This is a genomic window from Acinetobacter sp. XS-4 (genome assembly GCF_023920705.1).
Taxonomy (GTDB): Bacteria; Pseudomonadota; Gammaproteobacteria; order Pseudomonadales; family Moraxellaceae; genus Acinetobacter.
This window is the reverse complement of record NZ_CP094657.1, coordinates 3,632,008-3,689,678: the sequence shown is the minus strand read 5'-3', so window position 1 is coordinate 3,689,678 and position 57,671 is coordinate 3,632,008. Positions and strand designations below refer to the sequence as shown.

Sequence of the window (57,671 nt, the reverse complement as noted above, 5' to 3'; positions counted from 1 at the left end):
GTTCAAGATCAAGGGTTATGATGGCCCAACGATTCCATGTGATAAATGTGATGGTGAGATGCAGCTTAAGACTGGTCGTTTTGGCCCGTATTTCGCTTGCACCAGTTGTGACAATACTCGTAAAGTCTTGAAGAGTGGTCAACCTGCACCTCCACGTGTAGAACCTATCAAGATGGAACATTTACGTTCAGCGAAACATGATGACTTCTTTGTATTGCGTGACGGTGCAGCTGGCTTATTCTTGGCAGCGAGTAAATTCCCGAAAATTCGTGAAACACGTGCACCAAAAGTTGCAGAGTTACGTAGTGTGGCAGCTCAGCTTGATCCAAAATATCAATTTATTTTACAAGCACCAGATGTAGATCCTGAAGGTAATCCAACAATTGTGAAATTCAGTCGTAAGAATCAATCACAATATGTAGGTTCAGAAACCCCTGAAGGTAAACAAACGAAATGGAGCCTAGTTTACCAAGATGGTAAATGGGTTGAGGGCTAATCAAGTCCAATATAAAAAATGCTAGCTCAGCTAGCATTTTTTATTTCTAAAACAATAAAAGAAAATTTTAATTTTATGGGGAATAAGAATGTGGAAAAACATTCGGGTTTTATGCTTATTAATTATTTTATTGATTGTTGCTGTTCAAGCATGGCGAGATAAAAATCAAGATTGGAATCAACCAGTTGTAGTCGTTTTACATCCTATTAATGCAGATGGTTTAGAGACAACACAGGCCTATATTCATCAGTTGAAAAACGAAGATTTTTGGGCAATTAGCAGCTATTTAGGTGAGTGGTCACAGCATTATCGTGGGCAATCAGGAAACTTTATAATTCGCTTGGGACAGCCATTACAGCAACGACCATCTGAGGTTCCTCAAAATGCTAATATTTTGCATGTTATGTGGTGGAGCTTAAAATTTCGTTTCTATGCATGGCGACAAAAACAACCCGAAGACAGTGGCGCATCACTCAAACTTTATTTAAATTATTATGATCCCAACTATCAAAAAGTCTTGATCCATTCGACTGCTTTAGAAAAAGGTCGCATTGGTAGTGTGAATTTATTTGCGACTAAAACACAAGCTTCACAAAATCAGGTCGTGATTGTTCATGAGCTATTACATGGCTTTGGGGCACAAGACAAATATGATTTAAAAACAGGACAACCTATTTACCCTTTAGGTTTTGCTCAACCTGAAAAAGTGCCTCTATATCCACAAACTGATGCCGAAATTATGGGTGGTCGAACGCCTTTATCTGAGCAGAGTAGTAAAATGCCGAATGGCTTACATGAAACAACAATAGGTTTACCTACAGCCCAAGAAATTGGCTGGGTGAAATAAAATTGTGGATAAATACTGCTTTATCCACATCAATTGTTAAAAAACGATGCAGATTTTATACAGACAAAAAATGTGAAGTGCATCACTATTATTAGGTAGATGAAATTCTAATACCTGATAATAAGAGTAGCCATGATGAAAACTGTAGGTAATGATTTAGTACGTAATCAGTTACATGCTGACCGTAAATGGTATTTGATATTGGGCTTTGTGCTTATTGGTTTTGGCCTGATTTTATTTAGTTCATTGCCATTTGCGACCTTTTCTGTCGTTTTTTTATTTGGAATACTTATGATGGTCGGCGGTGTTTTACATCTCGTCGCGGCTATGAGTGTTTTTAAAGGCGCAAGCCGATGGTTGTGGGCGCTCTTTGGTGTGCTTTATTTAATGGCTGGTTATTATGCATTTTCTACTCCAGTCACTACAGCAGTAGTGCTGACAAGCCTATTATCTATAGCGCTGATCATTGCTGGCGCTATACGTACTATAAATGCAATTTTACTTAAGCCAATTACTGGATGGGGCTGGACCCTTTTTTCAGGGTTATTGACGCTCGCTACAGGTATTTTAATTTTAGTTTCTAAAGATTCACCTTTTTTGGTATTAGGAATGTTCCTTGCTATTGATATTTTATTTCAGGGAATTAACTTTCTAGGTTTAGCTTCAGCCATCAAACATCTTCCATCTAGTTCAAAAACAGTATCTTAAAAATAAGATTTAACCAAAGAGCACTTTAGGTGCTCTTTTTTGTTTTTAGGATGGGCAGACCCATCTGTTGCCTCGGTCTGTTAAACTATGTCTTGATGTTTTAGCGATATGTTTTATGAGTCTTGCAAAATTAATTAATGAACTAAATGCTCAGCAAAAAAAAGCAGCCACTACGTCTGCGCAAAACTGTTTAGTTTTGGCGGGTGCTGGTTGCGGCAAGACTAAAACCATTGTTGCTCGTGCAGCCTATTTAATTGATCAAGGTTTACCAGCGAACCAAATCCAGATTTTAACGTTTACTCGGCGTGCTGCGAGTGAAATTGTTGCGAGAGTAGAACAACATGTGGGGGTACAGGCAAAGGGTCTGCGAGCTTCAACTTTTCATACTTTTTGTATGTATTTACTGCGCCGTAACCCACAAGCTTTTGGTTTAAATCAATTTAGTATTATTGATCGTGATGATCAGTTGCTTATGTTTCGCTTATTAAGAGGCAAAGATAAAGATAACGTCTTGCCTAAAGCCGCAGAGCTGTGTGATTTATATTCTTATGCGAGAAATACTCAAACAAAGCTTTCTGAAGCATTAATCAAGCAGCTTCCAGATGCATATGAGCATAAGACTCAAATTGCAGATTTAATGAAAACCTATGAGCAACGTAAAAGAGAACGTAATTTTTTAGATTACGACGATATTTTATCGATTGTGGCTGTCCATTTACAAAATTCAGAAGCATTAACGAATTGGGTAGCAGGTTTTTGTCAGGCATTGCTAGTTGATGAAATGCAAGATACCAATCCTTTGCAGTGGGCTTTATTACAACCCTTGATTGGCAAAGTGAAGCTGTTTTGTGTTGGCGATGATGCCCAGTCGATTTATGGTTTCCGCGGTGCAGATTTTGAAAATATCCATTCTTTTAAAGAGAGGATACCTGACGCAGTTATTCATACACTGGATTTAAATTATCGTTCAACTCAAGAAATCTTAGATTTATCAAACTGGTTGTTGGCGCATAGCCCAATTGATTATCAAAAACAGCTACAAGCACATCGTGGGCAAGGGCAAAAGCCTCAGCTACACCTATTTGGTAATGAGTATGAAGAAGCAAACTGGATTGCACAGGACTTAATAACGCGACATCAGCAAGGTGCAAGCTGGCACGACCATATGGTTTTGGTACGTTCAGGCTATAGTGCACGATATCTGGAAGGGGCTTTCATTGCTGCTGAATTACCTTACCGTTTTATTGGCGGGGTAAAACTTCTTGAGTCTGCTCATGTGAAAGATGTGCTTAGCCTGCTACGAATTGTGAGCAATCCTCACGATGATTTGGCGTGGATGCGTTTCTTAACTTTATGGGATGGTATTGGTGATGTTGGTGCCAGTAAGCTCGCCCAAGATCTGATGGGAGTTACTGATGTTGAGGAGCGCTGCAACCGTCTAGAACGTCATGGCAAAGTTCCTTTACAAGCGATTCTAATTTTAAAACAGCTAGATGTATTACAGCAGCATGTTGAAGCAAGTATTGGCTTGGCACTCGATGCTTTAGGTGAACAGCTAGAGCAAAATTATAAAACTAAAGATTGGTCACGCCGGTTAAAAGACTTTGATTTGGTCAAGCAACTTGCGCGTAAACACGTATCTTTAGGTGAATTCCTCGAAGAATATGTTCTTGAACCTATTTCAGTGTCTGAAATTGAGAAAGCCGCTGATCAAGATTTAGTGACTTTAATTACGATTCATTCCGCTAAAGGTGCCGAACAGAAAGTCTGCTATGTACCTCATGTATCGCCAAATCAATATCCTTATGCAAGGGCACAGGGCGATTTTGATGATGTCGAAGAAGAGCGCCGTGTATTGTATGTTGCATTAACACGTGCTGAAAATGAATTAATTTTGACCAAGCAAAACCTCAATACATGGTCAGAAGATAATTATGATGAACAAGGTCGTAAAATCGAAAGTTATTTCCTAAATGACCTGCCTGCACATTTGGTTCAGGCAAAGATCCATAGGCAAGTACCTCAGCCATTTGCTAAAAAGCAATGGAACCGTTCACCTGCAGTAAATTTAGGTTTTGGTATCGATCTGGATTAAACTACTGTATAAGACACTGTGATTACTTAAATGTATTGGCTGCTCCCTTTAATTGCCAATTAAGGTTAGAAAATGAAGATATTAGTTCGTAATTTAGATCGTGCTGTGAGTGAAACTGAAATTTTAGAGTTATTCAAAGCATTTGGTAAAGTTGAAACGTGTGTTCTTGTTACTGATAAAGACACAGGTAAATCAAAAGGTTTTGGTTTTGTTGAAATGCCTAACCCACGTGAAGCAATTAAGGCAATTAAAGGCTTAAACCTGCTTAAAGTTAAAGGCAATGGAATTCGCGTTAAAGCAGCTGAAGAATAAGTCTTCAGTGTGAAAAGACAGTTTTTAGCTCTTTCGATTGTCGCGCCAAATGGTATTCGTATCGCTGAAGGTATCAAAACACTTGAAGTGCGTTCATGGGTACCTACAAAACTGCCAATCAAAGATCTATTAATTGTCGAGAACCAAAATTTTTTGGTTAAAGATACTGATGAAGAAGAGGGAGTTGCTGTCGCTTTAGTTGATGTCGACTCTATTCATGCTTGGCGAAATGATGAAATTAAGCCAGCATGTGCAACTGCTTGGGACGAAGGGTATTTTGCTTGGGTTTTAAGTAATGTTCGTCCTATAAAGCAGCCACTAAAAGTTTTAGCGAAACGTAAAATTTATCAAGTTGAGCTGGATTTACCATAAATAACGTTGATTTTATTAATGGAGTCGTTAAGCTAAAGAATAGCTGTTGCAATAGCGATTTTAGAACAGGAAAGTTTAGTTATGTCACGTGTTGCTCGTTATCATGCCGATCGTACCAATCAGAAGCTCTATTTTGCGCGCTTAGCGTGTCAACAGGCAGAACAGACCGATCATGTGCAGCAGATACAAGCTTACCGTGAAGCAGCTGTATTTCATTTACATGGTGCAATGTTAGCTTTCTTACAAGAACTCGTACGTTATTACCGTTTAAATGAATTGCAACCCACTTTAAAATCTATTGAAGAACATATGGCGGCAAAAGGACAAGTTTCTCCAGAGGTGTCCGTTTTGCAACAATTGGCGAAAGATGGTTTTGTTGCAGAGCTCAAACGAGCTTACCGTATGTGTCAATATGCACCAGAACCTAAAGAGCCGACCCCAGAAGAAGAAACTTCTTCTAATCTCATTATCAAAGTGACTCAAGGTCCTCAATCTTGGTTGCCAGATGTTAAGATTTTGCGTGAATGGCATCGCGAATTAAGCCATTTAATTGATGGTTTTCGTAATGAAATGGTCGAGTTCTAAAATTAAACTGCCCGAACGCTTGAAATTTAATCCGGGTGTGCCTATATAAATAAGACAAGAGATGCAAAGTGCAAGGGTGCTTTGCCACCATGTTGAAACATGGAGGAAATATATGTCTATACAGCAATTGAAAGAGTTATTTGGAAACCAAGAAGCCGTTTTGGAGTTAGTCCAACTCGAAGGTGGCGAACTCGCCTTGCGTAATGCAGGTTCTGAGAATGAACCCTTGGTTAAAATTCAATTTAGCGATGAAGTAAAAGCAATCTTGGGTGAGCAAACTCCAGTTGTTGCTCAGCATATGATTCAGGCTGCACTGTTTGGACTGCTCGAAAAGCAGGTAAATGAATGGCAGGCTGAGGTACTAGACGAACAGCCTAAATTCTTGAGTTAAAAAAAGCGTACTCTTGAGTACGCTTTTTTATACGGTTAATGAATAGTTGACTGATGGGCAAGCTCGATCTGATTTAATATATGATGGCTCATATTCTTTGCCATTTCCTCTTTGGCATAGAACACTTCACCAATATTTTCATCTCTGATTACTGCAGCTTCTTCTTTACTTTCTGCGCAAATTAACACCTGAATTTGAGGGTTTAATTGCTTAGCAATCGCCACAATACGATGAATATCTAAAATATCCATAGGTGAGATCACCAAGAGTCTTGCATGCATGATGTGTGCTTGAATTAAAACACCTGGTTCGGTTGCAACACCACTCACAGCAGCAATATTCGACTGACGCAGCTTTTCTACGATTTCACGATTCTCTTCAGCAATAACGACTTTAATATTTTCATTAATTAAATTTTCAGTGATACGTCGTCCCACACCGCCATAGCCAACAATGACAACCTGATCGCGTAAGTAAGCCTGATCAACTTCATCGGGTAACATGGCCAATGGGTCACCACTGCGTTCAAGAAGTCGAGCTAAGTGAGAGCGCTCACGAATCCAGCGTTGTACGGGCTCAATGGCAGAGAATATAAAAGAGTTCAGTGTTATTGAAAATAAAGCACCAGCTAAAATCAGATTTTGTGCTTCTAAAGTTAATAAACCTAATGAGACACCGAGAGTCGCTAAAATAAATGAGAATTCACCAATTTGGGCCAAACTCGCACCAACTGTAAGCGCTGTATTAAGCGGATAGCGAAAGAATAAAACCAAAGCCATTGCAGCAAGTGTTTTACCTACCATAATAATTGCGATAACGGCCAAAATATGAAGCGGGCGTTCAACAAGAATATGTGGATCAAACAACATGCCCACAGATACGAAAAACAGAATTGAGAAAATTTCACGTAGTGGAAGCGTTTCTTCTTCTGCACGGTGGCTAAAGTCAGATTCTTTAACAACCATCCCCGCAAAGAAAGCCCCTAATGCCATTGAGACCCCAAAAATGGCATAAGACCCGTAGGCAATTGAAACAGCAGCAGCAACTACAGTCAGCGTAAATAGCTCTCTTGAACCTAAACGAGCAACAAACTGCATAATAATAGGAACAACACGTTTACCTACAATCAGCATAAAGGCAATAAAGCCAATTACTTTTAATAACGTAAGCCCAAGGGTTAACCAGATATTACCATCTGCACCTTCTGGTGCTTTCCCGCCGAGTAAAACTGCTGTAGCTGGAAGGAGTACTAAAACAAGTACCATTACTAAATCTTCGACTAACAGCCAACCTACAGCAATTTTGCCGTTGACTGAATCTAGAAGACCTCGATCTCCTAAAGCTTTTAATAATACAACAGTACTCGCACACGACAGGCTTAAGCCAAAAACGAGTGCAGAACCAAAGCTCCATCCCCATAGCATGGATACGCCAACTCCTAATAGAGTGGCGACCGCAATTTGTAAAATTGCGCCTGGTACAGCAATACGTCGAACCAGCAGTAAGTCATTTAATGAAAAGTGCATCCCTACACCAAACATCAGGAACATGACCCCAAGTTCTGCAAGCTGGTTAGCAAGATGCATATCAGCTTCTATGCCGGGTGTATTGGGGCTAATAATAATTCCGGCAATTAAATAGCCGATAAGAGGAGGAAGTCGTAATCGGGCTGCAAGATAACCAAAAAAGAGGGCAACACCGAAACCAACAGCAAGTAAAACAATTAAATCTACGTCATGCGGCACTAAAAACTCCTTTTACGTGAGTTAGGCTAAAGACAAGCATAAAAAATGCCAAGGCGAAATATGTGGAAAGTTTAACAAAAAAAAGCTAGCTATAAAAAAAATGCAAAAAAAAACGACTTCATTGTGAAGTCGTTTTTTTTCGAGGCTAAAATTATTTGATTTTAGCTTCTTTGAAAATCACGTGTTGACGGATTTTTGGATCAAATTTTTTGATTTCCATTTTTTCCGGCATAGTACGTTTGTTTTTAGTCGTGGTATAGAAATAACCTGTACCAGCTGTAGAAACGAGACGAATCTTATCACGCATTGTTCAGACTCCTTAGATCTTTTGACCTTGAGCACGAAGGTCTGCAACAACCTTTTCGATACCCAATTTGTCAATAATACGCATACCTTTAGTGGTTAAACGAAGACGTACAAAACGTTTTTCGCTTTCTAACCAGAAACGGTGGTGGTGCAGGTTCGGCTCGAACCGGCGCTTGGTTTTGTTGTTGGCGTGTGAGACGTTGTTACCAACGACTGGACGCTTGCCGGTAACTTGGCAAACCTTAGACATGGTGTAACTCCATTGATTCAGCCAACAGCAAATCTGTGGCCAGTCATACTAAATGTAAACGGATGAATTCATTCAAGGGGCGTTTTATACCAAAAATACGATTAAAAGACAAGCGGAATTGGTAAAAACGAGGCATGATTTAGTATAACAGATCATGCCTTGATCAGTTAGCGCAACAAGGTTTTCGAAATGAAACGATGAATGGGCTTATTGAACGGTGGAAGAATGTATTTAAGGCTATAAAGTTTTGGATTAGACATCACCGAACGTTCATGAGAAAGGCTAAAAAAGCCCTCTGGTCCGTGATATTTACCCATACCTGATGCACCAATTCCCCCAAACGGTAAATCATCTTGAGCCACATGGGTAATCACCATGTTGATTCCGAAGTGTCCTGAGTGGGTATGCTGTGCAATATAGTCAGCACGTGCTTGATCATAGTCAAAATAATACATCGCTAAAGGACGCGGACGACTATTAATGAATTCGACGACTTCTTCTATTTGGTCATATTCCAAAACTGGCAGGATAGGACCAAAAATTTCATTTTGCATAATATCCATTGCAGTCGTTACGCCTGTAACTAAAGTCGGCGCAATTTTACGGATATCATCTAAAATTTCATTTTGAGGATTAATTTCAATAATACGAGCACCTTGATCGCGGGCATTTTCAAGGTATCCCTGAATACGGTTGTATTGCTTGTCATTAATAATAGACGTGTAATCTTGATTATTGCGGAAATGTGGGTACATGCCAGCCACAATCAATTTAAAGTTTTCGATGAACTCGGCAGTTTTTCCGCGTGGTAAGAAAATATGGTCAGGTGCAACACACGTTTGACCCGCATTCCATAATTTACCTACAGCAATGCGTTGAGCTACATCTTTCATATCCATAGATGCATGCACAAGAGCAGGAGATTTTCCGCCTAATTCAAGAATAACAGGAACTAGATTTTGAGCTGCGGCTGCCATCACTGTTTTACCAACAGAAGTTGAGCCTGTGAAAATCATTTTGTCAAAAGGCAAGTGACTAAAAGCATCTGAAATAACACCGCCACCATTTACTACAGCAACTAATTCTTGTGGGAACGCTTCTGCTAATGCACTTTCAAGAACTCGCCCAAAGTTAGGAGAGGCACTCGAAATTTTGATCATGGCATGGTTGCCCGCTGCCAGTGCACAAATTAATGGCCCAACTGAAAGAAGTAATGGGTAATTCCATGGTGTAATAATACCAATTACACCCATAGGTTGATATTGTACCCAACCTTTTGCTGGCTGATGTAATACACTGATATGGCGCTTTGAAGGTTTCATCCACGCTGTCAGATGTTTACTGTAATATTTGATTTGTTCCAAACTGGTGAGTAGCTCACCAATTTTTGTTTCCATAACTGCACGATTACCATAATCAAGGTTAATTGCGTCGGCAATCTGATCTTGATATTTTACCAAGACTCTTTTAAGACGAGCTAAACGATCAATACGCTCTTTAGCAGTGGGTACCGGATGACGTAAATAAGCAAGCTTTTGTTGTTCAAGCAAATCATGTAAATGCTTAACATCATAAGGAAGCTGAGTCTCTGGATTTGTTTTTGTTTGACTGTTCATCGGTACTTACCAAATACATTGATATATTTATTTTTTAGAGTAAATACTCTAAATAGTCAAGTCAGTTTATGTGTTCAAGTCTTAACCATGTGAATTATTAAAGGTTATTAAAATGTCTCAACCTAAAGCTCTGAAGACAAAAGACCGGATTTTACAAATCAGTTTGCAGCTTTTTAACGAGCGAGGTGAACGGTCAGTTACAACCAATCATATTGCTGCGGAGTTGGGTATTAGTCCTGGAAATTTGTATTATCATTTTCGGAATAAGCATGAAATCATTAAGGAATTAATGTATCAATATCAGGCCGAGACTTTGGAAGTACTTTCTTTACCTGACGATAGACCATTAACGACCAATGATAAAATTAACTATTTTCAAGTACTCAGTGGCCAGTTATGGAGCTACCGTTTTATTCATCGTGATGTTTATCATTTAGTAGAAAGTAACGAAGACTTTAAAAAGATTTATCCGCGTTTTGCGGGGCAGGTCATGCAGCAGGGGCAAAAGATTTATCAAGCCTTTGTAGATGCTGGTCTTATGAAAATGACAGCATCAGAAATTGAAGCATTAATTATTAACCTCTGGATTGTATTAACAAACTGGACAAACTTTTTGTATATGTCTGGTCATATTAGTGACAATAACCATCTAGAAGAAAAATGGGTTTGGCAAGCATTACGCCAAATGGTTTTCCTTGAAGGCCCTTATCTTATGGGGGAAAGCAGAGCAACTTATGAGCAGTTGCTTGAATCTCTTGGCCCTTCAGATCTATTTGCTAGCTTATCGTCCTTAAAAGACGAATAGTTGTGCTTGTTTATTTAGGGCGCTAGAATACTCGGCCTATTAAAAAATTTATCTCAATTAAGTGATATTAACCAAATGAATATGACCACTGCCAATACAGCCCGTTTACTGATTACTTGTGAAGACAAGCCAGGGATCGTACAAGCGGTATCGAGCTTTTTGTATCATCAAGGTGCAAACATTACCGCGCTTGATCAGTATGCGACGGAAGCTCAGGGCGGACGTTATTTCATGCGTGTTGAATTTGAACTTGATCATTTACAGTCGCGTAAAGATGCATTAATTCAAACTTTTGCTGCGAACGTTGCTGAGCGTTATAGCATGCAATGGCGTCTTGCTTTCGTAGGTGATGTTAAAAAAGTTGGTATTTTAGTTTCTAAAGTTGACCATGCATTGCTTGAGTTGTTATGGCGTCATGCACGCGGTTCGTTACCTTGTGAAATTACTCATGTCATTTCAAATCATGAAGATTTACGTGAATCTGTCGAAAACTTTGGTATTCCATTTTCTGTAATTAAAGTTACCAAAGACAATAAAGCTGAAGCTTATGCGCAAATTGATGAAATGATGCAAGGCAACGATTTATTAGTTCTTGCACGTTATATGCAGATTTTAAGTGAAGATTTTGTTGCGAAATGGGAAATGAAAATCATCAATATTCACCATTCTTTCTTGCCAGCTTTCGTGGGTGCCAATCCATATAAGCAAGCTTATGAAAAAGGTGTGAAGTTGATTGGTGCGACAGCTCACTATGTGACTGCTGATCTTGACCAAGGTCCAATTATTGAGCAAGACGTTGAGCGTGTGAGCCATAATTATAATGTCGAGCAATTACGTGAGCTAGGTGAAGATGTAGAGCGTAATGTATTGGCTCGTGCAGTGAAATGGCATTTAGAAGATCGTATTATTGTTGATGGTAATAAGACCGTTGTTTTTTAAATAACGCTTAGTCAAAAAAGCACGCTTTTCGCGTGTTTTTTTATATTTAAAATTAATTTGAAATGATATAGCATATCAATAATAAGTGAGTTTATCATAGAATTAGATCTGTTCATGATACAAATGGTTCAACTATTTAAGTTTGGCTAAACAAATTATGAACACGGATACGTATTGGTGTAACTATGAGAAAACAAAAGTAAAGACACTGAGCAGATGCGAAGCTATGAGACTGAGTAAATGTTTTTCTCAAAAAATAGTTGCAAATGAAAACACTTCTCATTTATTATTGTGGCACTTTATTGTTCTATCCGATGTTTGAAATCGTTTCTATAAATAGAAATCTGAAGTCATCGTCCATTAGGTAATTAGATTCTTATGAGTCAATCTTCCGCAGCCTTAAATGCTCCCAATCCGATGAAAAAGAAAGTCATCACAGCACTAATTGCAGTTGCAATTGGTCATGTCGGGGTCTTATGGGCAGTTAGCCATATTAAGCCTGCTGAATTAAAGCCAATCGATAAAAAACCTTTACAGGTACGTTTTGTAAAAATTCAGGATCAGCCAAAACCTTTACCTCCTAAACCAAAGGAACCGCCAAAAAAACCGGAACCTAAAAAAGAGGTAAAAGAAGTTAAAGTTGTTGAAAAACCTGTAACACCACCGAAAAAAGTGGAAAAGATTCAACAGGTGAAAAAGGCTGAAACACCAAAACAAGCAGTAAAGACAGAACCTAAAGTTGAAACCAAAGTGGTGACAACGACAACAACTGTTACTGAAAAAGTCGTTGAAAAACCAAAGCCAGTAGTACAAGAAGCACCTAAAGCTCAACCAGCTCCAGATCCATCACCAAAACGAGTTTCAATTGGTGGTTCGGGTGTGCAGTGGAGTCGTTCACCACGTTTAACAGTTTCTCCAAAAGATTTACAAGGCGAAGCGCGCTCTGTCATGGTACTGATTGAAGCCGATGAAAAAGGCAAGATTATTAATGTGCGAGTGACTAGAAGTAGTGGTATTTCAAGTCTAGATGACAAAGTTGTCCGCGCGGTTCGCGGTGCGAAATTTAAACCTTATATGGAAAATGGAGTTGCTTACCCAATTAAAGCTGAGCAACCCTTTGATTTAACCCCTTAAATGAATTTGAGTCCCAACGGCTAACCTTAATCAGGAGTTCATATGAACTTTTCAATCTATTGGCAACATGCAGATGCAGTGAGTAAAACCCTGTATTTCATCTTATTGGCAATGTCGATTGCTACCTGGACAGTTTTCATCTTACGTTTGATGGGGACTCGCCAATTAAAGCAACAAGCTTATGCTCAACTTTCTCAGGCTATCAGTTCGCTAAAAGCAAAGTTACAACCATTAAGTTTTGAGCAGCGTAAAGCAGTTGCAGAGCAGGCTCTACTTCGTCAAATTTCTGCTGAAAAAGTCAATGCTGAAAAAGGTATTTCTGTTTTAGGAACAATTGCTTCAATTGCACCATTCGTTGGTTTGTTTGGTACGGTATGGGGTATTTTCCATGCACTTGTTGCAGTTGGTAAAAGTGGACAAGCAGGTTTGGCTCAAGTGGCTACACCAGTAGGTGAAGCGCTTATTATGACGGGCCTTGGTCTTGCAGTTGCGATTCCTGCGGTATTGGCTTATAACATTTGTGTACGTGCTAACCGTGGTCTTGCTCATGACTTACAAGATCAAGCGCACAGCCTGTTAATTGACACGATGTTGCAGCAAGACTCAACTGTAAAGTCTGATGTTAAAACTACACAGCAAAGTTATGTTGGAGGTCAAGCTTAATGGCTTTTCAATTGGGTGAAGACCACGATAGTGGCATAAATGAGATGAACCTCATTCCGCTAATCGACATCATGTTGGTGTTAATGATCATCTTTTTGGTCACAGCAACAGTTGCTAACCCATCGATTCCATTAGCGCTTCCTAAAACAACTGCTGAAATTATTGATCCACCACCAAAAGCAATTACGATTAGTATTAATGCAAATGGTGAAGTGGCTTGGGATACTCAAGTAATTAGCCTTGATGAGCTTCAAAAACGTTTTCAAGAAGCAGGTCAAGGTGATGTTAAACCAACAGTTCAGCTTCGTGCAGATAAAGAGTCGAAGTACGATACTGTTGCACAGGTAATGTCTCGCGCCAGTGAAGCCGGACTGAGCGATATTGCCTTTGTCAGTGAAAACTAAAATTTAGTTAACCTAATAAAAAAGCAACCAAATCGGTTGCTTTTTTATTACTCTAATTTATTGATCTTTCATAAGATGCTGGAATTTACTATATAGCTTAAGCAACTTAGGTGGAATCGCAAAGTTGCAATAACCTTGTGAAGGATTCTTTGCATAGTAATTCTGATGATATTCTTCGGCTGGATAGAATGTCGGAACAGGGGACAGTTCAGTCACAATATCAAGATCATCATCTTTTAGTGTTTGAATTGTATGTTCCGCTGCCTGCTTTTGCTCTTCATTATAATAGTAAATAACAGAGCGATATTGCGTGCCCATATCATTACCTTGGCGATTTAAAGTCGTTGGATCATGAGTCGCGAAGAATACATCGAGTAACTGGGAGTATGTTACTTGTTCTTCATCAAAATCTACCAAGATCACCTCAGCGTGCTGGGTATCTCCTTGGCATACTTGCTCGTAGGTAGGGTTAGTCGTGTGCCCACCTGCATAACCACTAGTTACTTTTTCTACACCGCGTATTTGTAAAAATACAGCTTCGACGCACCAAAAACAGCCGCCACCAAATAATGCCTGTTGCATTGTTTTTCCCTCTATTTCCTGCCTATTACAATAGGGTTTATGTATTTAAAATACAAAGTAAAGCATGTATAAAAAAGTAAAGAAAAGTGCATTACTTATTTCATTTAGCTTTAGGTAAACCTTGTCGAACGATTTGAGAGAAGTGTTCACTACTCTGATCTGAAAGCTGTTCAAAATTTTCAGTACGTGGATTGATATGTGCAATTTGATACCACTGTTTTAAACTGACATTTTGATTAAGAGCTTTAAGATCATATAAATAATTAGGTAAGTAACCTGAAGCGATTAGACGATAATCTTTAGGAAGTTGATATGGGTTAATCGCTTGAACCATATCAAAAATTAGAGTTGTACAGTTACTCGTGAGCGTATTGTACCACTCTGGTTTTGTACGCAACTCATCTGATTTTTTAAGATATTCTAAAAATAAAGCTTTTTGCTCAGATCGTGGCATATTGATAGGAAAATTATAAACCTGCTCTTTGCGGATGTTACTACGCGTATAGACAATATCTTTTTCATCAGAAGCAATTAAGCTCAGTTCATATTTTCTAAAAAAACCGCCGATCGCTGAAAACTCTTCAGTTTTTTCTTTGCGAATCTCGATTGAGAAGACTAGTGGTTGTTGGTGTGCAAATTCGAAGCTGACCAGTGTATGGGCAATTTGTGGTCCCATCCAGTAAGAGGCAATGATGTTTATGCCATTCAACTGGTTAAGATCAAAAGTTCGAGTTTCCCAGCGAACATCATAGGTTCCATCGGGGTGCCAGTTGAAGTTACGGACATTATGCAGAGTGACTACATCGCCGTGCTTTTCATAGCTCAGCATATTGGCAACTTCAGGATTCCAGTCACGGTCTTGACGTGCAGTAATCGAAAAATACCAAACGAGAGAGCAGGCAAATGCTAAAAGGTAAATCAGGATATCTGTACGGCGGCTGACAAGATGTCCTTCAACATATAAGCCAGCCATACTCAACGCAAAAGCAATCCAGATGCCAATGAGTATGCGGCTGCCTAACCAGCCAAAAGGTTGTTGAACCCAGAGCGCTACGCATACCCAAATACTAGAAAACACAATAAACAGCGTGAATAGACTATGTAACAGCCCAAAAACTAGAGCAATAATAAATTCACGTGTTCCGATATTGTGCATAGGCATCCATTGAATTATTTTTTATAAGTGGCAAACTCGAATGAAGTCCCTGATTTTTCATCAACTTGTTGTTCACTTGCAGTTTTATGAAATTCACTCGGTATTGTTGGATAATGTGCATCACCTTGCACATCTAAGTCAACATGAGTAAGTTCAAGACGGTCTGCAATTGACAAAGTTTGCTTGAATATCTCACCGCCGCCAATGATGAATAACGCTTGTTTTTCAGTATTTTTTACATCTTCTAAAGCTGCATTTAAAGCATCTTCAATTGAATAGGCAATTTTAACACCGTCAAATTGCCAGTTAATATCACGGGTAATGACCCAGTTCACACGGTTTGGTAGAGCACGGCCCATAGACTCAAGGGTTTTACGACCCATTACGACCACACCACCTTGCGTGATTTCTTTAAAGTGTTTTAAGTCGGCAGAAATATGCCATGGCAACGCATTGCCTTTACCAATACAGTGGTTTTTGTCCATTGCCACAACGTGAACAACTTCTACATTTTGCCATGCCATAATCTTATTCTCTAAACCATAACCTAATGAAATTTGAGTCGTCGTTATACTGCAACTGGTGCTTTAATTGCAGGATGCGACTCATAACCTACAATTTCAACATCTTCAAATTTGAAATCAAATAAGTCTTTTACTTTTGGATTTAGTTTCAATTGGCAGAGCGGTAAAGGGTCACGTGTCAATTGAAGTTGTGCTTGCTCAAAATGGTTGGCATAAAGATGTGTATCACCACCAGTCCATACAAAATCACCGACTCCTAAATCGCACACTTGAGCAATCATATGGGTGAGTAGAGCATAGCTCGCAATGTTAAAAGGTACACCTAAGAACACGTCTGCGCTACGTTGATAAAGTTGGCATGACAGTTTGTTATCTTGTACGAAAAATTGAAAAAGCGTGTGGCAAGGTGGTAAAGCTACTTGTCCAGCTTCATTCGGGTTCCAACCAGAAATAATTAAACGACGTGAGTTTGGGTTGGTTTTAATTTCATTAATTAACCATTTAATCTGGTCAAAACCATCTTGGTTATAAGTACCATCCGCATTTTTGGTTGCGCCGAAATTACGCCATTGATGACCATAGACTGGGCCAAGCTCATGCTCTGGGCGGCCAAAACGAGCAGTTTGTTCTGCTGTTGCCCATTCGTCCCAAATTGAAACTTTATTATCTTTTAGATATTGGACGTTGGTGTCGCCTTTTAAAAACCAAAGTAACTCAATCACAATAGAACGGAAGTGAACTTTTTTTGTGGTGAGTAAAGGAAAACCTTTAGAGAGATCAAAACGCATTTGATGACCAAATACAGAACGGGTTCCTGTGCCTGTACGGTCGCCTTTGTCACCGCCATTATCAAGGATATGTTGTAGTAGGTCTAAATATGCACGCATAACACTCTCGAGTTCGGATTAATTCCATAAAATAAAAGGGGGAGATAGCTCAATGATAAATAATTACGCAATAAAGCTGCTTCATCGTGAACCATTGAAGATGATACCTGTTGTAGCTCAAGATGAAAATCTAAAATTAGTTCTATGACATTTCAATAGACGTAATTATTCAAATCGTTTGGCACGATTTTGATAAATTGAAACCAGAAAAAATCCAACCAGTACAAAGCCTAAAGCTTGTATCGTTATGATCCAATTGTGCAGAGGTGGCAATATCCACACCACAATAGCAACAATAATGAAAGGGTAAATTCTAAGTAGAAACAGGAGGTTATATTTAGATGAACCACGATCTGAAATTTTTGTTTGTAAATATTGCCCGAAATGAAGTCCGAAACCTAACGCAAGGCTAAGAATAGTATAAGTCGGCGCTAAAGGCTGGATTTGATTGGCTACATAAATTGCAGCACAAACCCCAATAATGAAGATGAGTTTGATATGGCGCGGAGCGTTGTACCAATAAGCCAACATGAAGACCAAACCTATTTCTTAAAAAGCGATTGAGGTGAAAAAATAAAAGCAGCAAGTGCCATAAAAGCAATTCCTTGCACACCCCAGATCAGCAAGTTTGGCATCGCTTTAACAAAAATAAGGGCAAACAAAAGGGCAATAGGGATCCAAGTAAATAGACGGTAGAGTAAACCCGTCGGGTTGCTTTGAGCGAAATGCAATTTAAAGTAACGACAGATTAAAAAAATTACCCCAGTTCCAGTAAACATCAGAATCGTATCTAAAGGCAGCGGTTGGTATTGATATAGCGCAATACAAATAAGCAGCGTAATAATCAAAATCACTAGTTTTTTAAATGTTGGGACTTGCGTGTCAAACCAGAATTCCAGCATGGTATATCTTCATCTTGGGAGAATAAAAACTGTAGCATAAAAAAGAAAAGAGGAGCCGAAACTCCTCTAATTTAGATATTAACTATTTTTTTGTGGACCCCAGTCATAAATTTTCTTTTGATAGGCATACCACATCATCCAAAGGCCAATCAGCAACATTGGAATTGTTAGAATCTGTCCTTTTGTCATCCAGCCAAATAGAATGAAACCTTGGTCGGCATCAGGCTGACGGAAGAATTCCATAACAAAGCGGGCAACGCCATATCCCATTAGGAATAGGGCAGAAACGGCCATACGTGGACGCGGTTTTGAACTAAACCACCACAGAACAATGAATAGAATTAAACCTTCACAAAGCGCTTGATAGATTTGTGATGGATGGCGAACTAGATGTAATGGGTCTGTTGGGAAGATCATACCGAATGGATAATTCGGGTCAGTTACCGCACGACCATATAACTCTCCACCAATAAAGTTACCAATGCGTCCAAACATTAAGCCAGTCGGTACACAAGGGGCAATAAAGTCGAGCGTCTGGAACCATGTTTTTTGGTATTTTTTACACCAAAATAGCATAGCAACCATAACACCGAGAAAGCCGCCGTGGAAACTCATGCCACCTGTCCAGACTTGGAATAACCAAATCGGATTTTCGAGGAATTTGTCAAACTCATAGAAAAGGACATAGCCGACTCGACCGCCCAGAACAACACCTAGAGCACCATAGAACACTAGGTCGGAAACCATGTCTGATGTCCAGCCATCACGTTGTTTGGCACGGTAGGAAGCAAGTCCCCAAGCACATAAAAATGCCAATAAATACATGAGTCCATACCAATGGACTTGAAGAGGTCCTAAGTGTATTGCGACCGGATCGATATTAGGATAGGTCAGCATTGCTGCTCCTTGATCTTACGTTTTGACAGATTGTAGCGGAATGATGTGAAAAATGTTGTACATTCAATGTGTAAAGATAGGGAACAAGAATCAATGTGTATTGTGGCTTTAGCATGGCATGTTCTGGATGATATGCCCTTGTGTCTTATGTCAAATCGGGATGAGTTTTATCATCGTCCAACAGCTTTGTTGCATCAGTGGGAACATACCCCCATTGTTGCGGGACAAGATTTACAGTCGGGTGGCACGTGGATGGGCATTACGCCTCAAGGTCGATGGGCTGTTTTGACTAACTTCCGTGATGGACGGGATCAAAAGTCTTATGAGACTTCTCGGGGGCATTTGGTTCAGGCTTTTTTAGAATCTGATTTATTGCCGATTCGATTTGCTCAACAATTAGAACAGCAGCAACAGAATTTTGCTGGCTTTAACTTGTTTATGGGAAATGCTGATCAAGCGGTTTATATGAGTAACCGTGGTGAAGCACCACAAGTATTGGCTAATGGTGTTTATGTGGTTTCAAATGGCTTGATGTCTGAACATTGGGAAAAAACTAAACATTTACGAACACGTTTTACGCAAGAGTTTTTGCCTATGCTTCAGCATCAGACAGAAGAGTTAACTTTGCAAGATGCGGCGTGGGATGTTTTGGAAGATGAGCGTAAAGTTACAACTGCTTTATTACCGAATACTGGCATTCAAGCAGAGATGGAAGAGTTATTGTCATCTACCTTTATTCAAAGTCCTGTGTATGGCACACGCTGTTCGAATTTTCTAAGAATGACCAATAATGAATGGCTTTGGTTAGAAAAAACTCAACAAGGTGAACATAGCGGTCAAATTGTTCAGCAGCAGATTCTTTTAAATCGATAGCAATAAAAATGCCGATCAATTGATCGGCATTTTTAATCTTCTACGAATTAGCCTGCGATCACACCGCCATCTTTACGAGTAATCACAACAGTTGCTGAACGTGGGCGCGCAGTTTTATTGCTTGGGTCTTTTTGAGTTGCAGGCCAGTTACTGTCTGGTATTGCGTAACTTTTCGAGTCTTCACCAGGGTGTTGAACATTAATAAAAATAGCTTTGTGGTCAGGTGTCATGGCAATACCTGTAATTTCACATTGCTTTGGTCCAACCAAGAAACGTCGTAATGTTGAGTCTGTAACTTTAGCGCCGACTATAGTTTGCTGGCCATTTGACGTAGTTGCAGCAGTGCCATCACCAATTTGGCCCGGTAGTGCAGCAAGCATCATACAGTTAGTAACATCGGTGTAAGCACCATCATCTGTTTGAATCCAAAGTACGCCACGTGGGTCAAACCACATCCCGTCTGGAGATGACAAATCATTATTGTCTGTCAGACCCGATAAGTTGATATTTGAAGCCATAGATGCTTCTGCGCCAAATAGGTAGATATCCCACTTGAAAGTTTCAGCAGTTGTTTTGTCATCAGTTTCTTTAAAACGGATAATGTGACCGTTAACGTTACCTTTCTGAGTGGTTTTTTCATCTTTAAGATCAGTGTAGTTACGTGGATTGGCTGCATCGGTCGCGTAATCTTTACCGCGATTTGAGTTGTTGGTTAGGGTCACATAAATTTCGCCATTTACTGGGTTAACCGTACACCATTCTGGACGGTCCATTTTTGTAGCACCAACTGAGTCGCCAGCCAAACGTGCAAATGTGACAACGTCTGCCTGAGATTTAAAAGGGTAAGTAGTGTTGCTTTCATTTAAGCCATTTTTACCATAAGTCAGTTCAATCCATTGACCTGAACCATCGTTATTAAATTTGGCAACATACAATTTACCCGCGTTCATATATTTGTCGCCAGCCGCATAACCACGGTTTACATCTTTGGCATCCCACACAGCGGTAGAGACAAATTTATAGATGTATTCACCGCGAGAGTCATCACCCATGTAAAACGCTAATGGTTGACCTGCTATAGCGCGGCAAGCACTATCTTCATGTGCAAAACGACCTAGCGATGTTCTTTTTACTGGGTTTAGGCGATTATCAAACGGATCGATCTCGACCATCCAACCGAACGTATTTGGTCCGTTGCGGTAGTCTTGTGCTGGCTGTGCAGCTTTTACATCGGCATTCCAGCGATCATACAAGTCTTGTGATTCAACTTGACCAATTGCTGTTTCCCAGCCGTAGCGTGAACCAGATCCTGCTTTTAAGCCATAGCGTTTCAGTGCAATAATTTCTTCTGGAGTACGTAACGCGTCATCAGTCGTACTACGAGCAAAGTAACCAATAAAGTTTTCTTCGGTAGTTAAGTATGTACCCCAAGGCGTATAACCATTACCGCAGTTATTATGAGTACCGCGTGTTTTACGTGCAGTAGGAGAGAAGCGAGTTGCAAGTAAGCCAGAACCAGCTGCTGCACCAGCAAAATCCATTTCTGTTGATGCTGTAATGCGGCGGTTAAAAATAGAGTTTTTATCAATTGTGACTTTTTGAGTTGCTGCATCTTTTTTGATATGAACAATTGAAACGCCATGCGCATTGGTTTCACGAATGACTTCATCTTCAGGGCGGTGTCCATCAACCTTTGTTGGGCCTTTTGGGTGAAGGAAAGTCTGATTGATATATTCGTGATTCATCACCAACAAACCTTCAGTTGAAACACTCTCATCAAAGCGGTTTGTTGAAGCATTTAAACCAAAGAAATGCATGCCGTCATGGCAGTCGCCCGAACGGAACTGGAAACTTGGGCCAGATGGAATATTATTGTCATCCCATTCACCAAAGTTAGGGTTGATTGAATCCCCTAAAGCATAAATAACATTGGCTTCATAGCCTTCAGGTACCGTCACGATATCGTTGTGGTTTTTTGCAACTGCTGTAAAAGTTAATTTTTCTGGTTTTTTATTTGGATCTACAGGTGGGATTCCACCGTTGTTAGAGCCTGAGTCATCATTACTATCATTACAGCCTGTTAAAGTAGAGGCTAAAGTTAAAGCTACAGCACCGCTTGCTGCTTTAGTAATTAAACTACGGCGACTTACATGTTGTTCTAAAATGTCACGAAAGTGGATATTGTCAGAAGTATTATTGTCCAGTTCTTGGTCTTCATGATATGGCGTCAGCTCTGTCATGGGAAATTCCTAAGTCAGTAAAGAAATAAAGAGATTGTTCTAAAAGTCTTCTTTAGCTTAGTTGGGTAGTGTGACGAGGCTTTTACGTTTTGATGATAGGTTTGTTAAATATTTGATTGTTTAGTCAAAAAAGAAACCTGCACAAGGCAGGTTTCTTTTTTAGTGAAAGAACTTATTTCTTAACAACAGATGGGGCAATTGGGTCAGCAGTGATATAACCAACCGCTGCTGCAAATTTATTGCTGTAGTTTGTATTAATCGCTGTATCAATTTGCGAAAGTAAATCTGCACTGATACCTGTACGAACACCATCGGCTTCTTTATAGAAACGGTTCCATTCATCGCCTGGATGTTGGAAGTTACTCATGATGTAAGTCCAACCGTTAACTTCATCGACTGCATGTAGACCAGTAGATTCGGCACCTGCTGGTGTAGACAAGATACGGATGAGCTGTTTAGTGTCGACATTGTAAGCCCATAAGAAGTTATTTAAATGGTTACCAGAGTCTTCACCGATAAATAACGTACGTAGCTTTTCAGAGAACTTCAAGTTATCAGGGCTAGCGATCTGTTCTGGGTCAGCAGTGTTACCTAAACTATCAAAGCTAATGTCTTTACCTTTAATGAGAAGACTAGACTGGCTAGGCACCCATTCACTGTTAATTGCAACATTTAAGCTGTCTTTTTGGCCACCTGTCAATTTATGCTCCAAAATACCACCAGCCGTGATTTTCGGGAATTTAACGTTGTGCTCAGCAAGATAACCACTGCCACCTTCAACCATTGAATCAACAATGTTAGCTAAAGCTGAATATGCTCGTTTATCTGCAATATTTACAGTTGTACCTTCGTTCTTAGTTAATGCCATTGAAGCACCAACGTAAGCCGCGTAGCGGTGTGTTTCAAGGAAAGCCGCTGCAAGTTTAGTTTTGTCGCTGTTATCTTTAAGCTTGAGATAAACACCAGTCTTGCTCAAATAAGTAAATTTGAAACCTTGTGCTTCTAATTCTGCTTTTTGAGCAGCTTGTTGTAGTTTTAAACGATCTTTCGCAGCTTTTGCTAAAGTTTTTTGTTCAGTAGTACCTTTATCACCTGCATCAATAGCTTCAACTTCTGCTGTCGTTGCATCGCTTGGATATTTGGTAATTTGTAGAACCGATTCAAAAATATCAGTTCCTTTGATACCGCTCTTGATTAGGTTTTCAATCTCTACACTTGTTGCATGACCAAGCTTGATCCATGAGATCTGACCAGTCGTTGTATCTGTAAGTACTGTTGTATATTTTGCAACGTAAAGTGTGCCAGCAGATAAGTCTTTCTCTTTATCTGCAACGAACATGAAGAGACCACCATTGGTATAGTCATCACCCATCAAAACTGTACGATTGTCTGGGAAAACTTGTACAAGCTCATGTGAAATACGGCCTAAGCAGTAATGCTTTGTCACACGACCAGTACCATCTGCATTTACCGTAATTTCTGGTAAATGACCGTAGTTATATGGGTTTGCCGCATTTTCATCACCATACACATTTTTACTGAATGCTTTAAGTGTTGAAAGTGATTGACCTAACTTTTGGTTGAAAGCATCTGGTTCATATTCTTCACTTGATAAATGAGTTCCCCATGGCGACAAGCTTGCACCACAAGTAATCCATAAACCATGCGCACTTGAAGTGTCTACATTGTGATATTTGATTAAAGTCAAATGACCAGTTTTCGGGTCTTGATCTAAAGTAAGTACTGCAATCGGAGATGATAATTTACCGTACGTATCACCACCATTTTGGTCTTTCGATAGATATTCAAACTGGACTACATGGAACACTGGGTTACCAGTTACACCCAATGCTTTTTTGTCTGCATCTGTGAAATCTTTGCCAGTTGCTTGTTTGAAGCTAATCAGAGAACTACCATCTGGACAGTCAGAGAAGAATTGACGCTCTTTACCAGCAACTGATTTATCAATAATTGGCTTATTATTGATGTCAACATAACCACCCGCGATAATCTTTCCACCTTTACCATCAGGAACTTCTGTACCTGTTAAAAAGAATGGTTTGTAAGCAAGTTGATATTCAGTTTTACTGCCATCTTCCCATGAAATGGCAAGCTTTGATGCACATGCCGTTGTTGCCATTTCTGCTACAGTAGAAGGCGCAGGCATTGATGTGAACGTTGCATTTTTAAAGTTAATTGGTTTTGATGGAGTCGTAACGTCTGAATCATCATTACTATCGTTACATCCTGCTAACGTTGCTGCCGTAGCCATCGCACCTAATGGAAGAAAAGGAATCCCCGTAAACCATTTTAAAATGTCGCGACGTGTTGGGTGGTTAGAAGCAGTTGTCATAATAAATCCGTAACTTTTGTGAGTATATTTGTTGAGTTGATTCTATGGACTGGAAATGACACTTTTCTTACATTTTTAAGTCACTTTGAAGACAGTTTATTGCTTTGTAGATTAAAAAGTGGTCTATACAAAAAAGCCTGAACTTAGAGGTTCAGGCTTTTTCTTAGATATCATTTTATTCAGCAGATTGCGCTTTTCTTTTTTCAAGAATTTTACCAAACAATAATCCAAGCTCGAAAAGCAACCACATTGGGATCGCCAACATCACCATAGAAATTGCATCTGGTGGGGTAATGAACATGGCTACAAAAAAACATCCCACAATGATAAAACGTCTTTTTTCAGCAAGACTTTTTGTATTTACTACGCCTATTAAAATGAGTAGGAGCGTTGCGATTGGAATTTCAAAAGTGATACCAAAAACTAAAAACAGCTTTAAGCAAAAGCTAAGGTAGCTATTAATATCCGTCATAGGTGCAACAGTTTCAGGCGATACACTAATAAAGAAATGTAAAATTGCAGGAAGTGTAATGTAGTATGCAAAGGCAACTCCGGCATAGAACAAAACAATACTACCGATGAGTAATGGCAGTGCTAAATGACGTTCTTTTTGATATAACGCTGGGCGGACAAAAGTCCAGATTTCATAAAGAATAAATGGCATTGCCAGCACAAGCGCGACAAATAAATTGAGCTTAAAAGGCGCCATAAAGGTTGCAGTTACATCTGTCGCAATCATTGAAGATGATGCAGGAAGTTGCAGCCTTAAAGGTTCAGATAATAATTGGTAAGTGTTATTCCGAAAGGGTAATAAGCAAAAGAATAAAAATAATGTTACCCCGACAATCCTAAATAAATGACGTCTTAAAACCACCAAATGATTCATGATTGGCATTTGGTCTAGATTTTCTTGCGTATTTACAGTCGTTGAAGGCAGTTGGTTCATACGGCAATCTTCAATTTAACGGGAGGTGTTTCTAAAGTGTCACTTTGAGATGCCAAAGGTGTAAATTTGGCAAGAAAGGGCACTTCATAATGACCCGATACAGGGGAGTACATCGTAGACTGAGATATAGTTTCAGCTACCTCAGTTTTTTCTGAGTTGTCTGAAGTAGTCTGTTTTTGTATTTCTTCAAGTTGTTGTTGTACTTTGCGTTCTAGTGCTTCAATGCGGTTGAGTTCTTCTTGCATTTCTTTTCGAAACTCAGAAAGACGCAACTCCTGATCAATCTCATTTTGCAAATTGGTAATATAACGTTTTAGGCGAACATACCAGCGACCAGCAAAACGTGCGGCTTCTGGAAGTTTATCTGGGCCTAAAACTAAAATTGCAATAATTGCAAAACAGAGTAGCTCTGTCATTCCTACATCAAGCATGGTGGAAAACCTTTAGCTTTTCACTGATGTGCTGTCAGGGGTTTTGACTTGGGCATCAATTGTACGTGGAGTATTAAGAGCAGCAGCTTCGTCTTCTTCACGAACTGATTTTTTAAAGTCTTTTACTGCACCGCCTACATCTTTACCGATATTTTTTAATTTAGATGTACCGAATAGTAAAATAACGACAATTGCAAAAATAACGACGTGCCAAATAGATAAACCGGCCATGATCTTATACCTCTTCTCAGTTCGCTTTATATCAACAGGTTGCCATGACAACAATGTGACATTTATATGTCATTTTTAAGACAATAGCCGTCAGTCAAAAGCTAAAAAGGTAGTTCTATAAAGACTGTATCTGATTTTTTAGTTTAGAGAGTGTTGGGAAAGAGATACTTAAATTACTTGAAATGGAGAGTACATTTCACTTTGAAAAGGTGTAGCATAACAAGCTGGCTTTAATGGGGAGAGGATAAAACGTGGCGTTATTACTGCCAATATTGGCGTTTATCACTGGACTTTTACTTGCTCAGACTTCTCTTTCAGAAACCATAAAACCTGTTCTTTCAGCTTGGCTTGCCCGCTTACTGATTCCAATTGTGATTATTTACAATATGGTGTTTTATCAGCCGGGTAGTTTGAGCTTGATGCTCTTTAGCTTCGGTTCAGCATTTCTTATTTTCTTTGCTTATTTGGCTTTATTTAAAGACCGATTATTAGCGCTTTGCGTGAGTTATACCAACATGGGCTGGCTTGGCTTTCCTTTTGCCATGGCTTTATTTGGTCCTGATGCTACGGCCCCAATTGTTGCGCTATATATTGGTATGTCTCTTTTTGGAAATGCATGGGCTGTTACGGCGGTCACTACAGCACCACAAAGTAAGCTTAGTATATTAAAAAAGGTTTTAACTTCTCCACCGTGTATTTCAATCTTTTGCGCGCTTGTGCTCAGGTTGTTAGGTGCTCAACATATTGAACATCCTGCCATACATTGGGTGTATGAGGTTGCCAAGTTCGCAATGACTTTTGCTGGCATGTGTGTATTGGGAATGTGGTTACGTCGTACACGGGTGCATTTAAAAGACTTAATCTACAGTACCAAAGCTCAAGCATTTAAGGTGGTGTGTGGGCTTGTTCTTTGTGGACTAACGTATAGATTTCTACCGATTCCAAATATAAGTCAGCAAATTGGAGTCATGTTTTTAATGTTCTGTCTGCCACCAGCAGCCAATATTGTAGCGCTAGAAACACATTATCAAGGAACAGGAAGATCTGCGGCTTATATCGCTTCGGGGACGATTGTGAGTTGTGTGTGTATTGCGATTTATGCTGTGTTTTTGCATCTTTATTTCTAGGGAAGCCAGTTAGATCATACGGCCTTAGAATAGTGGTTATATGCTTGTTTTGTGTATGTAGGCAATATTTACTTTTGTTTCGTCAAAAGTAACAAAACCATTTGTCGAACTGACGACACATCCTTGATGTCGCAGTTCGACGGGCGACATCCATGTCGCCTAGCACGATAGCAAATGGCTTTAAAGTTAAACTAAAACCGATATAAAGTTTTACTTCTGCAAGCTCTCTCTAAATAACTGCATCGCTTGTCCACGATGACTAATCTTATTCTTGTCTTCTTTAGACAGTTCAGCGCTAGAAACTTGTAACTCAGGTAACCAGAACAGTGGGTCATAGCCAAAGCCATTTTCGCCACGTGCAGCTTCTAAAATTTCGCCATGCCAGATGCCTTGGAAAATTTGTGGCAAAGGATCTTCAGCATGCGTTACTAAAGCAAGTACACATACGAACATGCCTTCAATCACTTCACCATTTTTACGAAATGGTAAAAGATCATTTAATAATTTTGCATTATTCGCTGCATCGTCACCATGTTCTCCAGCATAGCGTGCTGAATAAATACCAGGTGCACCATCTAAGACAGGAACACAAATGCCTGAGTCATCAGCCATAGCAGGTTTACCTGAAATTTTAGAGGCATGACGAGCTTTAATAATGGCATTTTCAATAAAGCTTAAACCATCTTCAATTGCATCAGGAATATTAAGGCGACCTTGAGGAATAATTTCTACAGGTAACTTAAGTTGTTCAAAAAGTTTTTCAAACTCAGCGACTTTACCTTTGTTATTGCTGGCAAGAACTAAACTGCCCTGATCGAACCAATGTGGGGTAGACATAATAAAACCAAACTTTATAGCTAATATCGAACGTAAGTTATGTTACGTGTTTTTTAAGAGGGGATATAGAGGTAAATAAATAGAATATAAAATGGGACAACCTAAACTAAAACCACCTTGTAGAGCATACAAGGTGGTTTTAGTCGAGTAAGGTTTTTTACGGATGAACCGTTATTATTGTGCTTGAATCCATTTGTCTGCACGGTCACGTGCTGTACGGATTTGTTCTTGAGTTAAATTCGCTGCTAGAGCAGTTTTCTTACCTTCTGATAGGCTAATCACTTTATTGTCGAGCATGCCATCACGAGTTGAAAGCTCATACCACTGGTAAGCACCAACGTAGTTTTTCTTTTGCTCTTCCATCATCGCAAGGTTGTAGCTTGCACGGTTATCACCATTGCTTGCTGCTTTTTCAAAGTATTTACGAGCCATAGACTCATCTTTTCTAACACCAATACCGTCGGCGTACATACGGCCTACGTTTAATTGAGCTGGTGATAAACCTTGATCAGCTGCTGCTTTAAACCATGTGAAAGCTTGTTTCTCATCTTTTTCTACATCTTTACCATACTGGTAGTGTGTACCAAGGTAAAATTGCGCGCCTGCTTGACCAGCTTTTGCAGCTTTCTGAAGGTCATTAACCCCCATTGTTGAAAAGCGTGCAGCCTGACTCGCAACCGATTGTGGCTGGGCGATATAATCTGCATGAGCCTGCATACTTAGCAGTCCTGCAAATAGTGTGCTAAATAATGTCTTTTTCATAGTGCACTCACTCGATAAATAGCGACTTCACCAAACAAATTTGGAACATGTTTGCTTAACAGGCTTCCCTGCTGGTTTCCATTGACGGCGAGTCGATTAATAATTTGTATCTGATTTTCCGCACAAAGTGCTTCGAAATCTTTAAATGTACATAGATGAATATTGGGGGTGTTATACCACATATATGGTAAAGCATCCGATACAGGCATCATCCCTTTTAATGCAAGAAAAGAACGAGTCTTCCAATGCGCAAAGTTTGGAAAAGTAATAATTGCCTGTTTACCCACACGCACCATGTCTCTTAATAAAACATCCGGTGCATCTACGGCTTGCAAAGCCTGTGCCATAACCACATAGTCAAAAGACTGGTCAGCAAAACGGCTCAAACCGAGATTCAAATCTTGTTGAATAATATTTAACCCGCGACTGACGGCAATTGCAATCTTTTCTTGATCAATTTCTAAACCATAAGCACGAATTTGATGCTTTTGGCTCATATGAGCGAGTAATTCACCATCACCACACCCTAAATCAAGTACGCTTGAGCCAGGTTTAATCCACTTTTCTGCCAGTTGTTGATCAATACGCATTAACTTGCCTCCAGTGATGTCGATTTTAAGTGTTCTTCACCGCCTAAGAAAGCGCGCATGGTTTTGACATACAGTGGAATAGGGAATAAGAACGAGTCATGGCCTTGCTCAGCATCAATATCGAGGTAACTGACTGGCTTATGATTAGTAATAAGCGCATCTACAATTTCTTGAGAGCGACTAGGGGCAAAACGCCAATCTGTTGTAAAAGAGACAATCAGGAACTGACATTTGGTTTTACCCATCGCTTCCGTTAACGAATGATTGTATTCACGTGATGGGTCAAAATAATCCAAAGCTTTGGTCATGATGAGATAAGTATTGGCATCAAAGTTACGGCTAAACTGTTCACCTTGATAACGAAGATAGCTTTCGACTTGGAACTCGACATCAAAACCATACATAAATTTGCCAGATTTTAAATCACGGCCAAATTTTTGTTTCATGGCTTCTTCTGAAAGATAGGTGATATGACCGACCATACGAGCCAAAATCAGGCCACGTTTCGGGTAGCTATCATTTTCTAAATAACGACCATGATGGAAGTCTGGATCAGACAAGATCGACTGACGAGCAACCTCATTAAATGCAATATTTTGTGCTGAAAGCTTTGGCGCGCTGGCAATAATCACACACTTTTGTAAGCGGTCAGGATAGTCCACTGACCATTGTAGTGCTTGCATGCCCCCTAATGATCCACCCACAACTGCATACCAAGTATCTACACCTAAAAGGTCAGAAAGCATGGCTTGAGTTTTGACCCAGTCGCGTACCGTTACTAACGGGAAATCCGGTCCATAAGGGCGATTATCATTTTCAGGATTTGGTGACGTTGGGCCAGTTGAGCCGCTACATCCACCAATATTATTGAGCGAAACTACAAAGAACTTATTCGTGTCGATTGCCTTACCCGGGCCAATACAGCCATCCCACCAGCCAGCTTTTTTATCATCCTCATGGTGATAACCCGCTGCGTGATGATGTCCGGAAAGAGCATGACAGATTAAAATGGCATTTGATTTATCTGCATTTAAAGTGCCGTAAGTTTCAACCATTAATTCAAAACGTGGCAAAACACGACCACATTCAAGATGTAATGGCTCTTCAAATTGGAACTTTTGCGGAGTGACTAACCCCACTGAATCAGCTGGAAAAGACACGGGAACATTTCGCCTTTTAAATCTTTCAGGAATAAAAAGAAAGGATACCAAGCTAGGTATCCTTTCAAAAGAGTTTTTTTAATTAAACAGCGGCGGCAACCACCTGATCTGTACTTAAAACGCCTTGATCAATCAAACGGTTAGTACATGCAATAATTGCTTCAATCGATGAGGTGACTGTATTGTCATGAACACCTGCACCAAATGAACCTTTACCTGTACCTTTGACTTGAAGTTCGATCAATGTTAATGCTTTCGCATTTGCACCTGAACTAATACTACGTTCTTCATAGTTCAATACATCAATTGGTAATTGAAGTGCATTTAAAAATGCAGAGATTGGTCCGTTACCTTCACCGCGAAGCTGTTGTGTTTCACCTTCGACATCAACATCAAGTTCGATGATTTGAGTGCCATTAATATCAGACAATCTGTAGTTTTTGACTGTGTAATGTTGGTTTTTCACATCAACGTAAGTGTCTTTAAATAATGTCCAGATTTCTTTTGCATTAATTTCAGTACCATTATCATCAGCATATTGTTGAACAACCTGGCTGAATTCGATTTGTAAACGGCGAGGCAATACAACGTTGTAGTTCGCTTCTAATAAGTAAGCGATACCGCCTTTACCAGATTGACTATTTACACGAATAACTGCATCGTAGTCGCGACCCAAATCTTTCGGGTCGATTGGTAAGTAAGGCATATCCCAGATTTCTTCGTTTTTCTGGTACTCGAAGCCTTTTTTGATTGCATCCTGATGTGAACCAGAGAATGCAGTAAATACCAAGTCGCCTGCATATGGATGACGAGGGTGTACAGGTAAGCCAGTACATTCTTCAACCGTCGCAATCACTTCATTAATGTTAGAGAAATCTAACTCTGGCGCTACCCCTTGGGTGTACATGTTCAATGCAATAGCAGCAACGTCAACGTTACCTGTACGTTCACCATTACCGAACACACAGCCTTCAACACGGTCAGCACCCGCCATAATGGCAAGTTCCGATGCTGCAATACCACAGCCACGGTCATTGTGACAGTGAACAGAAATGATCACACCATCACGACGCGCCAAATTACGATGCATCCATTCAATTTGGTCTGCATAAACATTTGGTGTAGAAACTTCTACAGTCGCGGGTAAGTTTAAAATCACTTTATGGTCTGGACGAGCATCCCAAATTTCTGTGACGGCATCACAGACATCTTTAGCGACCTCTAATTCAGTTGCAGAGAAACACTCTGGGCTGTACTGGAAAATCCAGTCCGTTTGAGGATATTGCGCCGCATATTCTTTAACTTTTTGAGCCGCATTAATTGCTAACTGTTTTGCGCCATTAACATCTACATTCAACACCTTTTGACGGAAGGTTGGAGAGTTAGAGTTATAAATATGCACAATTGCACGTTTAGCACCTGCCAAAGATTCAAAAGTACGTTCAATTAAATGATCACGTGCTTGAACCAAAACCTCAATATATACGTCATCGGGAATGTGATTTTCTTCAATCAACAAGCGCGTAAAATCGAAGTCGATTTGAGATGCAGAAGGGAAGCCGATTTCAATATGTTTGAAACCGATTTTTACAAGCATTTTGAACATTTTGAATTTTTGTTCCATGTCCATTGGTTCAAAAATTGCTTGGTTGCCGTCACGTAAATCGGTGCTCATCCAGATTGGCGCTTTTGTAATTTCGTTATTTGGCCATTGGCGATCTGGTAAATCCACTCGTTGGTACATACGGCGGTATTTTTTGCTTGGGTCAGCCAACATCATGAGAAAACTCCTTGTCTCGTAGCGCAGTTGCTCTGGATATATTTAAAAGGCAACGTCTCTACTTAATATATGGTATCTAATTCAGAAAAATTAAAGGGAATTACAAAGTACTGCTTTAGAAAGCAGACAAAATTTTTATACGCGCGCTTGGCGCAGCATCAGGAGTTGCGGATGATGTCTTGCTTGAGTAGGCTGGGCAAACAAGTAGTTCGTTTTCATCTCTAGACCGTGAAATAATAAGTTTGATGGTTTGCTGGTATGTTTATCATTTAGATATATCACATCTAAACAACGATTACACCTTGTGCAAAATTCTTATAGTAATTTTAATCTCAGAAATTAGAAAATAATTTTCTAATTTTGCGCAGTTTTATATTTTTGAGAAAATAATTTTCATGTTTTTGCCAAATTAAGGTAAAAGAAATTACATGATCTCAATAAGGCAAAAATAAATGTAGTTATAACTCTGACCACATTCGAATTAAATTATGATAAATATTGGTGAGTTTCATGACTTCTGAATAGTTGTCGCCGTGTGCTTTACGCAATTCCCGAATACTTTCATCTAAGTTAAATAAAAGATGGCGTTTACTATCGTCACGTACCAAACTTTGCACCCAGAAAAAAGAAGCGAAACGAGTACCAGACGTAATACTACTGACTTCATGAAGGCTAGTCGAAGGGTAGAGCACGACATCACCTGCGGGTAATTTAACTTCGTGATAACCATAAGTATCTTCAATAACCAGATCACCACCTTCATATTCATCAGGCTCACTTAAAAATAGTGTACAAGATAAATCGGTACGGAGCTGCTCAGAAGTCCCACGGATAAGACGAATTGAGTTGTCCACGTGAAAACCGAAGCTTTCATGTTCATCATAACGATTAAAAAGCGGTGGAATAATTTTGTGGGGAAGGGCGGCAGCCTGAAATACTGGATTTTGCCAAATTGCTTTAATGACAATATCACTTAAATGATGAGTGAGCGGGTCTTGTTCAGAGAGTTGCTGATTTCTTTTAACAGAAGCAGATAAGGTGCCAGCAGTCACTTTTCCACCTACCCAATTGGCTCCTTCCATGAGTTTACGAAACTCGGCAACTTGCTCTTTGTTTAAAACATTGGGGATATGATGAATCACAGCAAACACCTTTTAAATAGATACTTCATTTGTAAAAATAGCCTCGTGACGAGGCTATTTTATATGAACTTTAATTAACACCATAAATAAATTATGGAATTAAAACTTAGTACTTAAAGTTAATCGCTAAGACAGCATTGCGGCCAACACCTTCAAACGCGTAGTGAGCAGGGTGAGCACTTGTGAAGTAGCGCTTATCAGAGATATTGTTAATGTTAAGCTGTAAGTTTACGTTCTTGTTAACGTCGTATTTAGCCATAGCATTGTATATGGTATAGGTTGGTAAATACTTGTCTTCAAGCATTGTTGTACCCGTGTTTGTATTAGTGAACACTTTGTCACGATACTCTGCACCTGCACCAACTGTTAATTTAGGCAAGATTCTATAAGTTGACCACAATGTTGCGCTATTTTTAGCTACAAAAGGAAGAGGTTTACCTTCTTGAGCAACTGCGTTGTAAGCCGCTTTTGTAAGTTCGCTGTCTAAATAGCTATAACCAGCTGAAACTTCCCACTTATCAGTCACTTTACCGTTGAAACCAACTTCAAAGCCGTCAACTTTGCTTTCGCCCGCATTAGTTGAAGTGTTGGCGTCTATAGCGATACGAGTATTTTGCTTCTCTGTGCGGAAGATTGCAGCAGTTAAGTTTGCACGGTTATTAAATAGGTCCCATTTTGTGCCTATTTCGAAAGTACGTGCTTTTTCTGGGTCTAAATCATTTGCTTGTTGTGAAGATGTAGAGAGTGCATCTGCGCCGTCACCTTGGTCTACACCAACTGGGTTAGCAGAAGTTGCAAAGCTTGCATAGATACTTCCATTTTCAGTTGGTTTATAGACTAGACCAGCTTGATAAGAGAAATAATCACTGTCGTTTTCAAATTTCTGACCAGCTGCAATGCTTACATCATTTGAGTAATTGCCGTTAGCTCCACCCACTGTTTTATAAATGTTTTTATTATATTTACGTTCAGTTTCAAATTTATCCCAACGTACGCCCAAATTTAAAAGCCATTGAGGGTTAAATTCGATGCTATCTAAAGCATATAAAGAAACAGTACGACTGCGGGTTGTATATTGATTGGTGATGCTACCTAAAGTATCGGTAAATGCTCCATTCATTGGATTATTTACTGATGTACACCAACCATTCGAAAGAGCACTGCTCGCAGGGCAGCTTGTATTGTGTACAGTTGAGGTTGTACCAGAGCCATCTGTAAAAGTGTAAACACCTTGGCTTGATTCTTGATAGCTCCACTCAGCACCTGTATTGAAAGAGTGCTTAAGTGAGCCGGTATTAAATTTCCCTTTTAACGCAAGCTGGTCACTATATGCATCAGTATCTACAATACGACTTAAAGCACGACGAACAATAGTACCATTTTTGGTTACATTACCTTTTGAGTCATCTGCGTTTGTATAGATGTAATCTGATTTAGATTTTGTATATGACATCGTATTTGACAAAGTTAAATCATCAGCAAGATCTTGCTCTAATTTAAATGTACCAATGTGGTTTTCACGCTTATCAAAATCACGCTCTTTCCAGCCATAATAGGTGCCTTGTTTTACGTCAATTGGTTTTCCACCAACAGGAAGAAATGGAATGCCTGCATCTGGTTCATCATTACTACGTAAATAGTAGTAGCTCAGTGTTCCACGAGTTGCGCTATCGAGACCAAATGCAAGACTTGATGCAATACCGGCACGAGCATATTCAGCACCATTATTTGCACCAGCTTTTTCATTTTCATGGCCCATAACAACAACACGACCAGCAATTCCATTACCAAAGTCTTTGTTCGCATCGAGTTGGATATGACGATAGTTGTCAGTACCACCTTGAACGCTACCTTGGTAAACGTCACCTTCATGAGCAACTTTAGGGATTAAATTAATACTTCCGCCTACACCGCCGCCACCGCCAAGAGCAGAAGAAGAGCCTTTAATCACTTCCACTTGTTCGATGGCAAACATATCGCGATTTTGAGAAGTAGAATTACGAACACCATCAACATAGACAGATGATTGAGCACTATAACCGCGAATGTAAGGCATATCTGTAAACGGTGTACCGCCTTCACCCGCACCTAAAGTAATGCCTGGTTCGTAGCGTAAAGCTTCGAGTAGGGTATTAGAGTTTGTATCTTTAATTAATTTTTGAGAAAGAATAGAGACTGATTTTGGTGTGTCTTTGAGGGGAGCCACGAATTTAGAATTTGCTGACTGATCTACTTTTAAAGATTCTTCTTGAGTCGCTTGAGTATGAATCGTTGGTAATTGTGAAATTGCTTCTTGTGCCATGGCTGTTGTTGCAATCATTGATAACGATGAAGCTATCGCAGATGAAACTATTTTTTTACGTGTTCTAATCAAAGACATGACTTCAGGACTCTAAAACTAAAAGGTTATGCGAATAATAATAATTCTTATTTATATGTACAGTTTGTGTTAATTGGATTTGTCAATTGAATTGTGAAGACAAAGTGAATGATTGAATAGTAAATTGTGCTTTTATGTAGCTAATCTACTGATTCTTAGTAATTGTTTGTAAAAGCGATTAAATTTAGTTTTTGATTGTAATTTTAGATTTATAAAGAATAACTAAAAAATTAGTTTTACTTAAGGCTTTATGAAAAATATTTAAAGAATCATAAAATTACTGTGAAATTTACGACAATAACGACCATAACTTAAATGAAGTGGTCGGTTAATTTTGTATATCTTGAAAGTTGTCATATAATACAGCACTTTTAAAAAAACTGTTCCTACTCACTAATTTTTATCGAGGAAGCCATGCAAGTAACGACTGAAGCGGTTTCGGGCGTTGCCCGTCGTTTAAATGTTTCTGTACCGACGAGCCGTATTAACGAGCAATTTGAAGCTCGTTTGAAACGCACTGCCAAAACTGTGAAGATCAACGGCTTCCGTCCAGGTAAAGTACCTGAAAACGTTGTTCGCCGCGAATATGGTGCAGGCATTTATCAAGAAGTTGTAAATGACATCATTCGTGATAGCGTTTTTGAAGCAATTCAACAAGAAAAAATCAATGCGGTAGGTATGCCGAACATTGATAAAGTTGAACATAAAGAAGATGCTTTAGTTTTTGAAGCGACTGTAGAAGTTTATCCAGAAGTTGCAGTACAAGCATTCGACGGTTTAGAAGTTGAACGTAAAACAGCTGAAATTAAAGATGCTGACGTTGATGCTATGATCGAAAACTTGCAAAAGCAACGTCAAACTTGGGCTGTTACCAAGGGCATGGCGAAAAAAGACATGCAAGTGACTTTTGACTTTGAAGGCACTATCGACGGTGAAAAGTTTGAAGGCGGTTCTGCTGAAGACTTTAAACTCGTATTAGGTGCAGGCCGTATGATTCCTGGTTTTGAAGACGGCATCGTTGGCATGAAAGCTGGTGAAGAGAAAGTAATTGACGTTACTTTCCCTGAAGACTACCAAGCTGAAAACTTGGCTGGTAAAGCAGCTCAGTTCAAAATCACTGTGAAGCAAGTTGAAAAATCAAAACTTCCAGAAATTGATGCTGAATTCTTGAAAATCTTCGGTGTAACTGAAGAAGAAGGCGTTGAGAAATTAAAAGCTGACGTTCGCAAGAATATGGAACGTGAAGTTCGCAATGGTTTACGTAACCAAGTTAAACAAGCTGCTTTTGATGCACTTGTTGCTGCGAACGAAGTTGAAGTTCCAACTGCAATGGTTGCTCAAGAAATTGACCGTCAACGTCAACAAATGGTTCAACAATTCACTCAACAGTTTGGTGGTGCAGGCGCACAATCTTTTGACAAGAGCATGCTTCCTGACGAATTGTTCAAAGAGCAAGCAGAGCGTTCTGTTAAGCTTGGCGTATTGGTGAGCAAAGTTTTAGCTGATGCTAAACTTGAAGTTGATCAAACTCGCGTTGATGCTTACATCGACGACATGGCTTCTTCTTACGAAGATCCAACTGAAGTGATTGAATACTTCAAAAATGATGCTCAACAACGTGCTCAAATCGAAGCAGTTGTATTAGAAGATCAAGTTGTTGATCACATCTTAGCTGCTGCTAAAGTGACTGACAAAGCTGTATCTTATGATGATTTGTTAAAAGAACAACAAGCTCGCCGTATGGGCTAATCTTTTAAGAAGTCAGAAAAAGGCGCTTTAGGCGCCTTTTTTGTTTTTGAATATGTGGTTAATTTGAGTGCGACATTAAGTACTTAGGTATAAATAATATAATATTTCAGTGCGAACCTTTTGCAATTTGAGAAATTATCCCGCATATTGTTGCCATAGGTTAAGTCACAAAAAATTTAGGAATAAATAACGTATGTATGTTCCAACAATTGAAAATGCTTTAGTTCCTGTTGTGGTTGAACAATCTTCTCGCGGCGAACGTTCTTTTGATATTTATTCACGACTTTTACGTGAGCGCGTCATTTTTTTAACAGGTGAAGTTGAAGACAACATGGCAAATCTAATTGTTGCCCAAATGTTGTTTTTAGAAGCTGAAAACCCTGATAAAGATATCCACCTTTATATCAACTCTCCAGGTGGATCTGTGACAGCGGGCATGGCTATTTATGACACGATGCAGTTTATTAAACCTGATGTCGTGACATATTGTATGGGCCAAGCTGCTTCAATGGGTGCATTCTTGTTAAATGCTGGTGCTAAAGGCAAACGCTATTGTTTAGAAAATGCCCGTGTCATGATTCACCAACCATTGGGTGGTTTCCGTGGTCAAGCATCAGATATTGAAATTCATGCGCGTGAAATTCTATTTATTAAAGAACGTTTAAACCGCTTAATGGCAGAGCACAGTGGTCAAGACTACGAAACAGTTGCTCGTGATACCGACCGTGATAACTTTATGACAGCACAGTCTGCTAAAGAATATGGTTTGGTTGATCAGGTGTTAAGTAAGCGTCCATAAGGACCTTCTTATATAAATAACTTGAGATGTTGAAAAAGATCTCCATTTAGTTATTTATGCAGTGCATCTTGCCCTAATATTTAAGATTCTATTTGTGGAGTGAATATGTCCGAACATCCTCAAGGACAAAAACATTGTTCATTTTGCGGTAAAACGCAGTCTGAAGTCGGGAAACTGATTGCAGGTGAGGACGCATATATTTGTAATGAATGTGTGGATGTCTGCTTAGACCTTGTACAAACCAGCCAACAGGTTGAAGCAGGGGACTGGGCGAGTAAGGCATTGCCAAAACCACATGAAATACGTGCTGCGCTTGATCAATATGTAATTGGTCAAGATCTTGCCAAAAAGACGTTATCTGTTGCGGTTTATAACCATTATAAACGCCTAAAAGTTGGTCATAATGGCCATGTGTCTAAAGAAGTAGAAATTGCTAAAAGTAACATTCTACTGATTGGACCTACAGGTTCGGGTAAAACTTTACTTGCGCAAACATTGGCTCGCCTTTTAGACGTTCCATTTGCAATGGCAGATGCAACGACATTAACCGAAGCTGGTTATGTGGGCGAAGATGTTGAAAATATTGTACAAAAACTTTTGCAAAAAGCGGACTACGATGTAGAGAAAGCTCAGAAGGGTATTATCTATATTGACGAAATTGACAAGATTACTCGTAAATCTGAAAACCCGTCAATTACGCGTGATGTTTCTGGTGAAGGCGTACAGCAAGCATTGTTAAAAATGATTGAAGGTACAGTGGCTTCTATTCCTCCGCAAGGTGGACGTAAGCATCCGCAGCAAGAGTTTATCCAAATTGACACTTCGAATATCTTGTTTATTTGTGGTGGTGCATTTTCTGGTTTGGAAAAAATTGTACAGCAGCGTCAAGAGAAAGGCGGTATTGGTTTTACAGCTGATGTTAAAAACAAAGATGAAACCAAAAAACTTGCTGAATTGTTCCGTCAGGTTGAGCCAACCGACTTAGTGAAATTTGGTTTAATTCCAGAGTTCATTGGTCGTTTACCAGTGATTGCGACACTTGAAGAGTTGGATGAAGAAGCATTAATGCAAATTTTGACTGAGCCAAAAAATGCATTAACTCGCCAGTATCAATATCTTTTCACTATGGAAAATGTTGATCTGATCTTTGAAGATTCTGCATTGCGTGCTATTGCGAAGAAAGCACTTGAACGTAATACGGGTGCGCGTGGTCTACGTTCTATTATGGAAAACGTACTGCTTGAAACCATGTACGATTTACCAAGCCGTAATGATGTGGGAACAGTCATCATTAATGAGGCGGTAATTAATGGTGAAGCAGAACCTGTTTATAAAGCAGAGCGTCAACCTAAAGAAGCTGTAACGCATGAAAGTGTTGCTAAGGCAGATTTAAAGGTTATTGATTCGAAGTCTGCATAGATTTCATTCATCTAAAAAGCATGAATCGCGCTAGTGATTCATGCTTTTTTTGTTTTCAATTTATGTGCGTGGTGTTAATCTTAAAAATACAAAATACGCATAGTTTTGCGTTGTAAAAAATAAATCAAAAACAAAACGCTTTGAGGGATGCCATGCGTTATTTAATCGTATCTTTGTGCTGTGCCGGACTGTTTGTGGGCTGTCAAAGTTCATCTCATTTAGAAAAAAATACGGGTGAATTGACAGCAACCTTACCTAAATTTGATGTTGAAAAAGAACCAGGTTTATTTGATCAATATCATGTGGGTGGTTTTGCTGTAGGTGGTTGGGTCAATCAAAAGTTGGGACAGACCTTTGCTCCAGTCAAGCCACAAAATGCACAAGCTGCGGTAGTTTATCTTTATCGACCAGACACGAAATGGAATCGTCAGGAAATCGCTGCGATTAACCTTTTTGTGAATGGCAAGCGCATTCCGAGCCTACTACATAATCATTATTACTGGATTGAATTACCAGCAGGGACTTATCGTCTTTCTGCGAGCCGCCCTTTACTGGGTATTCATTTTCAAGAACCGAAATATATGGATATCACTGTTGAGGCTGGAACGTCTTATTATTTGAAATATGATGAAGAGAACAAAATGGACCGTGGTGAACACACTGGCCCATTTATGTTAATGCAAGATAATATTGGACGTAGAGAAATTGCATTTACAGAGTTGAAATCTTCTAGCTACAACTTTGTCGCTGAAGATGCTTCAGGAAAAATACGTCATAAACCACAAGAATTAAAGCCAGCCAAATATGATGAAAAGTCAGATGTACATCTGATTAAGCCATTTAAATTATGGAATCCTTTAACTTGGTAATGGCCTACAAAAGATAAAGAAAAGTTAAGACTTTTCTTTATCTTTCATGAGTGGGGCAAGAATTTTAAGCATCTCTTCTTGCATATGATCCCTTGCTTTAGGGTCATTAAAGGTTTGTTGTCCCAACTCCATCATATATTCTGAAATTTGCCCCATAATCTGTACGTTTTTACGTGTAATTGATTGGCCTTCTGGGGTTTTTAAAAACTTCAAATTTGCCTGAATTTCTTCTTCAGAATATGTCTTTAAGTAAATATCTTGTAAGGCTTGGGTGGTTTTAGGATTGCTAATGAGTTGATTGCTCGAATCTTTTAAGAGTAAACCTAACTTTTTCGCGGCCTCTTTTTCTTTTGGACCTAAAGTTTTGATGCCTGTGATATTACTAACAATCTGTTCTGCCTGTTGATCATAGTAAGGCGTTAATTCATTAATTGATTCTTTAAGTAGGTAATCAATTTGGCTCATTTGCATGAGTTCTTTGACGGAACTTAATTTGGCAGGAGAAGCAAATAAACTTGTCGTAATACAGCTTAAGCAGAGGCTGATTGAAAGATTTTTAAGAATAGGGCGAATAGTCATGAAATGACCTATATTCAATATATGGCGAGAGAGTGCATTTATTAATAGCACAGATTGAAGAAGTAATTGTTACAATTCTTTTCAGATTTTAAAATAAAAAAAGAATGCATAAAAAAAGCACCGAATTCGGTGCTTTTCTTGATTAGCCTGCCGCAGCGTCGACTACTGGAATTTTTCCAATTTTTGCTTGCCAGATTTTTGGAGCAATGGCATGAATTGATGTACCGTTTACATCAACTGCAACAGAAACAGGCATATCTTCAACTACGAATTTGTAGATTGCTTCCATACCTAAGTCTGCAAACGCAACAACTTCAGCTTCGCGAACAGCTTTAGATACGAGGTAAGCCGCACCACCAACTGCCATTAAATAAGTTGCTTTGTTGTCTTTGATTGCTTCAATTGCTGTAGGACCACGGTCAGCTTTACCGATCATACCGAATAGACCAGTATGTTCTAATACTTTACGTGTGAATTTATCCATACGTGTTGCAGTTGTAGGACCCGCAGGACCAACGACTTCATCACCCACTGGATCAACAGGGCCTACGTAGTAAATAAACTTACCCTTAAGATCAACTGGTAATTCTTCACCATTGTCGATCATTTCAACCATACGTTTGTGAGCAGCATCACGACCTGTGTACATTGTTCCGCTAAGAAGTAATGTATCACCTGGTTTCCAAGAATCCATTTCTTCTTGAGTAATGGTATCAAGGTTTACGCGTTTAGATTTTGAAGAATCCCAAGTTACAGATGGGTAATCTTCAAGTTTTGGTGCATGAATATGAGCTACACCTGAACCATCAAGCTGGAAGTGAGCGTGACGAGTTGCAGCACAGTTAGGAATCATACCTACTGGTTTACCAGCAGCATGACATGGGTAATCTTTAATTTTAATATCAAGAACAGTCGTTAAACCGCCAAGACCTTGAGCACCAATACCAAGTGCGTTTACTTTTTCAAAGATTTCGATACGAAGTTCTTCGATTTTGTTCTCTGGTCCACGGCGAAGTAATTCGTCCATGTTAATTTCTTCCATGAGCGCTTCTTTAGCAAGCATCATGGCTTTTTCAGCAGTACCACCAATACCAATACCGAGCATACCTGGAGGACACCAGCCTGCACCCATAGTTGGAACAGTTTTAAGTACCCAGTCAACAATCGAGTCAGATGGGTTAAGCATCGCAAGTTTAGATTTGTTTTCTGAACCGCCACCTTTAGCAGCAACAGTAATATCTACTTTGTTACCCGGAACGAGTTTGTAGTGAATTACAGCAGGGGTATTATCTTTTGTATTTTTGCGACCAAATGCTGGATCTGCAAGTACAGATGCGCGAAGAACGTTGCTGTTTTCAAGGTAACCTTGGCGAACACCTTCATTTACTGCATCGTCTAAGCTCATTGTTAAATCAAATTTAACATCTAAGCCCACTTCAAGGAAAACGTTAACAATACCAGTGTCTTGGCAAATTGGACGATGACCTTCCGCACACATGCGAGAGTTAATTAGAATCTGTGCAATTGCATCCTTTGCAGCTTGGTTTTCTTCGCGATCATAAGCACGGCTCATCGCTTGGATAAAGTCTTGCGGGTGATAGTACGAAATAAACTGTAGGGCGTCCTTGATCGATGTAATCAAGTCATCTTGTTTGATAATCGTTGTCATACCAGAAAATCTCTTGAGCGGGCTGTTAGCTAGCGGGCTAAATTATATGACAAAAATACAGTGTTGTGGGAGATTGGTTGATCTTTTGACCGAAAGTCGCATAAGAAGATATTGAAGTGATTTAAACGTCAGAAATTGGAAAATTATTTATTTTTGAGTGACTAAAATAAAAAAAGCCATTTGAGCGGACATCAAATGGCGAGAGGTAGAACTGGATAAAATTATATTAATTATTTGGCAGCGGCTTGCTGCTCGGCCTGAATTGCTGTTAACGCAATAGTAAAGACGATGTCATCTACCAATGCACCTCGAGACAAGTCATTAACTGGTTTGTTTAGACCTTGCAGCATTGGTCCTACACTTACAACATTTGCAGCACGCTGTACCGCTTTGTAAGTGGTATTACCCGTATTTAAATCTGGGAAAATAAATACATTTGCACGACCAGCAACACGTGAGTCTGGTGCTTTTTGACGTCCCACACTTTCAACTGAAGCTGCATCGTATTGAAGTGGGCCATCAATCAGTAAGTCAGGGCGACGTTGTTGAGCAATTTGAGTTGCTTGCTGTACTTTTTCAACATCTGCACCTGTTCCAGAAGTACCAGTTGAATAGCTGATCATGGCAATACGCGGGTCAATTCCAAATGCTTTCGCTGAATCAGCAGACTGAATTGCAATTTCAGCAAGTTGTTCTGCTGTTGGGTCTGGGTTAATTGCACAGTCACCGTAGACATAGACTTCATCTGGTAAAAGCATAAAGAATATAGATGAAACCAGTGAATAATCAGGGGCTGTTTTGATGAGCTGAAATGCTGGGCGAACCGTATTTGCCGTGGTGTGTACAGCACCTGAAACTAAGCCATCGACTTCGTCTAAAGCTAGCATCATGGTGCCAAGTACAACAGTATCTTGAAGCTGTTCTTTTGCTTGAAGCTCGTTGAGTTTACCTTTACGTAGCTCAACCATTGATGCAACGTATTGGTCACGAATACTATCAGGGTCAACAATTGCTAATTCAGCAGGTAATTCAATACCACGAGCTTTTGCAACATCCTGTACTACATCTGGTTTAGCCAGCAAAATACAGTCAGCAATACCGCGTGCCTGACAAATTGCCGCAGCTTGAATCGTGCGTGGTTCATCACCTTCAGGCAGTACAATCCGTTTTTTTGCTGCAATCGATTTTTGTACCAGTTCGTGACGGAAAGCCGATGGTGACAGGCGAGGGGTAGCAGCATTGTTGCTGTGCTGCTTAAGCCATTCGACATCAATATGACTTGAAACAAAACGGGTTACTTGCTCGGCACGTTCAGTATCATCTGTTGGAATTTCATTGCCAAAATTAGATAAACGCTGAGCAGTTTCAAGTGTGTTTAAACGGGTGTGTAAAATCGGCAACCCTTGTTTAATCGCACTTTGACAAAACTCTAAAAGCTCTGGTGCCGGCGCTTCTCGTTCTGTAAGTACTAAACCTGCTAGAGGAATACCATTGCTGGTTGCTAAACTACTTGCGAGTAAAACATCGGTACGCTCAGACGCGCTAATAATCAATTCGCCTGCAATGAACTTGTTTAGTTCATATTCAATGCTTGACGCAATTAAACTCGAATGCAAAATACGACGTGTTTTCGCTTCACCTTGATGTACCCATTGCCCATCAATGACATTTGCAATATCGAGAGTTCTCGGTACGCTTAGCGTGTTACTAAATGGGACTAAACCAATGATTGGTAAATCGCTGGAACCGAAATAACGATTATATTTTTGCAGTTCGGTTGTAAATTTTGCGATTTCTTCAGTCGGTCGTAACGATGGATCAAACGCAACAGGAATTTGTGCTGTTTCTTCAGTTAATCCACGGGTACGCATAAAGAGTACGCCAGCAGTACGATTTGAAGCTGCGCCGCCAAATTGACGTAAATGAGCATCTACTTTTTCTGCGGCTTTTTTCGGGTTTTGAATATCTGCTGTACTGACCAATACGACTTCTGCATCAAGCGCTTGAGCAAGACTTGCATTGAGTTCACTGGCGAAGTGGTCTTGTCCGTTAGGTAATAAGCCCTCCACAATAATGACATCATGGTCTGCTGCAACGCTACGGTGAAGACTAACAGCTTCTTCAAGTAATTCATCTACTTCCCCAGCGGCAATAAGCTGAGTTAATTTTTCATGCGAAATAGATTGAACAGTTTTACTTTGAAATAGATGACCAAATAATGAAGTGGTTCGGTCAAGATGCTCTTGGTCTTCTTGAGAAAATGGTTTTAAAAAGCCTGCTTTAATCCCGTTACAATCAAGTGCGTAAATCATGCCTAAGCAGGCAGAGGTTAAGCCAACCCCTTCGCCTGTAGGAATCAATAAAATTGTATTCATATAAACCTATAAATAAATATCGAGTTTTCGCTGAGCTCTAATTAAGCAAGGCTTGCTACAGATGCTGCATTTTCTGCCGCTTCTACAACTTGACGAGTTTCTTTGGCAATACGGCCTTCTTCATCTGTTGGAATGACCCAAATTTGAGGACCATTTCCATTATCGATTCGGCCTTCAGTGCCACGTTTTAAGTTATTGTTTTGATCTTTATCAAGCTGTAAACCAAAATGAGGTAAATACGCTAAGGTTTTTTCACGAATATAAGCTGAGTTTTCGCCAATACCACCAGTAAAGATTAAGCCATCCAAAGTTGGTAAGCCACAGCTTAATGCAGCAAGTGATTTTGCTAGGCGATAGCTAAACACTTCAATTGCAAGACAAGCATCTTCATTGCCATTTTCAGCAGCTTCAATCACTGTACGCATGTCATTAGATAATTGCGATAAGCCTAGTAAGCCACTTTCGTTATTTAAAACTTTATCAATTTTAGCCAAGTCCCAACCAAGATTTTTAGCCAGGAAGCTATGTAGACTTGGGTCGACGTCACCACTACGCGTCCCCATTACCACACCTTCAAGCGGAGTAAGGCCCATAGAGGTATCAACACTTTGTCCATTCCATACTGCGCAAGTTGAGCTGCCGTTTCCTAGATGTGCTGTTAACCATCCACCTTTTTTCAGGTTACCTGCGAGCTCACTTGCTTTGTCAGATACATAGGCGTGGCTTGTACCATGGAAGCCATAACGGCGGACGTTGTGGTCAGTATATAAAAACTTAGGAATTGCATAGCGATATGCATGCGCTGGCATGGTTTGATGGAATGCAGTATCAAATACGGCAACTTGAGGTAATTCAGGAAATAGGCGTACGGTTGCGTCAATACCAATTAAATGTGCGGGGTTATGAAGCGGAGCCAGGGGTGTTGCCGCACGAATACGTTCAATAATTTCAGGAGTGAGTAATTCTGCTTTGGTTAAACTGCCGCCGTGTACAACACGATGTCCGATTGCTTGCGGTTTGTAGTTGGCAAGACGTGCAAGTAAAGTTTCTAAAGCTTTGGCATGGTCAGCATAAGGAATTGAAAGTTCCAGTGGTTCACCACCAACTGTAACTCCCTTAATACGAGCGTCAGCTGCCCCTAAGTTTTCTGCTAAACCGTAAATACGGTCTTCACGACGCTCTGAAACCAGCGCGTATTTAATAGATGAAGAGCCGCAATTGATAACTAATACTGATATAGCCACGTTGAAATACCCAAGTCCTGATTTAAAATAGTTTCCCTAACTTCCTGTTCAAGATGTATTATTTTTCGATACAGATTGAACGGGTTGTCCTGTTTTAACATGTGTTGTTTTTCTGTCCAAGATAGACTTTAGCCCATTAGACTTAAGCACTATCGACCATCAAATTATTTGTCACTAATATTTGTCCAGTATAAAGCTTAACCACTGTATTCCTTGTTTTTTTATGCGCATAGAAACGGGTTTTTTTGTATATATTTATGAAAAATAAAACCTGAACCAAATATTCATTTTAAATGCAGAAAGCCGATCCTTATATTGAATAAGTGAGCTGGTTCTTTAAGTTAAATTTTAAGCATATATTACAAATAATATACGTAATTGAAATTAAGTTTTGATGGTATGAAGGGCGTTAAAAAAGAACCTAATATGGATTTATAAGTACTAAAAATTAGAATGAAAAGCTCATCATTTATATATTATTAAATATATTTTATTATGTTGATTTACAATAAATTTACCGTATTTTTGAGATTTGGTTTAGCTGTAAATATACCTAAATATTAAATAAGTTTTTTGTCTAAAATATAAACTCGTTATGTCTTTAAAGCTTGTACTGAGGCCATTACAGCAGCATTGGCTGGGGTTGCATGTCGCTTTTTGCCTGAATAATATTGTTCATCCTTTTTTCAAATGATCATAAAAAATATATCATTTGGTCTATTTTTCTTTTCCGGCTTATCCGGTTGTACAGGAGCGTCCAGCATGGACTTGCCGAATCCAATATTGGCAAAAGTGACCGAGCGTGTAATCGCCCGTAGTCAAAAAACTCGTTCTGCATATTTACAACGTATTGAACATGCACAAGGCAAATTTCCTGCTCGTGGGGCACTTTCATGCGCCAATCTGGCTCATGGTTTTGCCAGCATGGATGACAATGAAAAATTAATTATTAAAGTAGGTCGTGAACCAAATATTGGCATTGTGTCGTCATATAACGAAATGTTGTCGGCTCATGCTCCTTATAAAACATTTCCAGATTTAATTAAAACAGCCGCTCGTGAAAATGGGGGAGTAGCACAGTTTGCTGGCGGTGTACCTGCAATGTGTGACGGTATTACCCAAGGTAATGCTGGTATGGAACTGTCATTGTTTTCTCGTGAAACGATTGCAATGAGCACAGCGATTGCATTGTCTCATAACATGTTTGACGCAGCTTTATGTCTGGGTGTTTGTGACAAGATTGTACCGGGATTGCTGATTGGCGCTTTGCAGTTTGGCTATTTACCTACTATTTTTGTGCCAGCTGGCCCAATGAGTAGTGGCTTATCTAATGATGAGAAAGCCAAAATTCGTCAACAATTTGCAACGGGTCAGGTTGGACGAGATGCTTTGCTAGAAGCTGAGTCAGCTGCTTATCACGGACAAGGGACTTGTACTTTTTACGGTACAGCCAACAGTAACCAGATGCTAATGGAAGTGATGGGTTTGCATTTACCAAGCGCTGCATTTGTTCATCCTCACACACCATTACGTGATGCACTTACTGCAGAAGCTGCGATTCGTGTACTTGATTTAACAGTTGAGCGCGGAAACTACACACCGATTGGTCATGTTGTCGATGAAAAAGCAATTATAAACGGTATTGTGGCATTGCTCGCTACAGGTGGTTCAACCAATCATACTTTGCATTTAATTGCGATTGCTCGCGCTGCTGGCATCTTGATTGACTGGGATGACTTCGATGAGTTGTCGGCTGTTGTTCCATTACTCGCAAAAATCTATCCAAATGGTAAGGCCGATGTAAACCATTTCCAAGCTGCGGGTGGGGTGGCTTTCCTCATTCGTAACTTACTTGAAGCTGGTTTGTTGCATAACGATGTAACGACAGTGGCTGGTAAAGGTTTACAGCATTACACCAAAGAACCAAAACTGATTGATGGCAAGCTCACTTGGGTTGACGGCGTGGTTCAAAGCCTTGATGACAAGGTTCTACGTAGCATTGACGAGCCATTTCAACCAGATGGCGGCTTGCGTTTAATGCAGGGTCGCCTTGGCCGTGGTGTCATCAAGATTTCTGCTGTTGCGCCAGAACATCGTAAAGTTAAAGCTCCGGCAATTGTGTTTGATTCTCAAGAAGCAGTACAAGCTGCATTTGATCGCGGTGAGTTACACCGAGACTTTATTGCGGTTGTTCGTTTCCAAGGTGCTCGTGCTAACGGTATGCCTGAATTGCATCGCTTAACTCCTGTGTTGGGTGTTTTACAAGACCAAGGTTTTCATGTGGCATTAGTCACTGATGGTCGTATGTCTGGTGCTTCAGGTAAAGTTCCTGCGGTGATTCATTTATCTCCAGAAGCCTTACTAAATGGGCCGATTGCTAAAGTTCAAACAGGCGATATGTTGATTATTGATGCTGAGGCTGGCGTACTCGATGTTGAAATAGATGAACAGACTTGGCAGTCGCGTCCTGTTGCACAGCCAGAACATCAGGCAGAAAACGAAGTTGGCTTTGGCCGTGAATTATTTGGTGTTTTCCGTGCTGCTGCTGCGCCAGCTGAACATGGAGCATCTGTATTTGGTGCATTGGTTGGTGAAACTTCACCAGAGCAGATTTGAGTCAAAGGAACTGAAAAATAATGATTAAAATTGAAGATATCGTCAAATTAGGCCCAGTCATTCCAGTGTTGGCATTTGATTCTGCCGAGCAAGGTGAAGATGTATCACGTGCTTTACATGCAGGTGGTGTAAAAGTCCTTGAGATTACATTGCGTACGGCTGCGGGTCTTGCTGCTATTGAGCGTGCTAGCCAATTGGCTGATGACATTGTGGTAGGTGTGGGAACGATTACCAAGCCAGAACATTGTGCTCAAGCCAAAAAAGCAGGTGCTCAATTTGGTGTATCTCCTGGTTTGACTAAAGATTTGCATTTAGCTGCACAAGATGCTGGCTTACCTTTATTACCGGGTGTGATGACACCAAGTGATCTGATTCAGGCGATTGAGTTAGGTTATGAGATTGTGAAGTTCTTTCCAGCTCAACAGGCAGGTGGAGTTGAAATGCTAAAAGCATTTTATGGTCCATTTCCAAACTTACGTTTTTGCCCGACTGGTGGAATTACGGCAGAGTCAGCGCCTGATTTCTTAAAGCAACCAAACGTAGTTTGTGTGGGTGGGTCATGGCTAACACCTAAATCTGTTGTAGCTACACAAGATTGGGCTGAAATTACTCGCTTAGCGCAAATTGCGAGTCAGTTGAGAGCATTGTAAATGTAGTCAATATTTATAAAAAATGAAGTGCATTCTATGTGCTTTAAGGCTGTATTGAGGTGGCCAGTTTGTGCTGGTCACACCTAAATATAAAAAATTTAGTGTCTTAACAGTAGGAATTACTGTGGTTGAAGACCTTTGTTTGGGCAGTGTGCCTAAATAGCATTATTCCAAGGAGAAGTATCACATGGAGACCGTTCAGGGTGGCATGTTGCTTATCTACACTGTAATCGCGATTATTGCATTGGTTGTCATGATCGCGAAGTTCAGAATTTATCCATTTCTTGTTCTTATTATTGTTTCACTCGGTTTGGCTTTGGCTGTTGGCATGCCAATGGGCGATATTGTTAAGTCATATGAAGCTGGTACTGGTAAAACCTTAGGCCACCTTGCGATTGTAATCGCACTGGGAACGATGCTCGGTAAAATGATGGCCGAGTCGGGTGGTGCTGAGCGAATAGCAATTACTTTAATTAAATGGTTTGGTGAGAAAAATATTCACTGGGCCATGATGTTTATTGCCCTTATTGTTGGTCTTCCCGTATTTTTTGAAGTCGGTTTTGTACTTCTAATTCCAATTGCATTCAACATTGCTAAACGCACAGGTAAATCTTTACTGGTTGTTGGCTTGCCAATGGTCGCTGGCTTGTCGGTTGTGCATGGCTTAATTCCACCGCATCCAGCTGCATTGTTGGCAGTACAGGCATATCACGCGGATATTGGTAAAACGATTGCTTACAGTTTGTTGGTGGGCATACCAACTGCCATTGTGGCTGGGCCATTGTATGCGCTATGGATCAATAAATATGTCAAATTGCCTGAGAACAATCCATTGTTTAAGCAGTTTGTTGAGGCAGATACAAAAGAAACTCGTGAGCTACCAAGCTTTGGAATAACTTTATTTACGATTATGTTGCCTGTCGTATTAATGCTGATCGGAAGTTGGGCTGATCTTTTCTTTACCCCACAAACTTTCGCAAACGATTTACTACGTTTTATTGGTACTTCTGATATTGCATTGCTTATTGCTGTACTGGTCAGCTTTATTACCTTTGGTACGATGCAGGGGTTTAACCGTGAACAAATTGAAAAATTCTGTGGCGGATGTTTAGCTTCTATTGCCGGAATTATGTTGATTGTTGGTGCTGGTGGTGGTTTTGGTGGCATTTTACGTGACAGTGGTATTTCTAATGAAATCGTCTCTACCGCTTTAAAGGCAAATTTGTCGCCGTTATTGTTGGGCTGGTTTGTTGCAGCACTGATTCGTTTGGCAACAGGTTCCGCAACAGTTGCTATGGCTACTGCTTGTAGCATTGTGGCTCCAATTGCAGCCACGGCTGGTGTCGCAGTTAGGCCAGAACTTTTAGTACTTGCCACAGGCTCAGGTTCATTGGTTTTCTCACATGTAAATGATGCGGGATTTTGGTTAATCAAAGAATATTTTGGTATGACCGTGGGACAGACACTCAAAACTTGGTCGGTATTAGAAACGATCATTTCAGTGTTGGGTTTATCTTTTACGCTACTGCTTAGCACTATTTTATAATTAAAGGTGAGTAATCCATGATTGTGATTGCAATGGGTGTCTGTGGGACAGGTAAAACCCTGATTGGTGAATTATTATCAGAGCGTTTGGCCTGTGAGTTTCTCGATGGTGATACGCTTCATTCGGCTGCAAATAAAAGTAAGATGAGCCAAGGGATTCCTTTAACTGATGATGATCGTCTGCCATGGTTACAGGCGATTCGTCAGGTCATTGAAACCAAACAAAGAGATGGTGAAACAGCTGTATTTACATGCTCATCTTTAAAGCGTATGTACCGCGATATTTTAAGAGGGCAAGACCAAAATATTAAGTTCGTCTACCTCAAAGGGTCTTATGAATTGTTACAGCAGCGCCTTGCTGAGCGAGCAGGTCATTTCTTTGATCCATCATTGCTACAAACCCAGCTTGATACATTAGAAGAACCTGATCTTCATGAGGCAATAACGATTGATATCGCTTTGACACCTGAACAAATTGTTGTGCAAGTCATGCAACAACTCGGTGTAGTCAATGATGTGTGCCAAGAATAATCATAGAAAAGTTTAATTGATAAATAAAAAAACGCCTGATATTGATCAGGCGTTTTTTTGAAGTCTTAAATCAGTTATTGGCGAATTTGACCGTCACCTAACACAATCCATTTCTGAGAAGTTAAGCCTTCTAAGCCAACTGGACCGCGGGCATGAATTTTATCTGTAGAAATACCAATTTCTGCGCCTAAGCCATATTCAAAACCATCAGCAAAACGAGTTGAGGCATTGATTACAACTGAGCTTGAATCTACGCGAGCCAAGAACTGACGAGCCAACGTGTAGTTTTCAGTCACAATTGCGTCGGTGTGATGTGAACCATATTTGTTGATATGGTCAATTGCTTCATCAATACCACTAACAACTTTAACAGCAAGAATTGGCCCTAAATATTCGGTATACCAATCTTCTTCTGTCGCAGGTTTTACAGAGGTACCCAAAATACGGCGTGTTTCTGGACAGCCACGGAGCTCAACTTGTTTTTCAGCATACAGTTCAGCAATGCGTGGTAAGAAAACATCTGCAATTTTTTCATCAACCAGCAGAGTTTCCATCGCATTACAAACGCCATAACGATGTGTTTTGGCATTTAAGGTAATCGGTAAGGCTTTTTGCAAGTCTGCTTGTGCTTCAACAAATACATGGCAGTTACCATCAAGATGCTTAATGACAGGAATGCGCGCTTCATTGGTTACACGCTCAATTAAGCTTTTGCCGCCACGAGGAACAATCACATCTACATATTCCGCCATGGTAATAAGATGACCAACAGCCGCGCGGTCAGAAGTGTTAATCACTTGAACTGAATCTTCAGGTAAACCAGCAACTTTTAAGCCATGCTTAATTGCTTCAGCAATTGCTTTATTTGACTCAAGTGCTTCTGAACCACCACGTAAAATAATGGCATTGCCCGATTTAATGGCTAAAGATGCAGCTTCAAGGGTTACGTTTGGACGTGATTCGTAAATCATCCCAACAACGCCTAAAGGCACACGCATTTTTCCAATTTGAATGCCTGTGGGGCGATATGCAAGATCAGTAATTTCCCCAATTGGATCGACAAGTGCAATCACATCTTTTAGACCTTGCAACATTCCTTTAAAACGTGCGGGCGTAAGTTCAAGACGATCAAGCAAAGCGCTGTCGAGCTGATTGCTACGACCTTTATCCATGTCGATTTGATTCGCTGCCAAAATTTCTGCCTGATTATTTTCTAAAGCAGTATAAATAGCAGAGAGTGCATGGTTTTTTAGTGAGGTAGAAGCACTAGTTAGGACACGAGAGGCCTGACGTGCTTGTTGCCCAACTGTTTGCATATATTGTTCAATTGAATCGTGCATAGCATTTTTTAATCATTTACCAATGACTAAGATAGTAGCAGTCAAATGCGGAACAATGAATGGCTTTTTTTGAAAAATGTGATCGTCATAAAAAAACATTTAAATATTTTGCAAACTATTAGCGACTTAAACAAGATGAGCGGTCATTTAAGCGATTGCGTATATTTCACACAATTGTTTAGAATGTTATTGTGCAATACAAACTAATACAAATTTTAAAGTTTTGTGCATAAAAGGTTACGTGTTCAAGAAGGAACTCTTGCAGCATAAAAAAATTACAGCAAGGAGGAAGCAAGGATATGAATTCCATTATTCAAATGGATTCGGAGATCAACCAAGCTTATGCCGGTTTTGGCTTTTTCGATATCTACCATAGAGATAGTTTCAAACAACCTGCTCGTACCACATGGATTGACGGCTGGAAAATTGAATATATGGCAATTGCCGACCCAAAAACGATTCACAATACGCCAATTGTGATTGTAGGTGGTGCTTTCCAGAATTTTAATTCTTATAAATATTGTGTTGAACAATTGTTTGAAAGCGGTCCGGTCATTTTAATTGATTTACCTTCTATGGGGGCAAATCAGCAAATTACTAATCGGGACACAGGAGTATCTGCAGGTACTTTAGAGCTACCTGATTTGTCTAAAATGTTGGGACGTTGGTTAGATATTGTTGGACTACAAAAAGTTTCCGTTATGGGAATGTCTTTGGGATCAGTAATTGCATCTTGCTTTGCTTATCATCGTCCAGAATTAATGGATCGCATGATTTTGATGGGCGTTATGCAAAAGACCCGAAAAAGTTGGCGAATGATTTTGGAAGAGTCGCTCAAGCTTATGCAAGAAAACCGCATGGAAGAGTTTGGGCAAGCTGTAATTTTATATTTAGTTAATCATGCAAAATTAGATAAAACCCGCATGTCACCTACAGCTAAAAAATTATTTTTTAGGCAAATGGCTGAGTTTACGGGCACAGAGCGAGAACGTTATGAAATTAACTGTAATCGTCTTTTGCGTTTAACTGATGTACCTATTCCAGAGTGTAAAACGCTGGTTGCAGCAGGGCAGTACGATAGTTTTACTCTACCTCATGAAAATGCAAACTTTGCTTTACAATGTCCAGACATGGAATTTGCACTTATTGCAAATGCAGATCACGTGCCTCAGTTGCAGCGTCGTAAAGAAACCATGAGTTTGTTTACTTCATTCTTAAAAGGTGAATCTATCCAAAATTTGGATGGCATTATTCCCATGACACGCGAGCAAATGCAAAACATGGAGCGCCGTGGTGAAGAGCGAGTTCAGGTTGTGCAGCCAAAAACTCAACTTACTCACCGCGAGTTTGATGTACAGATGCCTGTAACAATTGTTGATGTCACTTTCTTTGGTATGTATTTAAAAATGGATGATGTTTCGCAGCTTGGTTTAGTGAATGACCATCCACGTGACTTGGCACTGCATTTAGAAGATGAAGAAGGTACTTTTGCAATTGAGTGCTTAATTTTTGAAAGTACAGAGCAGGGTATTCGAGCTTTGTTCAAACATGGTAGTTTTGAGCTTGCTGATCGTTTAAGCCGTTTTATTGCTCGTCAAAAACAAGCAGCTTAATAATATAGTTATAGATGGAAGCTCGTTTATTTCGAGCTTCCATTTTTTATATTTGTTATTTTATTTGCGCGTGAATAGTCCAGACTAAGTCACCTAAATGCTGCTCATGATTATCTGGAGAAGCTTGTCCAAAAAATATTTGGGGTTGTTCCACACTAACCTGATCAAACTTTGTATCTTTAAAAAAGTATTTAACTTCTTCGGGGCTTTTAAAGTGAAAACTAAACGAGCTTCGAGACATTAATTTAAGTAACTTACTACTATTCCATATAATGCTGGCAAGTTTATTTTTAACTGGTTCAGGGTAAAGGTCAGTTAAGTAATGGAACTGTTTAAAAGAAGCGCCATAGTGAGCAATTGATTGAATCAGCTGTTTTAATAAATCTTTATCAAAATAATTAATTAAACCTTCACTAATTACAACCAGTGGGCGGTTCGGGTCAAACACTTCAAATGCTTGTTCAAAAGCTTCTGTAAATAAATCAACCGATAAAATTTCAGGCGCATTTTTTTCAATTTGTTGTAATGCATTTTGTTTGGTTTGCGCCATATCAGGTAAATCAAGCTCCCGATAGGTAATCGAAGGATAATGCTGTCTAAACCACCAGCCACGTGGAGACAATCCACATGCTATTTCTAGAACTTGTAAATCAGGACTTTCTTGAATGAGTTGTTCTAAGTGATGGTCAAGCATGGTGTGGCGCTGTTTGAGCGTAGTGCGCATGCTGCCGCCCACATATTTCTCAGCCCATGATTCTATCGGGTGAACCAAATATGCCAGTGATTTGCCTTTAGTTGTAGCAAGTGCTTCATGAGAAATCCCCATTTGATACCAGATATAGCCTGTATAGTGGGCTGTAAAAGAGATATGGCGGTGTTTTGAAAGTTGTTGTGTCATTTGTCCTGAGCTCGATTTATTGTTTTTCTGTGATCTTCATTATTCATAACAATGAAGAGGGTTTAATGCATTGATGTTGAATGAACCTGCATGACGGAGTCCTGTCAATTAGGTTCGCATTCTGGGATGAACTTTCAGTTAGAGTTACTTTTCTTTTGGGAAAAGTAACCAAAACCATTGTCATACGCAAAACCTGTTCACTTTCTGCATCTATCAAATATATTGAAGCAATCAATATCCTTCAGCAGGTGAGCAGGTTGCGTATGACTTAACCGCTTATCAGATAGCGAATAGGTTTTTGTAGCTAATTAAAATTTTTACTAACTTAAATTGAATTCTTAAACTCTTCAATGGCTGTTTTGACAGCTTGCCACTCATTTCCAAGCGATAAGGTTTCACCAATCTGAATTTGTGGAATTTGACCACGCATGCGTTCAAGGCGCTCTTGATTTGGTAGTTCTAAGTTCGCAATACCTTCAAGTGCTGTACACGCTGCACTTCGGTCATTACACACAAGTCCCATATCACAACCTGCCGCTAGAGCAGCCTGAATACGAGCATCGGCACCACCTGCTACACAAGCAGCCTGCATGCTTAGGTCATCAGAAAAAAGTACACCATTAAACTTCAAACGGTTGCGTAGAACTTCTTGAATCCAGAACGGTGAAAAACCTGCTGGATTTGGGTCGATCTGATCATAAATCACATGTGCTGGCATGAGCGCATCAAGCTGTGGCATGAGCTTAATAAAGCTTTGCATGTCATGGTTGTAAATTTCATCATAGCTGCGACTATCAATTGCGGTTGCGACATGAGAGTCGGCTTTGACTGAGCCGTGACCCGGGAAATGTTTGCCCGTATTTGCCATTCCAGCTTTTTTCATGCCTTGCATAAACGCGCCAGCAAGTGGTGCGATATCCTCAATATTTTTAGAGAAACCACGGTCGCCAATCACATCACTAATTGCATTAAGGTCTAAAACTGGTGCAAAACTAAAATCGATACCTACAGCCAAGACTTCGGTTGCCATGAGCCAGCCGCACTGTTCCGCCAGTTCAAGTGCTTTTTGAGGTTGATTAATATAGAGCTCACCGAAACGACCCATGGCCGGTAATAAGGTAAAACCTGATCTTAGGCGCTGAACTCGACCACCTTCTTGGTCGACAGCAATTAAAATATCTGGACGAATTTGACGCATATGGTCCGTTAAGGCACGGACTTGTTGTGGAGATTCAATATTTCGTGCAAATAAAATCATGCCACCGACTTGCGGAGCGCGTAATAGTTCAATATCTTCTTGAGTAAGTTCTGTGCCGGCGATGTCCAGCATCAATGCGCCAATCATATTGGTTCCATTTGAATTTTGATTGAAAAACAATAAGCGAATTTTGCAATGTTTTGCTACATTTTGTCAGTACAGAATATGATAAAACTACACGGTATAAACAATTTAGTTGGTTAAGATTTTGAATCTGCTTAGTTCATATCGAAAACAGAGCGTGTAAGATAGGAACACCCAAGGAAGTATTAAAAATTTATGAAACTTCAAACTATAGCTTGTGCAGTAGCGATCGCGACTGGCGGTTTATTCTTCACTCATACGATGAATGAAGCGAGAGCAGCAACGAATACTGCTGTGGTTTCTCAATCGATCCAGCCAACGCAAGAACAGGCTTTGGTGGCTCGCCAACTGGCAACTTTAGTTGATCGCCAACATTATTTGAATATGCGTCTGGATGCGACGACATCAAATCGTATTCTCGATATGTATTTAGATAGTCTTGATCCGGATCACTCACTATTTTTAGACGCTGAAGTTCAAAATTATAAAAAACTATATGGTTCAAATTTTGGTGCTTCATTAAAAGCGGGGAATTTAACGGGACCGTTTGCAATTCATCAGCAATATCGTGAGCGCTTAAAACAATTTTATGAGTTCATGTTGACTGAGTTGAAACAGCAGCAAAATTTAAAACAGCCAAACAGTTATATTGAAGTTGATCGTGAAAAAGCACCGTATTTCAAAACTGCGGCTGATCAACAAAATCATTGGCGCAAAATGTTGGTTTCGCAGTTAATCAACTTAACGATTAGCCGTGAAGAAGAGCAGGCGAAACAAAAAGCGCTTAAAGAAAATCCTTCACTTGCTGATGGTCAAGACTTAACTGGCCCAGAAGATTTAACACCAGCTCAGACCTTAACTAAACGTTATACGCGTCAGCTTGAAAGAATTAGTCGTGTGAAAAGCGATGATGTGTTGGACAAAACATTAAATGCCATGTTGGCGACCTATGATCCACACAGTAA

At 39.8% G+C, this 57,671-nt stretch carries 56 protein-coding genes (2 of these 56 only partly in view); 25 read left to right on the top strand and 31 right to left on the bottom strand.

Features of this window, described 5'->3' with window-relative positions:
* From topA to MMY79_RS17075, 8 genes are all read left to right on the top strand, one after another.
* Nucleotides 1-496, top strand: partial view of a type I DNA topoisomerase gene (gene topA / locus MMY79_RS17110; RefSeq protein WP_252610479.1) — the end only. It extends 2,141 nt beyond the left edge of the window; 496 of the gene's 2,637 nt are visible here — the last part of the coding sequence; its start codon lies beyond the left edge, outside the window; it ends in the stop codon at nucleotides 494-496.
* An 88-nt stretch (nucleotides 497-584) separates the two neighbouring features.
* Complete coding sequence (locus MMY79_RS17105; RefSeq protein WP_252610477.1) at nucleotides 585-1,343, top strand: hypothetical protein; 759 nt, start codon at nucleotides 585-587, stop codon at nucleotides 1,341-1,343.
* Nucleotides 1,344-1,478: 135 nt separating this feature from the next.
* Entirely contained in the window at nucleotides 1,479-2,051 is a 573-nt protein-coding gene (locus MMY79_RS17100) for an HdeD family acid-resistance protein (protein WP_252613559.1), read from the top strand.
* Between the two features lie 115 nt (nucleotides 2,052-2,166).
* A complete protein-coding gene (locus MMY79_RS17095) occupies nucleotides 2,167-4,146 on the top strand; it encodes an ATP-dependent helicase (protein ID WP_252610475.1) in 1,980 nt (659 codons plus the stop codon).
* A gap of 72 nt (nucleotides 4,147-4,218) precedes the next feature.
* On the top strand, nucleotides 4,219-4,458 hold the full coding sequence (locus MMY79_RS17090) for an RNA-binding protein (RefSeq protein ID WP_003654760.1): 240 nt from the start codon (nucleotides 4,219-4,221) through the stop codon (nucleotides 4,456-4,458).
* 9 nt (nucleotides 4,459-4,467) lie between these two features.
* The gene (locus MMY79_RS17085; protein ID WP_252610473.1) at nucleotides 4,468-4,830 is read left to right on the top strand and encodes an ASCH domain-containing protein; all 363 of its coding nucleotides are present in this window, start codon (nucleotides 4,468-4,470) and stop codon (nucleotides 4,828-4,830) included.
* A gap of 81 nt (nucleotides 4,831-4,911) precedes the next feature.
* Nucleotides 4,912-5,415, top strand: a complete 504-nt coding sequence (locus MMY79_RS17080) for a DUF6586 family protein (protein WP_004794811.1) — start codon at nucleotides 4,912-4,914, stop codon at nucleotides 5,413-5,415.
* A 112-nt stretch (nucleotides 5,416-5,527) separates the two neighbouring features.
* Nucleotides 5,528-5,806, top strand: coding sequence for a hypothetical protein (locus MMY79_RS17075; RefSeq protein ID WP_002114792.1), 279 nt, complete (start codon nucleotides 5,528-5,530; stop codon nucleotides 5,804-5,806).
* 35 nt (nucleotides 5,807-5,841) lie between these two features.
* On the opposite strand, the gene MMY79_RS17070 is transcribed toward MMY79_RS17075, so the two are convergent.
* The 4 genes from MMY79_RS17070 to MMY79_RS17055 form a co-directional block, all read right to left on the bottom strand.
* The gene (locus MMY79_RS17070) at nucleotides 5,842-7,551 is read right to left on the bottom strand and encodes a cation:proton antiporter (protein ID WP_252610470.1); all 1,710 of its coding nucleotides are present in this window, start codon (nucleotides 7,549-7,551) and stop codon (nucleotides 5,842-5,844) included.
* A 151-nt stretch (nucleotides 7,552-7,702) separates the two neighbouring features.
* Nucleotides 7,703-7,858, bottom strand: a complete 156-nt coding sequence (gene rpmG, locus MMY79_RS17065) for a 50S ribosomal protein L33 (RefSeq protein WP_003654787.1) — start codon at nucleotides 7,856-7,858, stop codon at nucleotides 7,703-7,705.
* 12 nt (nucleotides 7,859-7,870) lie between these two features.
* Nucleotides 7,871-8,107: a 50S ribosomal protein L28 gene (gene rpmB, locus MMY79_RS17060; RefSeq protein WP_000048256.1), complete on the bottom strand. Its 237-nt coding sequence runs from the start codon at nucleotides 8,105-8,107 to the stop codon at nucleotides 7,871-7,873.
* A gap of 167 nt (nucleotides 8,108-8,274) precedes the next feature.
* Nucleotides 8,275-9,723, bottom strand: a complete 1,449-nt coding sequence (locus tag MMY79_RS17055; protein ID WP_252610468.1) for a coniferyl aldehyde dehydrogenase — start codon at nucleotides 9,721-9,723, stop codon at nucleotides 8,275-8,277.
* A gap of 112 nt (nucleotides 9,724-9,835) precedes the next feature.
* Here MMY79_RS17055 and MMY79_RS17050 point away from each other — a divergent pair, with 112 nt between their 5' ends.
* The 5 genes from MMY79_RS17050 to MMY79_RS17030 all read left to right on the top strand — a co-directional run bounded on the left by MMY79_RS17050 (nucleotide 9,836) and on the right by MMY79_RS17030 (nucleotide 13,668).
* The gene (locus MMY79_RS17050) at nucleotides 9,836-10,528 is read left to right on the top strand and encodes a TetR/AcrR family transcriptional regulator (protein ID WP_005302132.1); all 693 of its coding nucleotides are present in this window, start codon (nucleotides 9,836-9,838) and stop codon (nucleotides 10,526-10,528) included.
* A gap of 75 nt (nucleotides 10,529-10,603) precedes the next feature.
* Nucleotides 10,604-11,467 carry a formyltetrahydrofolate deformylase gene (purU, locus tag MMY79_RS17045; RefSeq protein ID WP_016139339.1) on the top strand — a complete coding sequence of 288 codons (864 nt, stop codon included), beginning with the start codon at nucleotides 10,604-10,606 and terminating at the stop codon, nucleotides 11,465-11,467.
* Nucleotides 11,468-11,845: 378 nt separating this feature from the next.
* Complete coding sequence (locus tag MMY79_RS17040; RefSeq protein WP_252610466.1) at nucleotides 11,846-12,601, top strand: energy transducer TonB; 756 nt, start codon at nucleotides 11,846-11,848, stop codon at nucleotides 12,599-12,601.
* 42 nt (nucleotides 12,602-12,643) lie between these two features.
* Entirely contained in the window at nucleotides 12,644-13,264 is a 621-nt protein-coding gene (locus MMY79_RS17035; RefSeq protein WP_252610463.1) for a MotA/TolQ/ExbB proton channel family protein, read from the top strand.
* Complete coding sequence (locus MMY79_RS17030; RefSeq protein WP_252610461.1) at nucleotides 13,264-13,668, top strand: biopolymer transporter ExbD; 405 nt, start codon at nucleotides 13,264-13,266, stop codon at nucleotides 13,666-13,668. The genes MMY79_RS17035 and MMY79_RS17030 overlap by 1 nt, the downstream gene beginning before the upstream one ends.
* Nucleotides 13,669-13,725: 57 nt before the next feature.
* On the opposite strand, the gene msrA is transcribed toward MMY79_RS17030, so the two are convergent.
* The 7 genes from msrA to lgt all read right to left on the bottom strand — a co-directional run bounded on the left by msrA (nucleotide 13,726) and on the right by lgt (nucleotide 18,616).
* The gene (gene msrA, locus MMY79_RS17025) at nucleotides 13,726-14,250 is read right to left on the bottom strand and encodes a peptide-methionine (S)-S-oxide reductase MsrA (RefSeq protein WP_252610459.1); all 525 of its coding nucleotides are present in this window, start codon (nucleotides 14,248-14,250) and stop codon (nucleotides 13,726-13,728) included.
* 100 nt (nucleotides 14,251-14,350) lie between these two features.
* Nucleotides 14,351-15,406: a DUF4105 domain-containing protein gene (locus MMY79_RS17020; protein ID WP_252610457.1), complete on the bottom strand. Its 1,056-nt coding sequence runs from the start codon at nucleotides 15,404-15,406 to the stop codon at nucleotides 14,351-14,353.
* A gap of 14 nt (nucleotides 15,407-15,420) precedes the next feature.
* On the bottom strand, nucleotides 15,421-15,930 hold the full coding sequence (locus tag MMY79_RS17015; protein WP_231761974.1) for a dihydrofolate reductase: 510 nt from the start codon (nucleotides 15,928-15,930) through the stop codon (nucleotides 15,421-15,423).
* A gap of 44 nt (nucleotides 15,931-15,974) precedes the next feature.
* Complete coding sequence (gene thyA, locus MMY79_RS17010) at nucleotides 15,975-16,817, bottom strand: thymidylate synthase (protein WP_252610455.1); 843 nt, start codon at nucleotides 16,815-16,817, stop codon at nucleotides 15,975-15,977.
* 165 nt (nucleotides 16,818-16,982) lie between these two features.
* Nucleotides 16,983-17,348, bottom strand: coding sequence for a hypothetical protein (locus MMY79_RS17005; RefSeq protein WP_252610453.1), 366 nt, complete (start codon nucleotides 17,346-17,348; stop codon nucleotides 16,983-16,985).
* A gap of 11 nt (nucleotides 17,349-17,359) precedes the next feature.
* A complete protein-coding gene (locus MMY79_RS17000) occupies nucleotides 17,360-17,719 on the bottom strand; it encodes a hypothetical protein (protein WP_013198999.1) in 360 nt (119 codons plus the stop codon).
* A gap of 78 nt (nucleotides 17,720-17,797) precedes the next feature.
* A complete protein-coding gene (lgt, locus tag MMY79_RS16995; RefSeq protein WP_252610451.1) occupies nucleotides 17,798-18,616 on the bottom strand; it encodes a prolipoprotein diacylglyceryl transferase in 819 nt (272 codons plus the stop codon).
* Nucleotides 18,617-18,709: 93 nt separating this feature from the next.
* Between lgt and MMY79_RS16990 the strand changes: the two genes are divergently transcribed.
* Nucleotides 18,710-19,489: an NRDE family protein gene (locus tag MMY79_RS16990; RefSeq protein WP_252613557.1), complete on the top strand. Its 780-nt coding sequence runs from the start codon at nucleotides 18,710-18,712 to the stop codon at nucleotides 19,487-19,489.
* A gap of 47 nt (nucleotides 19,490-19,536) precedes the next feature.
* On the opposite strand, the gene MMY79_RS16985 is transcribed toward MMY79_RS16990, so the two are convergent.
* The 5 genes from MMY79_RS16985 to MMY79_RS16965 all read right to left on the bottom strand — a co-directional run bounded on the left by MMY79_RS16985 (nucleotide 19,537) and on the right by MMY79_RS16965 (nucleotide 25,690).
* Complete coding sequence (locus MMY79_RS16985; protein ID WP_252610449.1) at nucleotides 19,537-21,729, bottom strand: PhoX family phosphatase; 2,193 nt, start codon at nucleotides 21,727-21,729, stop codon at nucleotides 19,537-19,539.
* A 172-nt stretch (nucleotides 21,730-21,901) separates the two neighbouring features.
* Nucleotides 21,902-24,082, bottom strand: a complete 2,181-nt coding sequence (locus MMY79_RS16980; RefSeq protein ID WP_252610447.1) for an alkaline phosphatase PhoX — start codon at nucleotides 24,080-24,082, stop codon at nucleotides 21,902-21,904.
* Nucleotides 24,083-24,257: 175 nt separating this feature from the next.
* On the bottom strand, nucleotides 24,258-25,028 hold the full coding sequence (gene tatC / locus MMY79_RS16975) for a twin-arginine translocase subunit TatC (RefSeq protein WP_016139325.1): 771 nt from the start codon (nucleotides 25,026-25,028) through the stop codon (nucleotides 24,258-24,260).
* Nucleotides 25,025-25,459, bottom strand: coding sequence for a Sec-independent protein translocase protein TatB (gene tatB / locus MMY79_RS16970; protein ID WP_013198995.1), 435 nt, complete (start codon nucleotides 25,457-25,459; stop codon nucleotides 25,025-25,027). The genes tatC and tatB overlap by 4 nt, the downstream gene beginning before the upstream one ends.
* 12 nt (nucleotides 25,460-25,471) lie before the next feature.
* On the bottom strand, nucleotides 25,472-25,690 hold the full coding sequence (locus MMY79_RS16965; protein WP_003654829.1) for a Sec-independent protein translocase subunit TatA: 219 nt from the start codon (nucleotides 25,688-25,690) through the stop codon (nucleotides 25,472-25,474).
* Between the two features lie 251 nt (nucleotides 25,691-25,941).
* On the opposite strand from MMY79_RS16965, the gene MMY79_RS16960 reads away from it, so the two are divergent.
* On the top strand, nucleotides 25,942-26,817 hold the full coding sequence (locus tag MMY79_RS16960; protein WP_252610445.1) for a permease: 876 nt from the start codon (nucleotides 25,942-25,944) through the stop codon (nucleotides 26,815-26,817).
* 210 nt (nucleotides 26,818-27,027) lie between these two features.
* Here MMY79_RS16960 and rdgB read toward each other — a convergent pair whose 3' ends face one another.
* The 7 genes from rdgB to MMY79_RS16925 form a co-directional block, all read right to left on the bottom strand.
* Nucleotides 27,028-27,654, bottom strand: a complete 627-nt coding sequence (gene rdgB / locus MMY79_RS16955) for an RdgB/HAM1 family non-canonical purine NTP pyrophosphatase (RefSeq protein WP_013198994.1) — start codon at nucleotides 27,652-27,654, stop codon at nucleotides 27,028-27,030.
* 174 nt (nucleotides 27,655-27,828) lie between these two features.
* Nucleotides 27,829-28,416 carry a tetratricopeptide repeat protein gene (locus MMY79_RS16950; RefSeq protein WP_016801941.1) on the bottom strand — a complete coding sequence of 196 codons (588 nt, stop codon included), beginning with the start codon at nucleotides 28,414-28,416 and terminating at the stop codon, nucleotides 27,829-27,831.
* Nucleotides 28,413-29,006 (bottom strand): methionine biosynthesis protein MetW, encoded by a 594-nt coding sequence (metW, locus tag MMY79_RS16945; protein ID WP_001217230.1) that lies wholly within the window; start codon nucleotides 29,004-29,006, stop codon nucleotides 28,413-28,415. Before metW ends, MMY79_RS16950 begins: the two co-directional genes overlap by 4 nt.
* A complete protein-coding gene (locus MMY79_RS16940) occupies nucleotides 29,006-30,166 on the bottom strand; it encodes a homoserine O-acetyltransferase (RefSeq protein WP_252610443.1) in 1,161 nt (386 codons plus the stop codon). The genes metW and MMY79_RS16940 overlap by 1 nt, the downstream gene beginning before the upstream one ends.
* Before the next feature lie 82 nt (nucleotides 30,167-30,248).
* Nucleotides 30,249-31,946, bottom strand: coding sequence for a 2-isopropylmalate synthase (gene leuA, locus MMY79_RS16935; RefSeq protein ID WP_252610441.1), 1,698 nt, complete (start codon nucleotides 31,944-31,946; stop codon nucleotides 30,249-30,251).
* Between the two features lie 458 nt (nucleotides 31,947-32,404).
* Nucleotides 32,405-33,088 carry a Fe2+-dependent dioxygenase gene (locus MMY79_RS16930; protein ID WP_252610438.1) on the bottom strand — a complete coding sequence of 228 codons (684 nt, stop codon included), beginning with the start codon at nucleotides 33,086-33,088 and terminating at the stop codon, nucleotides 32,405-32,407.
* Nucleotides 33,089-33,194: 106 nt separating this feature from the next.
* A complete protein-coding gene (locus tag MMY79_RS16925) occupies nucleotides 33,195-35,468 on the bottom strand; it encodes a TonB-dependent siderophore receptor (protein WP_252610436.1) in 2,274 nt (757 codons plus the stop codon).
* Nucleotides 35,469-35,882: 414 nt separating this feature from the next.
* Here MMY79_RS16925 and tig point away from each other — a divergent pair, with 414 nt between their 5' ends.
* The 4 genes from tig (at nucleotide 35,883) to MMY79_RS16905 (ending at nucleotide 40,304) form a co-directional block, all read left to right on the top strand.
* Complete coding sequence (gene tig / locus MMY79_RS16920; RefSeq protein WP_252610434.1) at nucleotides 35,883-37,217, top strand: trigger factor; 1,335 nt, start codon at nucleotides 35,883-35,885, stop codon at nucleotides 37,215-37,217.
* Between the two features lie 193 nt (nucleotides 37,218-37,410).
* A complete protein-coding gene (clpP, locus tag MMY79_RS16915) occupies nucleotides 37,411-38,016 on the top strand; it encodes an ATP-dependent Clp endopeptidase proteolytic subunit ClpP (RefSeq protein WP_003654845.1) in 606 nt (201 codons plus the stop codon).
* A gap of 105 nt (nucleotides 38,017-38,121) precedes the next feature.
* Nucleotides 38,122-39,435 (top strand): ATP-dependent Clp protease ATP-binding subunit ClpX, encoded by a 1,314-nt coding sequence (clpX, locus tag MMY79_RS16910; protein ID WP_252610432.1) that lies wholly within the window; start codon nucleotides 38,122-38,124, stop codon nucleotides 39,433-39,435.
* A gap of 152 nt (nucleotides 39,436-39,587) precedes the next feature.
* Nucleotides 39,588-40,304: a DUF2846 domain-containing protein gene (locus MMY79_RS16905; protein ID WP_252610430.1), complete on the top strand. Its 717-nt coding sequence runs from the start codon at nucleotides 39,588-39,590 to the stop codon at nucleotides 40,302-40,304.
* 24 nt (nucleotides 40,305-40,328) lie between these two features.
* Here the strand turns inward: MMY79_RS16905 and MMY79_RS16900 are convergent, their stop codons facing one another.
* From MMY79_RS16900 to MMY79_RS16880, 5 genes are all read right to left on the bottom strand, one after another.
* Entirely contained in the window at nucleotides 40,329-40,883 is a 555-nt protein-coding gene (locus MMY79_RS16900; RefSeq protein WP_252610428.1) for a DUF2059 domain-containing protein, read from the bottom strand.
* A 142-nt stretch (nucleotides 40,884-41,025) separates the two neighbouring features.
* Nucleotides 41,026-42,552 (bottom strand): fumarate hydratase, encoded by a 1,527-nt coding sequence (locus MMY79_RS16895; RefSeq protein ID WP_016139315.1) that lies wholly within the window; start codon nucleotides 42,550-42,552, stop codon nucleotides 41,026-41,028.
* A gap of 230 nt (nucleotides 42,553-42,782) precedes the next feature.
* A complete protein-coding gene (gene pta / locus MMY79_RS16890; protein WP_252610426.1) occupies nucleotides 42,783-44,927 on the bottom strand; it encodes a phosphate acetyltransferase in 2,145 nt (714 codons plus the stop codon).
* 41 nt (nucleotides 44,928-44,968) lie between these two features.
* Nucleotides 44,969-46,171, bottom strand: coding sequence for an acetate kinase (locus tag MMY79_RS16885; RefSeq protein ID WP_252610424.1), 1,203 nt, complete (start codon nucleotides 46,169-46,171; stop codon nucleotides 44,969-44,971).
* Nucleotides 46,153-46,272 carry a hypothetical protein gene (locus MMY79_RS16880; protein WP_080645608.1) on the bottom strand — a complete coding sequence of 40 codons (120 nt, stop codon included), beginning with the start codon at nucleotides 46,270-46,272 and terminating at the stop codon, nucleotides 46,153-46,155. The genes MMY79_RS16885 and MMY79_RS16880 overlap by 19 nt, the downstream gene beginning before the upstream one ends.
* 661 nt (nucleotides 46,273-46,933) lie before the next feature.
* Here MMY79_RS16880 and edd point away from each other — a divergent pair.
* The 4 genes from edd to MMY79_RS16860 all read left to right on the top strand — a co-directional run bounded on the left by edd (nucleotide 46,934) and on the right by MMY79_RS16860 (nucleotide 51,513).
* Nucleotides 46,934-48,787 carry a phosphogluconate dehydratase gene (edd, locus tag MMY79_RS16875; protein ID WP_252610422.1) on the top strand — a complete coding sequence of 618 codons (1,854 nt, stop codon included), beginning with the start codon at nucleotides 46,934-46,936 and terminating at the stop codon, nucleotides 48,785-48,787.
* A 20-nt stretch (nucleotides 48,788-48,807) separates the two neighbouring features.
* Entirely contained in the window at nucleotides 48,808-49,437 is a 630-nt protein-coding gene (gene eda, locus MMY79_RS16870) for a bifunctional 4-hydroxy-2-oxoglutarate aldolase/2-dehydro-3-deoxy-phosphogluconate aldolase (protein ID WP_252610421.1), read from the top strand.
* Nucleotides 49,438-49,624: 187 nt separating this feature from the next.
* The gene (locus MMY79_RS16865) at nucleotides 49,625-50,983 is read left to right on the top strand and encodes a GntP family permease (RefSeq protein WP_252610420.1); all 1,359 of its coding nucleotides are present in this window, start codon (nucleotides 49,625-49,627) and stop codon (nucleotides 50,981-50,983) included.
* 17 nt (nucleotides 50,984-51,000) lie between these two features.
* Nucleotides 51,001-51,513: a gluconokinase gene (locus MMY79_RS16860; RefSeq protein ID WP_252610419.1), complete on the top strand. Its 513-nt coding sequence runs from the start codon at nucleotides 51,001-51,003 to the stop codon at nucleotides 51,511-51,513.
* Between the two features lie 74 nt (nucleotides 51,514-51,587).
* Here the strand turns inward: MMY79_RS16860 and MMY79_RS16855 are convergent, their stop codons facing one another.
* A complete protein-coding gene (locus tag MMY79_RS16855; protein ID WP_252610418.1) occupies nucleotides 51,588-52,853 on the bottom strand; it encodes a glutamate-5-semialdehyde dehydrogenase in 1,266 nt (421 codons plus the stop codon).
* Between the two features lie 299 nt (nucleotides 52,854-53,152).
* Between MMY79_RS16855 and MMY79_RS16850 the strand changes: the two genes are divergently transcribed.
* Nucleotides 53,153-54,466 carry an alpha/beta hydrolase gene (locus tag MMY79_RS16850; protein WP_252610417.1) on the top strand — a complete coding sequence of 438 codons (1,314 nt, stop codon included), beginning with the start codon at nucleotides 53,153-53,155 and terminating at the stop codon, nucleotides 54,464-54,466.
* Nucleotides 54,467-54,521: 55 nt separating this feature from the next.
* On the opposite strand, the gene MMY79_RS16845 is transcribed toward MMY79_RS16850, so the two are convergent.
* Nucleotides 54,522-55,364, bottom strand: a complete 843-nt coding sequence (locus MMY79_RS16845; RefSeq protein WP_252610416.1) for a class I SAM-dependent methyltransferase — start codon at nucleotides 55,362-55,364, stop codon at nucleotides 54,522-54,524.
* A 325-nt stretch (nucleotides 55,365-55,689) separates the two neighbouring features.
* Nucleotides 55,690-56,709, bottom strand: coding sequence for a beta-N-acetylhexosaminidase (gene nagZ, locus MMY79_RS16840; protein ID WP_252610414.1), 1,020 nt, complete (start codon nucleotides 56,707-56,709; stop codon nucleotides 55,690-55,692).
* Between the two features lie 192 nt (nucleotides 56,710-56,901).
* Between nagZ and MMY79_RS16835 the strand changes: the two genes are divergently transcribed.
* Nucleotides 56,902-57,671, top strand: partial view of a carboxy terminal-processing peptidase gene (locus MMY79_RS16835; protein ID WP_252610412.1) — the 5' portion only. The gene runs 1,414 nt beyond the window's last position; the window shows 770 of its 2,184 coding nt (coding positions 1-770); its start codon is at nucleotides 56,902-56,904; its stop codon lies beyond the right edge, outside the window.

Bases quoted from the DNA above. Each gene is read 5' to 3' on its own strand.
- MMY79_RS17105 (WP_252610477.1), top strand. From the start codon at position 585: ATGTGGAAAAACATTCGGGTTTTATGCTTATTAATTATTTTATTGATT.
- MMY79_RS17100 (WP_252613559.1), top strand. From the start codon at position 1,479: ATGAAAACTGTAGGTAATGATTTAGTACGTAATCAGTTACATGCTGAC.
- MMY79_RS17095 (WP_252610475.1), top strand. From the start codon at position 2,167: ATGAGTCTTGCAAAATTAATTAATGAACTAAATGCTCAGCAAAAAAAA.
- MMY79_RS17090 (WP_003654760.1), top strand. From the start codon at position 4,219: ATGAAGATATTAGTTCGTAATTTAGATCGTGCTGTGAGTGAAACTGAA.
- MMY79_RS17080 (WP_004794811.1), top strand. From the start codon at position 4,912: ATGTCACGTGTTGCTCGTTATCATGCCGATCGTACCAATCAGAAGCTC.
- MMY79_RS17075 (WP_002114792.1), top strand. From the start codon at position 5,528: ATGTCTATACAGCAATTGAAAGAGTTATTTGGAAACCAAGAAGCCGTT.
- rpmG (WP_003654787.1), bottom strand. From the start codon at position 7,858: ATGCGTGATAAGATTCGTCTCGTTTCTACAGCTGGTACAGGTTATTTC.
- rpmB (WP_000048256.1), bottom strand. From the start codon at position 8,107: ATGTCTAAGGTTTGCCAAGTTACCGGCAAGCGTCCAGTCGTTGGTAAC.
- MMY79_RS17055 (WP_252610468.1), bottom strand. From the start codon at position 9,723: ATGAACAGTCAAACAAAAACAAATCCAGAGACTCAGCTTCCTTATGAT.
- MMY79_RS17050 (WP_005302132.1), top strand. From the start codon at position 9,836: ATGTCTCAACCTAAAGCTCTGAAGACAAAAGACCGGATTTTACAAATC.
- purU (WP_016139339.1), top strand. From the start codon at position 10,604: ATGAATATGACCACTGCCAATACAGCCCGTTTACTGATTACTTGTGAA.
- MMY79_RS17040 (WP_252610466.1), top strand. From the start codon at position 11,846: ATGAGTCAATCTTCCGCAGCCTTAAATGCTCCCAATCCGATGAAAAAG.
- MMY79_RS17035 (WP_252610463.1), top strand. From the start codon at position 12,644: ATGAACTTTTCAATCTATTGGCAACATGCAGATGCAGTGAGTAAAACC.
- MMY79_RS17030 (WP_252610461.1), top strand. From the start codon at position 13,264: ATGGCTTTTCAATTGGGTGAAGACCACGATAGTGGCATAAATGAGATG.
- msrA (WP_252610459.1), bottom strand. From the start codon at position 14,250: ATGCAACAGGCATTATTTGGTGGCGGCTGTTTTTGGTGCGTCGAAGCT.
- MMY79_RS17020 (WP_252610457.1), bottom strand. From the start codon at position 15,406: ATGCACAATATCGGAACACGTGAATTTATTATTGCTCTAGTTTTTGGG.
- MMY79_RS17015 (WP_231761974.1), bottom strand. From the start codon at position 15,930: ATGGCATGGCAAAATGTAGAAGTTGTTCACGTTGTGGCAATGGACAAA.
- thyA (WP_252610455.1), bottom strand. From the start codon at position 16,817: ATGCGTGCATATTTAGACCTACTACAACATATCCTTGATAATGGCGGT.
- MMY79_RS17005 (WP_252610453.1), bottom strand. From the start codon at position 17,348: ATGTTGGCTTATTGGTACAACGCTCCGCGCCATATCAAACTCATCTTC.
- MMY79_RS17000 (WP_013198999.1), bottom strand. From the start codon at position 17,719: ATGCTGGAATTCTGGTTTGACACGCAAGTCCCAACATTTAAAAAACTA.
- lgt (WP_252610451.1), bottom strand. From the start codon at position 18,616: ATGCTGACCTATCCTAATATCGATCCGGTCGCAATACACTTAGGACCT.
- MMY79_RS16990 (WP_252613557.1), top strand. From the start codon at position 18,710: ATGTGTATTGTGGCTTTAGCATGGCATGTTCTGGATGATATGCCCTTG.
- MMY79_RS16985 (WP_252610449.1), bottom strand. From the start codon at position 21,729: ATGACAGAGCTGACGCCATATCATGAAGACCAAGAACTGGACAATAAT.
- MMY79_RS16980 (WP_252610447.1), bottom strand. From the start codon at position 24,082: ATGACAACTGCTTCTAACCACCCAACACGTCGCGACATTTTAAAATGG.
- tatC (WP_016139325.1), bottom strand. From the start codon at position 25,028: ATGAACCAACTGCCTTCAACGACTGTAAATACGCAAGAAAATCTAGAC.
- tatB (WP_013198995.1), bottom strand. From the start codon at position 25,459: ATGCTTGATGTAGGAATGACAGAGCTACTCTGTTTTGCAATTATTGCA.
- MMY79_RS16965 (WP_003654829.1), bottom strand. From the start codon at position 25,690: ATGGCCGGTTTATCTATTTGGCACGTCGTTATTTTTGCAATTGTCGTT.
- rdgB (WP_013198994.1), bottom strand. From the start codon at position 27,654: ATGTCTACCCCACATTGGTTCGATCAGGGCAGTTTAGTTCTTGCCAGC.
- MMY79_RS16950 (WP_016801941.1), bottom strand. From the start codon at position 28,416: ATGAAAAAGACATTATTTAGCACACTATTTGCAGGACTGCTAAGTATG.
- metW (WP_001217230.1), bottom strand. From the start codon at position 29,006: ATGCGTATTGATCAACAACTGGCAGAAAAGTGGATTAAACCTGGCTCA.
- leuA (WP_252610441.1), bottom strand. From the start codon at position 31,946: ATGATGTTGGCTGACCCAAGCAAAAAATACCGCCGTATGTACCAACGA.
- MMY79_RS16925 (WP_252610436.1), bottom strand. From the start codon at position 35,468: ATGTCTTTGATTAGAACACGTAAAAAAATAGTTTCATCTGCGATAGCT.
- tig (WP_252610434.1), top strand. From the start codon at position 35,883: ATGCAAGTAACGACTGAAGCGGTTTCGGGCGTTGCCCGTCGTTTAAAT.
- clpP (WP_003654845.1), top strand. From the start codon at position 37,411: ATGTATGTTCCAACAATTGAAAATGCTTTAGTTCCTGTTGTGGTTGAA.
- clpX (WP_252610432.1), top strand. From the start codon at position 38,122: ATGTCCGAACATCCTCAAGGACAAAAACATTGTTCATTTTGCGGTAAA.
- MMY79_RS16905 (WP_252610430.1), top strand. From the start codon at position 39,588: ATGCGTTATTTAATCGTATCTTTGTGCTGTGCCGGACTGTTTGTGGGC.
- MMY79_RS16900 (WP_252610428.1), bottom strand. From the start codon at position 40,883: ATGACTATTCGCCCTATTCTTAAAAATCTTTCAATCAGCCTCTGCTTA.
- MMY79_RS16895 (WP_016139315.1), bottom strand. From the start codon at position 42,552: ATGACAACGATTATCAAACAAGATGACTTGATTACATCGATCAAGGAC.
- pta (WP_252610426.1), bottom strand. From the start codon at position 44,927: ATGAATACAATTTTATTGATTCCTACAGGCGAAGGGGTTGGCTTAACC.
- MMY79_RS16880 (WP_080645608.1), bottom strand. From the start codon at position 46,272: ATGTTAAAACAGGACAACCCGTTCAATCTGTATCGAAAAATAATACAT.
- edd (WP_252610422.1), top strand. From the start codon at position 46,934: ATGGACTTGCCGAATCCAATATTGGCAAAAGTGACCGAGCGTGTAATC.
- eda (WP_252610421.1), top strand. From the start codon at position 48,808: ATGATTAAAATTGAAGATATCGTCAAATTAGGCCCAGTCATTCCAGTG.
- MMY79_RS16865 (WP_252610420.1), top strand. From the start codon at position 49,625: ATGGAGACCGTTCAGGGTGGCATGTTGCTTATCTACACTGTAATCGCG.
- MMY79_RS16860 (WP_252610419.1), top strand. From the start codon at position 51,001: ATGATTGTGATTGCAATGGGTGTCTGTGGGACAGGTAAAACCCTGATT.
- MMY79_RS16855 (WP_252610418.1), bottom strand. From the start codon at position 52,853: ATGCACGATTCAATTGAACAATATATGCAAACAGTTGGGCAACAAGCA.
- MMY79_RS16850 (WP_252610417.1), top strand. From the start codon at position 53,153: ATGAATTCCATTATTCAAATGGATTCGGAGATCAACCAAGCTTATGCC.
- MMY79_RS16845 (WP_252610416.1), bottom strand. From the start codon at position 55,364: ATGACACAACAACTTTCAAAACACCGCCATATCTCTTTTACAGCCCAC.
- nagZ (WP_252610414.1), bottom strand. From the start codon at position 56,709: ATGATTGGCGCATTGATGCTGGACATCGCCGGCACAGAACTTACTCAA.